Annotated in this window: 59 protein-coding genes and 1 tRNA gene (2 of these 60 running past the window's edge); 50 read left to right on the plus strand and 10 right to left on the minus strand. The window is 45.1% G+C overall.

Annotated features, from left to right (window positions below; genetic code table 11):
* Positions 1–238: the 5' end (the start) of a FixH family protein gene (locus AAHK14_RS09190; protein ID WP_065256557.1), read on the minus strand. 431 nt of this gene lie to the left of the window's left edge; 238 of the gene's 669 nt are visible here — the first part of the coding sequence; it begins with the start codon at positions 236–238; its stop codon lies beyond the left edge, outside the window.
* A 265-nt stretch (positions 239–503) separates the two neighbouring features.
* On the opposite strand from AAHK14_RS09190, the gene purL reads away from it, so the two are divergent.
* The 26 genes from purL (at position 504) to AAHK14_RS09320 (ending at position 27,051) form a co-directional block, all read left to right on the plus strand.
* The gene (gene purL / locus AAHK14_RS09195; protein ID WP_172823632.1) at positions 504–4,427 is read left to right on the plus strand and encodes a phosphoribosylformylglycinamidine synthase; all 3,924 of its coding nucleotides are present in this window, start codon (positions 504–506) and stop codon (positions 4,425–4,427) included.
* Positions 4,428–4,621: 194 nt separating this feature from the next.
* Positions 4,622–5,227 carry an NADH-quinone oxidoreductase subunit A gene (gene ndhC / locus AAHK14_RS09200; protein ID WP_065256556.1) on the plus strand — a complete coding sequence of 202 codons (606 nt, stop codon included), beginning with the start codon at positions 4,622–4,624 and terminating at the stop codon, positions 5,225–5,227.
* Positions 5,228–5,242: 15 nt separating this feature from the next.
* A complete protein-coding gene (locus AAHK14_RS09205; protein WP_197035915.1) occupies positions 5,243–5,626 on the plus strand; it encodes a hypothetical protein in 384 nt (127 codons plus the stop codon).
* Positions 5,627–5,690: 64 nt separating this feature from the next.
* Positions 5,691–6,359 carry an NADH-quinone oxidoreductase subunit B gene (locus AAHK14_RS09210; protein WP_065256554.1) on the plus strand — a complete coding sequence of 223 codons (669 nt, stop codon included), beginning with the start codon at positions 5,691–5,693 and terminating at the stop codon, positions 6,357–6,359.
* A 14-nt stretch (positions 6,360–6,373) separates the two neighbouring features.
* Positions 6,374–6,799: a hypothetical protein gene (locus AAHK14_RS09215; protein WP_065256553.1), complete on the plus strand. Its 426-nt coding sequence runs from the start codon at positions 6,374–6,376 to the stop codon at positions 6,797–6,799.
* Positions 6,800–6,824: 25 nt separating this feature from the next.
* A complete protein-coding gene (locus tag AAHK14_RS09220) occupies positions 6,825–7,205 on the plus strand; it encodes a VOC family protein (RefSeq protein WP_065256552.1) in 381 nt (126 codons plus the stop codon).
* Between the two features lie 11 nt (positions 7,206–7,216).
* Positions 7,217–7,582 carry a gamma-glutamylcyclotransferase family protein gene (locus AAHK14_RS09225; protein ID WP_065256551.1) on the plus strand — a complete coding sequence of 122 codons (366 nt, stop codon included), beginning with the start codon at positions 7,217–7,219 and terminating at the stop codon, positions 7,580–7,582.
* A 30-nt stretch (positions 7,583–7,612) separates the two neighbouring features.
* A complete protein-coding gene (locus AAHK14_RS09230; protein WP_065256550.1) occupies positions 7,613–8,086 on the plus strand; it encodes a DUF4303 domain-containing protein in 474 nt (157 codons plus the stop codon).
* 39 nt (positions 8,087–8,125) lie between these two features.
* The gene (locus AAHK14_RS09235) at positions 8,126–8,320 is read left to right on the plus strand and encodes a hypothetical protein (protein WP_065256549.1); all 195 of its coding nucleotides are present in this window, start codon (positions 8,126–8,128) and stop codon (positions 8,318–8,320) included.
* A 78-nt stretch (positions 8,321–8,398) separates the two neighbouring features.
* Positions 8,399–8,569 (plus strand): acetyltransferase, encoded by a 171-nt coding sequence (locus tag AAHK14_RS09240; RefSeq protein WP_065256548.1) that lies wholly within the window; start codon positions 8,399–8,401, stop codon positions 8,567–8,569.
* Positions 8,569–8,955, plus strand: coding sequence for a type II toxin-antitoxin system death-on-curing family toxin (locus tag AAHK14_RS09245; protein WP_065256547.1), 387 nt, complete (start codon positions 8,569–8,571; stop codon positions 8,953–8,955). The genes AAHK14_RS09240 and AAHK14_RS09245 overlap by 1 nt, the downstream gene beginning before the upstream one ends.
* 265 nt (positions 8,956–9,220) lie before the next feature.
* Positions 9,221–10,996 (plus strand): NADH-quinone oxidoreductase subunit C/D, encoded by a 1,776-nt coding sequence (gene nuoC / locus AAHK14_RS09250; protein ID WP_227514751.1) that lies wholly within the window; start codon positions 9,221–9,223, stop codon positions 10,994–10,996.
* Between the two features lie 6 nt (positions 10,997–11,002).
* The gene (locus AAHK14_RS09255) at positions 11,003–12,007 is read left to right on the plus strand and encodes a hypothetical protein (RefSeq protein ID WP_065256546.1); all 1,005 of its coding nucleotides are present in this window, start codon (positions 11,003–11,005) and stop codon (positions 12,005–12,007) included.
* 52 nt (positions 12,008–12,059) lie between these two features.
* Complete coding sequence (locus AAHK14_RS09260; RefSeq protein ID WP_065256545.1) at positions 12,060–13,259, plus strand: PilT/PilU family type 4a pilus ATPase; 1,200 nt, start codon at positions 12,060–12,062, stop codon at positions 13,257–13,259.
* A 183-nt stretch (positions 13,260–13,442) separates the two neighbouring features.
* Positions 13,443–13,721, plus strand: a complete 279-nt coding sequence (locus tag AAHK14_RS09265; protein ID WP_065256544.1) for a hypothetical protein — start codon at positions 13,443–13,445, stop codon at positions 13,719–13,721.
* A 62-nt stretch (positions 13,722–13,783) separates the two neighbouring features.
* On the plus strand, positions 13,784–14,275 hold the full coding sequence (locus AAHK14_RS09270) for an SMI1/KNR4 family protein (protein ID WP_156065181.1): 492 nt from the start codon (positions 13,784–13,786) through the stop codon (positions 14,273–14,275).
* Positions 14,276–14,391: 116 nt separating this feature from the next.
* Positions 14,392–14,901 carry an NADH-quinone oxidoreductase subunit NuoE gene (gene nuoE / locus AAHK14_RS09275; RefSeq protein ID WP_062499124.1) on the plus strand — a complete coding sequence of 170 codons (510 nt, stop codon included), beginning with the start codon at positions 14,392–14,394 and terminating at the stop codon, positions 14,899–14,901.
* Positions 14,898–16,316 (plus strand): NADH-quinone oxidoreductase subunit NuoF, encoded by a 1,419-nt coding sequence (gene nuoF, locus AAHK14_RS09280; protein WP_194092634.1) that lies wholly within the window; start codon positions 14,898–14,900, stop codon positions 16,314–16,316. The genes nuoE and nuoF overlap by 4 nt, the downstream gene beginning before the upstream one ends.
* 1 nt (position 16,317) lies before the next feature.
* Positions 16,318–19,434: an NADH-quinone oxidoreductase subunit NuoG gene (nuoG, locus tag AAHK14_RS09285; protein ID WP_194092633.1), complete on the plus strand. Its 3,117-nt coding sequence runs from the start codon at positions 16,318–16,320 to the stop codon at positions 19,432–19,434.
* Positions 19,435–20,463 carry an NADH-quinone oxidoreductase subunit NuoH gene (gene nuoH, locus AAHK14_RS09290; protein ID WP_065256540.1) on the plus strand — a complete coding sequence of 343 codons (1,029 nt, stop codon included), beginning with the start codon at positions 19,435–19,437 and terminating at the stop codon, positions 20,461–20,463.
* A complete protein-coding gene (gene nuoI / locus AAHK14_RS09295) occupies positions 20,464–21,012 on the plus strand; it encodes an NADH-quinone oxidoreductase subunit NuoI (RefSeq protein ID WP_029102048.1) in 549 nt (182 codons plus the stop codon).
* Positions 21,009–21,641, plus strand: coding sequence for an NADH-quinone oxidoreductase subunit J (nuoJ, locus tag AAHK14_RS09300; protein ID WP_065256539.1), 633 nt, complete (start codon positions 21,009–21,011; stop codon positions 21,639–21,641). The genes nuoI and nuoJ overlap by 4 nt, the downstream gene beginning before the upstream one ends.
* A 55-nt stretch (positions 21,642–21,696) precedes the next feature.
* Positions 21,697–22,002 (plus strand): NADH-quinone oxidoreductase subunit NuoK, encoded by a 306-nt coding sequence (nuoK, locus tag AAHK14_RS09305; protein ID WP_036331908.1) that lies wholly within the window; start codon positions 21,697–21,699, stop codon positions 22,000–22,002.
* Between the two features lie 6 nt (positions 22,003–22,008).
* Positions 22,009–23,862 (plus strand): NADH-quinone oxidoreductase subunit L, encoded by a 1,854-nt coding sequence (nuoL, locus tag AAHK14_RS09310; RefSeq protein ID WP_065256538.1) that lies wholly within the window; start codon positions 22,009–22,011, stop codon positions 23,860–23,862.
* Between the two features lies 1 nt (position 23,863).
* Positions 23,864–25,540, plus strand: coding sequence for an NADH-quinone oxidoreductase subunit M (gene nuoM, locus AAHK14_RS09315; protein ID WP_083108203.1), 1,677 nt, complete (start codon positions 23,864–23,866; stop codon positions 25,538–25,540).
* Entirely contained in the window at positions 25,540–27,051 is a 1,512-nt protein-coding gene (locus tag AAHK14_RS09320) for an NADH-quinone oxidoreductase subunit N (RefSeq protein WP_065256537.1), read from the plus strand. The genes nuoM and AAHK14_RS09320 overlap by 1 nt, the downstream gene beginning before the upstream one ends.
* Positions 27,052–27,107: 56 nt before the next feature.
* Here the strand turns inward: AAHK14_RS09320 and AAHK14_RS09325 are convergent, their stop codons facing one another.
* Together AAHK14_RS09325 and AAHK14_RS09330 are read right to left on the minus strand one after the other, a co-directional pair.
* Positions 27,108–28,058: an IS3 family transposase gene (locus AAHK14_RS09325; protein WP_115246899.1), complete on the minus strand. Its 951-nt coding sequence runs from the start codon at positions 28,056–28,058 to the stop codon at positions 27,108–27,110.
* Positions 28,031–28,567 (minus strand): helix-turn-helix domain-containing protein, encoded by a 537-nt coding sequence (locus tag AAHK14_RS09330; protein WP_065256690.1) that lies wholly within the window; start codon positions 28,565–28,567, stop codon positions 28,031–28,033. Before AAHK14_RS09330 ends, AAHK14_RS09325 begins: the two co-directional genes overlap by 28 nt.
* Before the next feature lie 117 nt (positions 28,568–28,684).
* Between AAHK14_RS09330 and AAHK14_RS09335 the strand changes: the two genes are divergently transcribed.
* The 3 genes from AAHK14_RS09335 (at position 28,685) to AAHK14_RS09345 (ending at position 31,017) form a co-directional block, all read left to right on the plus strand.
* Positions 28,685–29,485 carry a ferredoxin--NADP reductase gene (locus AAHK14_RS09335; RefSeq protein ID WP_065255000.1) on the plus strand — a complete coding sequence of 267 codons (801 nt, stop codon included), beginning with the start codon at positions 28,685–28,687 and terminating at the stop codon, positions 29,483–29,485.
* Between the two features lie 72 nt (positions 29,486–29,557).
* Complete coding sequence (locus tag AAHK14_RS09340; RefSeq protein WP_065256690.1) at positions 29,558–30,094, plus strand: helix-turn-helix domain-containing protein; 537 nt, start codon at positions 29,558–29,560, stop codon at positions 30,092–30,094.
* Positions 30,095–30,096: 2 nt separating this feature from the next.
* The gene (locus AAHK14_RS09345; RefSeq protein ID WP_264753555.1) at positions 30,097–31,017 is read left to right on the plus strand and encodes an IS3 family transposase; all 921 of its coding nucleotides are present in this window, start codon (positions 30,097–30,099) and stop codon (positions 31,015–31,017) included.
* Positions 31,018–31,093: 76 nt separating this feature from the next.
* On the opposite strand, the gene AAHK14_RS09350 is transcribed toward AAHK14_RS09345, so the two are convergent.
* Positions 31,094–32,578 (minus strand): alanine/glycine:cation symporter family protein, encoded by a 1,485-nt coding sequence (locus AAHK14_RS09350; RefSeq protein ID WP_065256759.1) that lies wholly within the window; start codon positions 32,576–32,578, stop codon positions 31,094–31,096.
* Positions 32,579–32,801: 223 nt separating this feature from the next.
* On the opposite strand from AAHK14_RS09350, the gene pncA reads away from it, so the two are divergent.
* The 16 genes from pncA (at position 32,802) to sppA (ending at position 47,526) form a co-directional block, all read left to right on the plus strand.
* Complete coding sequence (pncA, locus tag AAHK14_RS09355) at positions 32,802–33,416, plus strand: bifunctional nicotinamidase/pyrazinamidase (RefSeq protein ID WP_065256758.1); 615 nt, start codon at positions 32,802–32,804, stop codon at positions 33,414–33,416.
* Between the two features lie 95 nt (positions 33,417–33,511).
* Positions 33,512–33,596: transfer RNA gene (locus tag AAHK14_RS09360), tRNA-Leu, on the plus strand.
* A gap of 402 nt (positions 33,597–33,998) precedes the next feature.
* Positions 33,999–35,402 (plus strand): 30S ribosomal protein S12 methylthiotransferase RimO, encoded by a 1,404-nt coding sequence (gene rimO, locus AAHK14_RS09365; protein WP_065256761.1) that lies wholly within the window; start codon positions 33,999–34,001, stop codon positions 35,400–35,402.
* A 267-nt stretch (positions 35,403–35,669) separates the two neighbouring features.
* Positions 35,670–35,966: a PepSY domain-containing protein gene (locus tag AAHK14_RS09370; protein WP_065256757.1), complete on the plus strand. Its 297-nt coding sequence runs from the start codon at positions 35,670–35,672 to the stop codon at positions 35,964–35,966.
* Between the two features lie 442 nt (positions 35,967–36,408).
* A complete protein-coding gene (locus tag AAHK14_RS09375) occupies positions 36,409–38,043 on the plus strand; it encodes a CTP synthase (protein WP_065256760.1) in 1,635 nt (544 codons plus the stop codon).
* A 69-nt stretch (positions 38,044–38,112) separates the two neighbouring features.
* Complete coding sequence (locus AAHK14_RS09380; RefSeq protein WP_065256756.1) at positions 38,113–38,340, plus strand: DUF2281 domain-containing protein; 228 nt, start codon at positions 38,113–38,115, stop codon at positions 38,338–38,340.
* Between the two features lie 38 nt (positions 38,341–38,378).
* Entirely contained in the window at positions 38,379–38,624 is a 246-nt protein-coding gene (locus AAHK14_RS09385; protein WP_065256755.1) for a hypothetical protein, read from the plus strand.
* 8 nt (positions 38,625–38,632) lie between these two features.
* On the plus strand, positions 38,633–39,049 hold the full coding sequence (locus AAHK14_RS09390) for a PIN domain-containing protein (RefSeq protein WP_065256754.1): 417 nt from the start codon (positions 38,633–38,635) through the stop codon (positions 39,047–39,049).
* The gene (gene kdsA, locus AAHK14_RS09395; RefSeq protein WP_065256753.1) at positions 39,046–39,912 is read left to right on the plus strand and encodes a 3-deoxy-8-phosphooctulonate synthase; all 867 of its coding nucleotides are present in this window, start codon (positions 39,046–39,048) and stop codon (positions 39,910–39,912) included. Before AAHK14_RS09390 ends, kdsA begins: the two co-directional genes overlap by 4 nt.
* A 55-nt stretch (positions 39,913–39,967) precedes the next feature.
* A complete protein-coding gene (locus tag AAHK14_RS09400) occupies positions 39,968–40,456 on the plus strand; it encodes a hypothetical protein (RefSeq protein WP_065256752.1) in 489 nt (162 codons plus the stop codon).
* Positions 40,457–40,531: 75 nt separating this feature from the next.
* The gene (locus AAHK14_RS09405) at positions 40,532–41,032 is read left to right on the plus strand and encodes a hypothetical protein (RefSeq protein WP_281133522.1); all 501 of its coding nucleotides are present in this window, start codon (positions 40,532–40,534) and stop codon (positions 41,030–41,032) included.
* Between the two features lie 106 nt (positions 41,033–41,138).
* Positions 41,139–42,452 (plus strand): phosphopyruvate hydratase, encoded by a 1,314-nt coding sequence (eno, locus tag AAHK14_RS09410; RefSeq protein WP_065256750.1) that lies wholly within the window; start codon positions 41,139–41,141, stop codon positions 42,450–42,452.
* 1 nt (position 42,453) lies between these two features.
* The gene (locus tag AAHK14_RS09415) at positions 42,454–42,948 is read left to right on the plus strand and encodes a septum formation initiator family protein (RefSeq protein WP_065256749.1); all 495 of its coding nucleotides are present in this window, start codon (positions 42,454–42,456) and stop codon (positions 42,946–42,948) included.
* Positions 42,948–43,739, plus strand: coding sequence for a 2-C-methyl-D-erythritol 4-phosphate cytidylyltransferase (gene ispD / locus AAHK14_RS09420; protein WP_065256748.1), 792 nt, complete (start codon positions 42,948–42,950; stop codon positions 43,737–43,739). Before AAHK14_RS09415 ends, ispD begins: the two co-directional genes overlap by 1 nt.
* A gap of 21 nt (positions 43,740–43,760) precedes the next feature.
* Positions 43,761–46,352, plus strand: coding sequence for a ComEC/Rec2 family competence protein (locus tag AAHK14_RS09425; protein WP_194092732.1), 2,592 nt, complete (start codon positions 43,761–43,763; stop codon positions 46,350–46,352).
* A 133-nt stretch (positions 46,353–46,485) separates the two neighbouring features.
* A complete protein-coding gene (gene sppA / locus AAHK14_RS09430) occupies positions 46,486–47,526 on the plus strand; it encodes a signal peptide peptidase SppA (protein ID WP_065256746.1) in 1,041 nt (346 codons plus the stop codon).
* Positions 47,527–47,602: 76 nt separating this feature from the next.
* Here the strand turns inward: sppA and AAHK14_RS09435 are convergent, their stop codons facing one another.
* The 3 genes from AAHK14_RS09435 to AAHK14_RS09445 form a co-directional block, all read right to left on the minus strand.
* A complete protein-coding gene (locus AAHK14_RS09435; RefSeq protein WP_115246899.1) occupies positions 47,603–48,553 on the minus strand; it encodes an IS3 family transposase in 951 nt (316 codons plus the stop codon).
* Positions 48,526–49,062 (minus strand): helix-turn-helix domain-containing protein, encoded by a 537-nt coding sequence (locus AAHK14_RS09440; RefSeq protein WP_065256690.1) that lies wholly within the window; start codon positions 49,060–49,062, stop codon positions 48,526–48,528. The genes AAHK14_RS09435 and AAHK14_RS09440 overlap by 28 nt, the downstream gene beginning before the upstream one ends.
* A gap of 74 nt (positions 49,063–49,136) precedes the next feature.
* The gene (locus tag AAHK14_RS09445; RefSeq protein WP_065256745.1) at positions 49,137–49,430 is read right to left on the minus strand and encodes a DUF2218 domain-containing protein; all 294 of its coding nucleotides are present in this window, start codon (positions 49,428–49,430) and stop codon (positions 49,137–49,139) included.
* A gap of 131 nt (positions 49,431–49,561) precedes the next feature.
* Between AAHK14_RS09445 and AAHK14_RS09450 the strand changes: the two genes are divergently transcribed.
* From AAHK14_RS09450 to AAHK14_RS09460, 3 genes are all read left to right on the plus strand, one after another.
* The gene (locus AAHK14_RS09450; RefSeq protein ID WP_255518639.1) at positions 49,562–49,684 is read left to right on the plus strand and encodes a hypothetical protein; all 123 of its coding nucleotides are present in this window, start codon (positions 49,562–49,564) and stop codon (positions 49,682–49,684) included.
* A gap of 133 nt (positions 49,685–49,817) precedes the next feature.
* The gene (locus tag AAHK14_RS09455; protein ID WP_065256744.1) at positions 49,818–50,201 is read left to right on the plus strand and encodes a CidA/LrgA family protein; all 384 of its coding nucleotides are present in this window, start codon (positions 49,818–49,820) and stop codon (positions 50,199–50,201) included.
* The gene (locus AAHK14_RS09460) at positions 50,198–50,902 is read left to right on the plus strand and encodes an LrgB family protein (protein WP_194092570.1); all 705 of its coding nucleotides are present in this window, start codon (positions 50,198–50,200) and stop codon (positions 50,900–50,902) included. The genes AAHK14_RS09455 and AAHK14_RS09460 overlap by 4 nt, the downstream gene beginning before the upstream one ends.
* A 48-nt stretch (positions 50,903–50,950) precedes the next feature.
* Here the strand turns inward: AAHK14_RS09460 and htpX are convergent, their stop codons facing one another.
* The 3 genes from htpX to AAHK14_RS09475 form a co-directional block, all read right to left on the minus strand.
* Complete coding sequence (gene htpX / locus AAHK14_RS09465) at positions 50,951–51,859, minus strand: protease HtpX (protein WP_062501308.1); 909 nt, start codon at positions 51,857–51,859, stop codon at positions 50,951–50,953.
* A gap of 163 nt (positions 51,860–52,022) precedes the next feature.
* On the minus strand, positions 52,023–52,874 hold the full coding sequence (locus AAHK14_RS09470; RefSeq protein WP_065254851.1) for a lytic transglycosylase domain-containing protein: 852 nt from the start codon (positions 52,872–52,874) through the stop codon (positions 52,023–52,025).
* Positions 52,875–53,273: 399 nt separating this feature from the next.
* Entirely contained in the window at positions 53,274–53,876 is a 603-nt protein-coding gene (locus tag AAHK14_RS09475) for a nitroreductase family protein (protein ID WP_065254852.1), read from the minus strand.
* Positions 53,877–54,232: 356 nt separating this feature from the next.
* Here AAHK14_RS09475 and AAHK14_RS09480 point away from each other — a divergent pair, with 356 nt between their 5' ends.
* On the plus strand, positions 54,233–55,129 hold the full coding sequence (locus AAHK14_RS09480; RefSeq protein WP_065254853.1) for a LysR family transcriptional regulator: 897 nt from the start codon (positions 54,233–54,235) through the stop codon (positions 55,127–55,129).
* A gap of 335 nt (positions 55,130–55,464) precedes the next feature.
* Positions 55,465–57,671: the 5' portion of a penicillin-binding protein 1B gene (gene mrcB / locus AAHK14_RS09485; RefSeq protein WP_065254869.1), read on the plus strand. The gene runs 205 nt beyond the window's last position; only the first 2,207 of its 2,412 coding nucleotides appear in the window; it begins with the start codon at positions 55,465–55,467; its stop codon lies beyond the right edge, outside the window.

Here is a 57,671-nt window from a genome sequence, read left to right on the forward strand (position 1 = left end):
GGGCGAGCTTATCTTTGGAGGCGTCTTGGTAGAGGCTTTTGCCGTCCATGTACCAGTCATCACGCACGGGCGAGTCTTTGATTTTAAAGGCGTGTACGATAAAGAAAATGCAGCCAATGACTACGATGAGTGGCAGTCCGATGACGAACACAATGACCATGTAGTTTTTGTACCAAACATTGGCATTGGTGCTGGCAGTGGCTTGGGGGGTATTGGGGGTTGGGGTGGTCGCTGACATGATGACATAAGGATAAAATTTGGCTTATTCTAGCATTTTTTACCCAAAAAGCCAAAATTTTCCACGGTAAAGCGGGATACAATGAGAGTCAAAGTAACATCTTAAATTCGGGGCATTTGAACATTTGTAACAATTTTTAAAAATATCAGCAAAGCATTGGCATAACTGGGGTAAAATCTGTTAAAATAGCGTGCTGATAATTGCTTGTTTCTTTTATATTGTTTGTCATTTCATCTTATTCATCAAATTGTGGGGAACGACCATCATGATGACCATCGCTGGAAAGCCGTTTTTAACCCAGTTTCAGACAGACGCTCTCATCAAAGAGCTAAATACCAAAGCCAATTTACCCATTCGTGCCATCAAATCACAGCAGATTTATGTTTTTCCCAGTTATCTGACGGCTGATGCACGCCAAAAAGCGTTGAGTCTCTTAAATGACGGCTTGGAGGTTGATGAAGATACGGCAGGTGAGGGCGAGCGTCAAGTGGTGGTGTCGCCACGTTTTGGTACGATTAGCCCGTGGGCATCCAAAGCGACTGATATTTTTAGAAACTGTGGGGTGGACATTGAGCGTGTCGAGCGTGTGGTGTTGTTTACCTTAACAGGCGATGGCGAGCTACCACGCAAACTGCCACAGGTCGCCCAAAATATCCTGCACGACCGCATGACCCAAAGCCTAAGCTATGAGTTGTCAGCGGTCAAAGCTCTGTTTGGTGATGACAAACCTGCAAGTCTCACGCACATTGACATCATGGGGCAGGGGCGTTCGGCATTGGTGCAGGCAAATCGTGAGTTTGGCTTTGCCCTGTCTGACGAGGACATGGATTATTTGGTCAAGCATTTTAATATCTTAGCTCGTAACCCCACTGATGTGGAGCTGATGATGTTCGCCCAAGCTAATAGCGAACATTGCCGTCATAAGATTTTTAATGCCGAATGGACAATTGATGGTAAAAAACAAGACAAATCATTATTTAAAATGATTAAAAACACCCATGAGACTTCCCCTGAGGGGATTTTGTCGGCTTATAAAGACAATGCGGCAGTCATGGAGGGTTTTACCGCTGAACGGTTTTATGTCAATAAAAATAGCGATGGCGTGCATGAATACGGCTTTCATGAAGAGCCTGTTGATATCTTGATGAAAGTAGAAACCCATAACCATCCCACCGCCATCGCTCCTTATGCAGGGGCGGCGACAGGCTCGGGCGGTGAGATACGAGATGAAGGGGCAACAGGGCGTGGCGGTAAGCCAAAGGCAGGCTTGGCAGGATTTAGCGTGTCGCATTTGCACCTGCCAGAGATGCCCGAAAAATGGGAGGCTGGTACCAAAGCATACGGCAAGCCAGAACGTATGGCGTCCGCTCTTGAAATCATGACTCACGCTCCGCTAGGCAGTGCGGCGTTTAGTAACGAGTTTGGTCGTCCTAACCTAACGGGGTATTTTAGAAGTTTTCAGCTTGACACCAGTGCCATGCAGGACGGCAGTCAAATGCGTGGCTATCATAAGCCGATTATGATTGCCGGTGGTTATGGTAATATCAAACGTGATTTGGTGCAAAAAAATACCATCAAGCAGGGCGATTTGCTCATCGTGCTTGGGGGTCCTGCCATGCAAATCGGGCTAGGCGGTGGGGCGGCAAGCTCGGTGGATAGCGGTAGCCTAGATGAAGGGCTAGACTTTGCCAGTGTACAGCGTGATAATGCCGAGATGGAGCGTCGTTGCCAAGAGGTGATTGACACCTGCTGGGCGATGGGGGCAGAGCATAACCCCATTGTCTCCATTCATGACGTGGGGGCAGGCGGGCTATCTAACGCCATGCCAGAGCTGGTGGATGACCATGAGCTTGGGGCGGTGTTAGAGCTTAGAAAAGTGCCATCGTTAGAGCGTGGCATGTCGCCGATGGCAATTTGGTCAAACGAAGCCCAAGAACGCTATGTGCTAGCCATTGACCCTAAGGACGAGGAGTTATTTACTCAAATTTGTGAGCGTGAGCGTTGTCCTTTTGCGGTACTGGGCGTGGCAACCGATGTGCGTCAGCTTAGAGTCAATGACGAGCTACTGCCAGAGCAGCCGGTGGACATGCCCATGCAAGTGCTACTCGGTGGCACGCCTAAGATGAAGCGTTCGGTACGTCGCCAAAATACTCAGCTAATAGCACTAAATGTCGATGAGCTAGACATTGCCAGTGCTGTTCGAGATGTGCTAAGACACCCGACCGTGGCAAGCAAATCATTTTTGATTAGTATTGGCGACCGTTCTATCACGGGCATGGTGGTACGTGAGCAGTATGTGGGACGTTATCAAGTGCCTGTGGCAGACTGTGCGGTGACGATGACAGGACTGCTTGCTGATACCGGCGAGGCGATGGCGATGGGCGAGCGTACGCCTGTGGCACTCATTAGTCCCAAAGCGTCAGCACGCCTAGCAGTGGGCGAGGCGGTAACCAACTTAGCCAGTGCCAATATCGCCAAGATATCAGACATCACCCTATCTGCCAACTGGATGGCGGCATGCGGTGATGATGGTGAAGATGTGGCGTTATATGATGCGGTGCATGCGGTGGGCGAAGAGCTATGCCCTGCCTTGGGCATTGCCATTCCTGTGGGTAAGGATAGCTTATCCATGCGTGCCGGTTGGCAAGATGATGGCATGGACAAAGCGGTGGTGTCGCCCATGAGTCTTATTATCACAGGTTTCGCCCCTGTCCAAGACATCAATAAGACACTAACGCCTGAGCTTATCAATATTGACAGCCGTCTGTATCGTATTGACTTGTCCAAAGGTCAATACCGTTTGGGCGGCTCTATCCTTGCCCAAACACTAGGTCAGCTTGGCGATGATTGTCCTGATGTGGACAATGCCGATGATTTGCGACGTTTTTTTGAGTTTATCCAAAGTGCCAATAACCAAGGCTTTATCAGTGCCTACCATGACATCTCTGATGGTGGTCTGATTGCCACTGTGGCGGAGATGCAGTTCACTGCCCGTGTCGCCATTAACCTATCTCTTGACGATGATAATGTCTTAGGACAACTGTTTGCCGAAGAGTTGGGGGCGGTGGTGCAGGTGCTACCTGAGTATGCCTTTGATTTTGAAGAGTTGGCTCACAGCATGGGCGTGTCAGAGCTGGTAAGTGAAATCGGACAAGTCTTTGAAACCCCAGCAGGTGGTGCCGACCAAGACATTCTAAGCATACAGACAGCCAGTATGGACTTAGAGTTTATGCGTAGCGATTTGCAAAATGAGTGGACAAAAGTCAGCCACGCCATCGCTCGCTTGCGTGATAATCCTATCTGTGCCGACCAAGAGTTTGCACTCATCAACGACATCGACCATCACGGACTGATTGCACAGGCAAATTACGACCTAAATCAAGCTGTAGAAGCCCCATATGTCAATGCTCGCACCAGTTTCCCCAAAGTTGCCATCTTGCGTGAACAAGGCGTGAATGGTCATTTGGAAATGGCAGCCGGCTTTAAGTTGGCAGGCTTTGATGCACTGGATGTGCACATGAGCGACCTGATGAGTGGACGTGTCGATTTGCGTGATGTGGATGGACTGGTGGCGTGCGGTGGATTTAGTTATGGCGATGTGCTAGGGGCAGGCTCGGGCTGGGCAAGCAGTGTGTTGCACCACGAAGAGCTGTCGATGATGTTCGCCAGATTTTTCCATCGCCCCGAAACCTTTGCATTGGGCGTGTGTAACGGCTGCCAGATGATGAGTCAACTCAAAGGCTTGATGGTCGGGGCAGAGCATTTCCCACGGTTTAGCACCAACGTATCGGCACGGTTCGAGGCTCGCACCGTCAATGTGCGTGTAGAACGCACCAAATCTGTGTTATTAAAAGGCATGCAAGACAGTATTTTGCCGATTGCGGTGGCACATGGAGAGGGCTTTGCCAACCTTGATGATAAGGCAATTTTTGAGCTAGAAAACAGTGGTCAAATCGCCCTACGCTATGTGGACAGTCAAGGGCGACCCACTGAGCATTATCCTTTAAATCCCAACGGCTCACCGCAAGGCATTACAGGTGTTTGTAGTAATGATGGACGGGTAACGCTCATGATGCCACACCCAGAGCGGACACTGCGTGCGGTCAATCACTCATGGAAACCTAACGAGTGGGACAAAGATGGGGCATGGATGCGACTGTTCCGTAATGCCCGTGCGTTTTTACGATAACAACCCAAACCAAAAAAACATCGTCATGTTGGCGGTGTTTTTTTTGTGAAAACGTCAAATTTATCCAATGACTTGACGTGGTTATTTTTTATTTAAATAATTTTACAAAATATGCTATAATTGTAAGGTTAATCTGTCAGGATTAGCGGATACCTTATTATAATCTACTTTCATAAAATCACATGGGGTGATTTATGCCAGCCGAATGGTCAGCCATTGTCTATTTACTTGCCAGTCTAGGGCTTGTCGTCTTTATGCTTGTCGTGCCACGTTTGCTTGGTGGGCGGTCAAGCGGTTCTCAAAAACAAGAAAACTTTGAAGCGGGGGTGGTCTCAGCAGGGACGGCTCGCATTCGCTTGTCTGCCAAATTTTACCTTGTGGCGATTTTCTTTGTGATTTTTGACTTAGAAGCCTTGTATCTGTACGCCTATTCGGTAAGCGTGCGTGAAGTGGGCTGGGTGGGGTTTGCGACCGCTTTTGTCTTTATCGCCATTTTGTTTGTGGGGCTTGTCTATGAGATGAAACTTGAGGCGATGAACTGGGCTCCTGCTGATAAACGTGCCAAGAAAAAGCGTATCTATGAGCGTCCTGCCGACTTTGATTTGGCGAGCATTACCGCCTTTAATGGCATTGATGAGCTACACTCAGACCCCACAGGCAAGGTACCTGCCCAGTCATCGGGACGGATTTTTGCAGGGCGTAAAGACTTGCAAGCGGTACTTGAAAAGGACAAACAGGATATGGCAAACATTGACCATATCAATGAGACAGGACGTGTTACCACGCAGAAGTTTGATTAAGTTTGGAATTTGACCGTGGATGATATTAAGCAAAAAGCCAATGAATTAGCACAATATTTATATAAAAAACAAATTCTAAATCAAGAATTACCCAAAATAATGGGTAATGACTTGATGTTGTTTTTTGTGCAAATTAAGCAACAGCTCAATCTTGCTTTTCCAAACACCAAATCAACACCCAAAATGAAAAGTATCCATTACGCCAATGGATTTCAAGATGAAAAACTAAAAAACATCGCCTTTATTCTTGATGATATTGAAGAGATTTTGTCCCAAAATCACCATATCAATCACGATAAAGTGGTGAGCTTTTTTAATCAAACAATAACAGAAAGTAATTTTGAAGTCTCACCCAAAAATTTAGTTATTGTACATATAAACAGTCTTTTAAATTGTTAAAAATTTTAATAGTTTAAAAGACAAAATTCTTAAACGCCAGTTTTAAAAACAAGCAGTTACGATTATGAAATATACGTTCACTCGTGCCAACGAATCCGCCGACCAATACCCACACCAAACTCGCCAAGTGATTGACGACATCACCCAAGCCGAGATTGACAAAAACGTCTTTATGGGTAAATTGTCGGATTTGACGCACAACCTTGCCAACTGGGGGCGAAAAAATTCGCTGTGGCCGTTTAACTTCGGCACAAGCTGTTGCTATGTGGAATACGCCACGACCTTGACGGGCGTACACGATTTATCACGCTTTGGGGCGGAGGTTATCCGTGCATCCCCCCGTCAGGCGGACGTGATGATTGTGGCAGGGACGTGTTTTGTCAAAATGGCACCCGTGATTCTGCGATTGTATGAGCAAATGCTAGAACCCAAATGGGTCATCTCTATGGGGGCGTGTGCCAACTCGGGCGGTATGTATGACATTTATTCGGTGGTGCAGGGCGTGGACAAAATCCTGCCTGTGGACGTGTATATCCCTGGTTGTCCGCCACGCCCCGAGGCACTCATTCAGGCGTTAATGCTCCTACAAAACTCAATCCAAGAGGAACGCCGTCCGCTTGGCATTCATCTTGACCAAAATATCTATCAGCCGATTATGACCCCTGAACGGGATAGAAAAAATGCGGAAAGGATTGCGGTTAAGAATTTAAGAAGTCCTGATAATGTGGAATAAATAGGGGTTGAATAATGAGTTTGCCAAAAAACCCAGAAAAATTCACTGAATTTTTAAAATTGCTAAATTATTGCTATCAATTAAGCGATGAAAAATTAAATGACATTCAAAATACTTATGCAGAAAATGAGTATGATGAATTTTATGAGTTGTTTGAATTAATAGAAGGGAGCTTTGATAATCATTGGGATGATTGGCGTTTTTATAGTGAAGATTTGTGTGATTATATTGGTAAGCGTATCAATCAACAATTTTTTATTGATGATGAAGAAGTGCAAGGCGATATTAATGTTGTTATTAATCATTTAGAAAACCAAACCGAATACAGCTTACTAGGTTTGGAAAGTGGCAGTGATGATATTAATATTTGGGTGGTTAAAAAATCTGACAGACCAACTTTATTAGAATTGGCTAAAAGTTTGGGTTTAATGGCTTATTAAATTGCAGGCAATTTTAGGAAAAAATATGAACATCACCGCCCTTGACCATTTGGTTTTGACCGTTGCCGATATTCAAAAAACACTGGATTTTTATGTGGGTGTGCTTGGTATGACCGAGATTACTTTTGGCGACAATCGTAAAGCCTTGCAGTTTGGTGTACAAAAAATCAACCTACACCAAAAAGGGCAAGAGATTAAACCAAATGCAACCCATGCCGTCTGTGGCAGTGGCGATTTGTGCTTATTGACGGATACGCCACTTGATGACGTGATGAGTCATTTAAACGCCCACAACATCACTATCATTGACGGTATTGTGCCACGCACAGGGGCGGTCGGGGCGATGCAGTCCATTTATGTCAATGACCCTGACGGTAATTTGATTGAAATTAGCAGTTATCAATAATTGGAAAAATCATGCACACCCCAAACGCACTTTTTGTATATGGTACGCTTGCCCCAAACCGCCCCAATCACCATATCATGACACCAATTGCAGGTGGTGAATGGGTATCTGCTTATGCCTTTGGTGAGCTTTTGCCAAATGGCTTTGGGGCGTCTTTGGGTTATCCTGCCCTTATCCCTGCCGATGACGGACAAAAGGTGCAAGGCTTTATTTTTACGTCCGATGAGCTTGCAGACCATTGGGACAGGCTTGATGATTTTGAAGGGGTGGGTTATGACCGTGTTATTATTACGGCATATTTACAAACAGGCGAGAGCGTAACCGCTTATGTCTATGCGTTGGCGGATAAGGATATTAAACGGTTTAGGCAAGTTTGATATTTAAAAATGGCTAATAAGGATAAGATGATGAAAGTCATTCAAGACGACATTTATCAAGCGGTTGCTTTTTATTATGAGCTTGCCAAACAAAATTATCCAAACCTATCATCATTTGCCATTGTAACTGATGAGAGTTTTGAAACGTTTTTGATTGCGGTTAATGCCGATGAATTTTTTGATGACTTAAAAAATGAAAAAATTGCCGATGAAGATTATTGGAATACCTCAGAATGGCAAAATGAATGTTTTCATAGAAATGCTTTTAATATCAATATAAAAAATGTTAAGAGTTTTTTAGAAGATTATGATAATCATATTGAGAAAAATGAATTTTTAGAAGTTTGTCTTAATGCATTGCAAGCGGTTCATGATGATAAACGTATTTGTATGTTTGTCCATATTACAGACTTTGCATTTGATAAAAAATTGCATGATATTGTAAAAACATTAAATGGCGATGAGATTGCCGAATGTTATCAAAAATATCATACTGGATATTGATTAAAGGTTTAAATTTTAATAAATTTAACAGGGGTAAAAATGAGCCAATTTAATCATATTGACATCAATACCATTTGGGATAATTCATTTTTTGAGCAAGGCGAGTATTTGGCGGATAAGGAAATTGAGCGGTTTAGGCAATTTTGTATTTTATTTTATTGGTATTTTTTTAATTTAATATTAAATACGCTAAACGTTAAATTAACACGTTCTTGTCAAGAGAACAGAAATTAGGGTGTAATTACGCACCATTTAACAAACAAACAGCAGTAATGGTGTATTGTATACACCTTGCACCCAAAGGACGATTTTATGAGCGACAAACTTGCAAAATACGGCATTATCAAAACCAATCGCCCCAAAATCCCTGCAACCAAAAAACTGGATTTAACAGGCGAACAAGGGCAACAAATCATCAAATCCGAAACCAAACTTGTGCTTAGGACACATAAAGAAACCTTTAAACGCTTGGCAGATATGTAATGGATATTATTTGTTTTCCATTTGAGCGAGTTATTGAAATTAACACCTATATTCTTTCTACCGAAAAAGGCATGAAAGGACAAGCGGATATTGGCAAATTGCAAGGAGCGTTATCTCGGATTGATAATGCGATTTTGTACGAAGGCTTAAATGATGTTTTTGAAATTGCCAGTAAATATGCCAGTAGTATTGCAATGGCTCATGCCTTATCTGATGCCAATAAGCGTACAGGGTTGGCGGTTGCCTTGGAGTATTTATCGCTTAATGATTATGAAATCACAATAGACCATATTTTAATGGCGGACGCTATGCGTGATTTGGTGATTGGTGAATTATCTGAAAGTGAATTTGCGGATATTTTGTATTATCAATATTTAAAGAGTTGATTTTAATTTAACAAGTTATTTAATATAAAAATTGTATTAAAACGGTATGTCATATGCACCAAGTCATATTGTGGCATTATTCAATAAAGACAGATTTAAAAGTAGGCGTATAGGGGTAAATCAGTCGCCCAAAAGTCAAAACTTTATGACAGGGCAAATATAATTTGCCCCTACGGATTTATCAAAAGTGTGATAAATTAACATTGGGCGAGTAAATCCCCAAAAATACAAATTGGGCAACCGCCCAAACCCAAACAGCAAGCAGTTGCAAGCCAAAAATAAGTTGGAAATTATGAGCATTAACCACATTCACGATTTTGACATTTTAAACGAGCTAAACGCTAAGTTTACAAATCTTGTCGTCCAAGAAACGGCAGACGGCATTCCGACCGTTTGGGTAGATAAAGGGGCGGTGCTTGATGTGCTGATGTTTTTGCGGACACTGCCCAAGCCCTTTGTTATGCTTGTGGATTTATCCGCCATTGATGAAAGACTTCGTAAGCACCGCCACGGCTTACCGCCTAGCGATTTTACGGTGTTTTATCATCTGATGAGTTTGGAGCGAAACTCGGACATTCGCATTAAGGTTGCCCTAGCTGAGGGCGAGCATATCCCGTCTGCGACCAAGATTTATCCCAATGCCAACTGGTATGAGCGTGAAGTGTGGGATATGTTTGGCGTGGTGTTTGACGGACACCCGCACCTGACACGGATTTTGCTCCCCAAATACTGGGAAGGACACCCACTGCGTAAAGAATACCACGCTCGGGCGACCGAATTTACGCCGTATTTTTTGAACACTGCCAAACAAGAGTTTGAACAAGAAAACTTACGTTTTATCCCCGAAGAGTGGGGCATGAAACGCTCGGGGCGTGATGAAGATTTTATGTTCCTAAATATCGGTCCTAACCACCCGTCCGCTCACGGGGCGTTCCGTTTGGTGTTACAGCTTGACGGCGAAGAGATTGTGGACTGTATCCCCGATATTGGCTATCATCATCGTGGGGCGGAAAAAATGGCAGAACGCCAAACGTGGCATTCGTTCATTCCTTATACCGACCGCATTGACTATCTGGGCGGTGTGATGAATGAATTGCCCTATATCATGGCGGTTGAGAAACTCGCTGGCATTACCACCCCTGAGCGTGCCAACGTCATTCGCATTATGATGAGTGAGTTTTTTAGGATTACCAATAACTTGCTTTATTGGGGGACGTTTATCCAAGACGCTGGCGGTATGACCCCTGTGTTTTATATGTTTGCCGACCGTCAAAAGGCGTATGATGTCATTGAAGCGGTAACGGGCTATCGTATGCACCCTGCGTGGTTTAGGATTGGCGGTACGGCTCACGATTTGCCAAATGGTTGGGAGCGATTGGTGCGTGAGTTTTTGGACTGGATGCCAAAACGCCTTGATGAATACTATAAGGCAACGATGACCAACACCGTGCTAAAAGGACGTACACAAAATGTCGCCCAATACAACGCCAAACAAGCCCTAGCGTGGGGCGTAACGGGGGCGGGACTTCGTGCCACGGGCATTGATTTTGATTTGCGTAAAGCGAGACCGTATCTAGGCTATGAGAATTTTGACTTTGAAATTCCTGTGTTTTATAACGGTGATGCGTATGATAGATGTTTGGTAAAAATTGAAGAGATTCGCCAATCACTTCGTATCATTGAGCAATGCCTAAACAATATGCCAAGCGGAGCGTATAAAGCCGAACACCCGCTTGCCGTGCCACCGCCAAAAGGCCGCACCTTACAAGACATTGAAACGCTCATCAACCACTTTGTGTCGGTGTCGTGGGGACCTGTCATGCCAGCAGGGGAGAGTGCCTGTATGGTAGAAGGCGTAAAAGGGCTAAACAGCTATTATGTAACTTCCGACAACTCAACGATGAGCTATCGCACTCGCATTCGTACGCCTACCTTTGCCCATTTGCAACAAATGCCGTCTGTGATTAACGGCTCTTTGGTATCCGATGCGATTATTTATTTGGCAAGTATCGATATTGTTATGGCGGATTGTGATAGGTAGGTTCATATGAGTATTTTTTTGATTGAAAGTGATAAATCAGAATTGTTGAAGCCAATCACCTTTAAAGAAGGAAATATGTTAGAAAAAGACATTCAAAATATCATTAAATCCAACCCTAGCATTTTAGGAGAAGAATTATTGATTGTGGGTGAAGAGTTATCACCTTTTGAAGACAGTAAAAAACGTTTAGATTTATTGGCGTTAGATGAATTTGGAAAATTGGTTGTTATTGAATTAAAAAGAGATAATGACGGTTTTCATATGGATTTACAAGCCATTCGCTATGCGTCTATGGTAAGATTGTTTAGTATTGATAAGATTGTTGAATTTTATGGTAATTTTCACAATTGTAATAATGAGCAAGCAGAAAAAGCAATTGATAATTTCTTGGGCGGAGATTATGCTCAAAAATTAGATTTCGATAATGTTCGCATTATTTTGGTTAATCAAGATTTTTCAAAAGACATTACAAATACAGTATTGTGGCTAAATGAACAAGGGTTGGATATTAAATGTATAAAAATTAACCCTTATAAATTAAATAGTGAGAGTATTTGGGATATTGATACTATCATTCCTGTAAAAGAAGCCCAAGAATATCAATTGAAATTAAGAGAAAAGAAACATTCAGACCAAGAAACCAAGCGTAATAATAAAGATTTTAGCAAATATCAATTTAACGGTGGAATTTTTGGTAAAGGTCGCTTGGTTTTGGCAGTTGTTAGTGATTACTGTAAAAATAACCCTAATATTGACATTGTTCATCTGCAAAATAAATTCCCCAAAGAATTGCAATCAAGACTTGAAACGGCAATTTTGTATTCAGATTTAGAATATGATTCAAAATTGGCGGAGAGATATTTTAAAGATAATGTTATTACTTTAAATAATACAAGTAAGATTGTTGTTTGCAATCAATGGGGCGTAGGAAATATTGATAGATTTATTGAGTGTGCTACAAAACTTGGCTATAAGATTGAAAAGCAATCCCAAATGCAGTTAGCAACCTAAAATATTGATATTGTAAAAATCGACCCTAAACTTAAAAAGAGAAATAAATACCATGACCACACACCACATCTCCGAAGAATCACTCATCGCCTTTGCCGAAGAGACCCTAAACGAAGCCAAAGGTATCATGTATAATATGCTTGCCAAAGTCGTTGAGATTGGGGCATCTGACCTGTTTATCACGGCAGATTTTCCGCCGAGCGTCAAACATCAAGGCTTGATGAAACCGCTTGGCAAACAGGTGCTAAGTGCCGATAAGACCAAATTGTTTGCATACAGTATCATGAATGATTATCAGCGTGATGAATTTGAACGTGAAATGGAATGTAACTTTGCCATTAACGTGCCAAATGTCAGCCGTTTTCGTGTCAATGTCTTTATTCAGCAACAGCAAGTGGGCATGGTCATTCGTACCATTGCCGCCGAGATTCCCAATTTTGAAAAGCTAAGATTACCCCAAAAGCTCAAAGACGTGATTTTGGAAAAGCGGGGTTTGGTGCTGGTGGTGGGCGGTACAGGTTCGGGTAAATCCACGAGCTTGGCGGCGATGATTGACTACCGTAACGAAAACAGTGCAGGGCATATCATCACAGTAGAAGACCCTGTGGAATATGTGCATAAGCACAAAAAATCGATGATTACGCACCGTGAAGTGGGCGTGGATACGCACTCATGGCACCATGCGTTGAAAAATACGCTCCGCCAAGCCCCTGATGTGATTTTGATTGGTGAGATTCGAGATACCGAGACCATGGAACACGCCATTGCCTTTGCTGAGACGGGGCATTTGTGTCTAGGGACGCTCCACGCCAACAACGCCAACCAAACGCTTGACCGTATCATCAACTTTTTCCCCGAAGAGCGTCGCCAACAGCTCCTTATGGATTTGTCCAGCAACATGAAAGCGATTATCTCACAGCGACTCATTCGCACCGAAGACGGGCAGGGACGGCGTGCGGCGGTGGAGATTATGCTGAACACGCCATTGGTGGCGGATTTGATTTTAAAAAGTGAAATGCATGAGTTAAAGGCGATTATGACCAAAAGCCGTGAGTTGGGTATGCAGACCTTTGACCAAGCGTTGTTTGACCTATATGATGAAGGGGCTATCTCGTACGATGAAGCGATTCGCAATGCCGACTCGCCCAACGAGCTACGCCTACAAATCAAGCTCAAAGGCACCAGACGAGACGGCGAGCAGGAAGTGGCGAGTGCGTTATCGCTCCATGCTGATGAGAGTGATGATGACTAAAAGGAGCGTTGCACATCGCACGTCTTGATTTGGTCATTGATTTATCGGGCTTTTCCAATTTGGAACGCAGTGCGTGCCAAATTGGGTTGGTCGCATTATACAGTTTTAATTTTTTTAAAAACATGAATTGTTAAGATATTGATAATTCTTGGATTGATAAAAATGGTTAAAATGGAGCAAAAAATGCAATTAACCACAATTAAACAAAATGACGGTATTTTTATCCAAATACCAAAGCATATCATGAAAGATATGGATAAGGTTGTGTCTAGTTTTGATGATAACACACACCAAATTCACATTGCATTTTATCCAAAACAAGAGACAAATATCAGCCCAGAAGTTCAACAATTATCAGGCAGTCTTAGTGCTTATATCGGTACAGATACCGAGATGATTGACGATGACGAAAAGGCATTTTTACAATTTTTATTAGATGATGATAATCGTATTAAAAATTGAGTAAAAGTAGGGTGCGTACCACGCACCAATAACCTATTTTTTGATGATGTGATGATGTGATGATGATTGATATTTTAGATAAATTGTCTGATGATAAAAAACAGCAACTCATCAAAAAACCAAAAGCGTGTTTTGGCTTTGATGAAAATTATCAATATTTTGTTTGTCATTATCGCCAAGTGGAAATTATCTGTGATGTGGTGATTTATGATTATGAGCAAGCCATAAACCATAATCGTTATTTTGAAAAAGAATACGCCCACTTTGCAAAAGAATTATGGTTATTTGCTGATAATTGCTGTGGCGATGAATGGTTTTTGCACAAAACAACCAAGCAAGTGCTGTTTTATGATCACGAACAGGGCGAATATTCATCTTTTGATGATTTTGTGAAATTTGATGTTGATTTTGGGCAATTTATGCATTTAATCATGGCATTAAGGGAGTTTCAATTAAATGAGCATGCCATTAAAAATCCACAAGACTATTTTAACAAACACATATTGCCTTTAAATCCGATATTTTTTGATAATTATCCTTATGAGATATATTGATTATAAGGGTAAATTTAAAAACTTTAACCATTTGTTAAACTGATAAAATTAAGTTAGTTTTATCAATTTAATAAATAAAACCAAAACCGCAAGCTGACGCTAGCACAGGTAACTTTATGAAAATAGTAACCGACAAAACCCCCAAAGTGGACATTCACGCCATTTTAACGCCCCAAGAAATTGACGGCATTCATCATCACATTCATCACTACCCACAACCTAGGGCGGCGGTGCTTGACGCTCTAAAACTCGTCCAAAAACGTAACGGCTGGGTGGACGATGCCCAAGTGGCTGCCATAGCCCATATGCTGTCCATGCCTGTGGCGGACGTGGAGGGCGTGGCGACATTTTTTAACCGCATTTATCGGATGCCAGTGGGTCGCCATGTGATTTTGATTTGTGATTCTATCGCTTGCTATCTAAACGGCTATGAGGCATTGGCGGACGCTTTTAAACGTGAGCTTGGCATTGATTATGGGCAAACCACAAAAGACGGTCGCTTTACCCTACTGCCCATTTGTTGTCTTGGCAACTGCGACAAGGGGGCGAGCGTGCTGATTGATGAGGATACTTATGGACCTGTGTTGCCGTCTGAGGTCGGTCTATTGTTGGAGCAATACGCATGAATAAACCAAATGTCGCCGAGCAAATCCACGCTCGTAAAAACGGACTTGCCCCAAGCCAACTAAATCGCCAAAAAACGCCAATCTGGGGCGTGGGATTGGCGGACGGTCAAGCACCGACTTCGCTCACACACCCCTTGACATGGCGACTGTATCATCATGATGCCCTGCTGACATTGGCGGATTATGAAGCCTTGGACGGCTTTAAAGGGCTAAAAAACGCCCTAGCCAAAGACCCAAGAGAAGTGGGCGAGATGATAAAAACCGCCAACGTGCGTGGGCGTGGCGGTGCAGGCTTTAACGCAGGGCTAAAATGGACGTTTATGACTCCGCCTGACGGTGGCGTGCGGTATTTGATTTGTAATGCTGATGAAATGGAACCTGGGACGTTCAAAGACCGCTTGCTTATGGAGCGGATTCCGTTTCAGCTCATTGAGGGTATGCTCATTACTGCTTATGCCATTGGGGCGAGCGTGGGCTATATCTTTATCCGTGGCGAATATATCCTAGCCGCCGAACGCTTACAAAACGCCATTAACGAATGTATCGCCAATAACTTGCTAGGCGAGGGTATTTTGGGGGCGGAGTTTAACTTTGAATTGCACGTCCACACAGGGGCAGGGCGGTATATCTGTGGCGAGGAGACGGCTCTTATCAACTGCTTGGAGGGTCGCCGTGCCAACCCACGCACCAAACCGCCATTTCCCCAAGTATCAGGGGCATGGGGTCGCCCAACGGTGGTGAATAACGTTGAAACCTTAAACAATATGCCTGCCATTTTGTTAAATGGCGTGGAGTGGTATTTATCCTTGCCAAACGCCAAAGGCAAATCACAAACCCCCGGCACCAAGATTATGGGGTGTAGCGGTCGTGTCAAGGACGCAGGGCTGTGGGAAGTGCCGTTTGGCTATACCGCTCGTGAACTCATTGAACTGGCGGGCGGTATGCAGGACGGCTTGACCTTAAAGGCGTGGCTACCCGGCGGAGCGAGTACCGACTTTTTGACGGCAAGCGATGAACACCTTGACCTTGTCATGGATTTTGACCCGATTATGAAGGCAGGAAGTCGCCTTGGGACGTGTCTCATGATGGTCGTGGACGAAACGCAAGACATGGTGAGCCTGTCTAGAAACTTGCAACAGTTTTTTCAAAGAGAATCGTGCGGTTGGTGTACCCCTTGCCGTGATGGTTTGCCGTGGGGCGTAAAAATCCTTGATGCGATGGAAAACGGACAAGGGCAAGCGGACGACATTGACAAACTGTCCGAGCTGACACGAGATTTATGGCTTGGCAAGACTTTTTGTGCTCATGCCCCAGGGGCGATGGAGCCACTCATGAGTGCGTTAAAATATTTCCGTCATGAATTTGAGCAAAAAGTGAACAACTCAAAACCACAACAAAATAAGGTGGGGGTGTAACATGGCAGTCATTCATATAGATGGCAAAACTTATGATGTGGACGGCTCAGATAACCTGCTCTCAGCCTGCCTGTCGCTTGGCATTGATGTGCCTTATTTTTGTTATCACCCTGCACTTGGTTCGGTGGGGTCGTGCCGTCAATGTGCGGTTAAGCAGTACAATAACGAAGACGATTATAAGGCAGGGCGTGGACGGCTGGTGATGAGCTGTATGATTGCCCCCACGCCAAAGAGTGATACTTGGATTTCGGTGGACGATGCCGAGGCAAAGGCATTTCGTAAAAGCATTGTGGAATATCTGATGACCAATCACCCCCACGATTGCCCAACGTGCGAAGAGGGCGGACATTGCCATTTGCAAGACATGACCTATATGAGCGGACATAGAAAACGCCGTTACCGCTTTACCAAACGCACGCACCACAACCAAGACTTAGGGGCGTTTATCAATCATGAGATGAACCGCTGTATCGCTTGCTATCGCTGTGTGCGGTTTTATAAGGATTACGCAGGTGGCACGGATTTTGGGGTGTATGCGTCAAATAACCGTGTCTATTTTGGGCGTGAAGAGAGCGGACAGTTAGAGAGCGAATTTAGCGGTAACTTGACCGAAGTTTGCCCAACGGGTGTCTTTACCGACAAAACGCATTCTGACCGCTACAACCGTAAATGGGACATGCAGTACGCCCCAAGCATTTGCCATGGCTGTTCAAGCGGGTGCAACATCTCGGCAGGCGAGCGTTATGGCGAACTTAGACGCATTGAAAACCGCTATAACCATGACGTAAACGGCTATTTCTTGTGCGACCGTGGGCGTTTTGGCTATGGCTATGTCAATCGTGCTGACCGCCCAACCCAGCCCTTAGAAAATGTGAACGGACAATTTGTCAAAACCAGTGCAAGCCTTGCAGTCGATAGCGTGGCGGACTTATTAAAAGGCAAAAACGTCATCGGCATTGGCTCGGCTCGGGCAAGTTTGGAGAGTAATTTTGCCCTAAAAAAACTGGTCGGAAGCGATTATTACAGCACAGGCGAGCGAGCGGTTGTCAAAGACGTGGTGGACTTGGGCGTGGAGTTGTTACGCCATAAAGACGTGCATAATGTGTCTTTGGCAGAGATTGAGACGGCGGATAGCGTGTTTGTTTTGGGCGAGGATTTGACCCAAACGGCAAGCCGTGTTGCCTTGTCGGTGCGTCAAGCGTCCAAAAACAAAGCCCGTCAAATGGCAACCGCCCTAAAAACCGAGCATTGGCTTGCCGAGCCTGTCAAGCGTATCGGGCAAGAGGCGTACAGTCCCATTTATGTGGCGAGCGTGGTGGATACCAAATTATCCGACATCGCCAAAGTGTCTGCCGTTGCTACGCCAAACGACATCGCCAAATTGGGCTTTATGGTGGGCGACATCATCAAGGGCTATGCCGATACCCTAGATGAGATTGGCAAAAGCGAGAACGCCATTTTTGCCAAAGAACAAGAGCCAAACCTTGCGATAGATGAGAACATGGCAATGGAGTTTTTGGCTCATCATATTGCTTATGATTTGATTATGGCGAACCGTCCGCTTGTCATCACAGGCACCAGCTTGTCATCAAAGGCAATCGTACAGGCAACAGGCTATATCGCCCAAACCTTGACCGCCAAACGTGCCAAAATCGCCCATGTGGAGCGTGAATTTGTGGAAGTGCAAAACGCCAAAATCCGTGATGAAGTGGCTCGTCAATTCATTGACCCTGACAAAGATGCCAAAACGGACGGCACGCACACCACAGAGCGAGACCCCAATGAGTTTGAAAAAGAGCTGTCATCTCGCCTATTAAAGACAAATGCCCTATATGCCGACAAAACAGGCGTGTATGTTGCCATGCCTGAGGCGAACAGCGTGGGCGTAAACTTGCTTGGTGGTCAAGCGATAGAGGAGATTTTGGCAAAAGAATTTGAGGCGGTGGTGGTGCTAGAACATGACCTAGCAAACCTTGCCCCAAGCCAATTTGACAAATTGACCGAAAAAACACTCATTGTCCTAGACCACCAGTCTTATGACTGGCACGCCAAAGCCGATATGGTGCTATCTGGTGCGTCATTTGCCGAATCAGACGGTACGCTCGTGTCTGCCGAAGGGCGTGCAGGGCGGTTTTTTGCCAGTTTTGACAAAAAATACTATGAGCCAAACAGCGAGCTAAAAGACAGTTGGCGTTGGCTACACGCTGTCGCTAATGCCTTGGCTAGCACCAATTTGACAAATGGCAATGATGAGCCAACGTGGTATCATCTTGATGACGTTATTGATGAGCTTATCACGGATTATCCACACCTTGCCCAAATCAAAGACGTTGCCCCCGAGTCGGATTATCGCATTACAGGGCTAAAAGTCGCCCGTGAGCCACGCCGTTATTCAGGGCGGACGGTGTTACGCTCGCCCATTTCTATCCATGAACCCATGCAACCGAAAGACTTAGACAGTGGTTTGACTTTCTCCATGGAGGGTTATGTGGGCGATAAGACTGACCCAAGCCTTATCCCATTTGCGTGGAGTGCAGGCTGGAACTCGCCCCAAGCATGGAACAAACTCCAAGACAAAGTGGGTGGACGGCTAAAAGGCGGAGATGTGGGCATTCGTCTGTTTGATGACTTGCCAAAAGTGGAGACGGTATTTGACAAAGCCGAGCTTGACAGCATGATAAGCACGAGCATTTTTGACGGTCGTGCGGTCGTTGTGCCTGTACATAATCTATTTGCAAGCTCACGCATGGCAAGCCGTAGCCCTGTGGTGGCAAGCCAAATCAAGCCTGCCACATGGACAATCAGCGATGATGATGCCAAGCGTTGGATTATCAAGGCAGGCGATAAGCTAACCCTTGCCCAACATGGGGTAGAGATTACCCTGCCTGTGGACGTGGTGGACTATGTGGCGGACGGCTGTATCGGCTATCCTGACGGGCTTGTGCCGTTTATGGTTGGTGTGCCGACAACCGTCAAAAAGGCGGAAACCGACACGCCTGCCTATGTGCCTGAATATCAAAAAAGCGTGGCAAATCTGGCTAATATCAAGCGTGAAAATATCTTTACGCCAAAAGCTGGATTTAATAACGCACCGTTAGCAATGCAAGTGGGGGCATAAATGAGTATTCGTGTGATTCCTGATGTGCCGTCATGGCTTGGCGGTTTGTCCTTTGAGTGGTGGTCGCTTATTTTTATGACCGCCCAGACCTTGATTATCTTTTTGGGGCTTGTCATCACGGCAGCACTCATGATTGTCTATGAACGGCGTATGCTTGCCCTGTGGCAAGACCGCTATGGCCCAAACCGTGTGGGCTGGCAAGGGTCGCTACAACTGGTGGCGGATATGCTAAAAATCTTTTTTAAAGAAGACTGGACACCCAATTTTGCCGACAAACGCCTATTTACGCTCGCCCCTGCCATTGCCATGTTTACCGCGTTGGCAAGTTTTGCCATTATTCCGCTATCGCCCACGCTTGGGGCGGCAGATTGGAACATTGGCATTTTGTTCTTTTTTGCCATGGCAGGGCTTGCTGTATATGCCGTCATGTTTGGCGGTTGGGCAAGTGCCAATAAGTTCTCGCTCTTAGGCGGACTGCGTTCGGCAGCTCAGACGATTAGCTATGAAGTGTTTTTGGGCTTATCGCTCATGGGCGTGGTGGCTATGGCAGGCTCGTTTAATTTGCGTGAGATTGTAGAAGCCCAAACAACGGTGTGGAACGTCATTCCGCAGTTTTTGGGCTTTTTGACCTTTGTGGTGGCAGGGGTTGCCGTTACGCACCGACACCCCTTTGATCAACCCGAAGCCGAGCAAGAGCTTGCCGAGGGGTATCATGTGGAATACTCGGGCATGAAATTTGGTATGTTCTTTATTGGCGAGTATGTCAATGTGGTGGTGATTAGTGCTTTGATGACGTGCTTGTTTTTTGGTGGGTGGCTTGCTCCTTTTAACCTAAACATACCCTTTGTTCCGCCTGTGTTTTGGTTTTTGATTAAGACCTTGTTTTTTATGACCTTATTTGTGCTGGCTCGTGGCTCGCTCATGCGTCCACGTTATGACCAAGTGATGAATTTTGGTTGGAAAGTGTGTTTGCCTGTAACCTTGGTAAACCTATTGGCGACTGCTTTTGTGATTTTGATGGTGAATTAAATGTTTGCAACTTTAAAAAATACGGCGGTGGGCATTTTTACCATTGTACGCTCTATGTGGATGGTAAATTCTCATGCCTTGCGTCCACGAGACACGATTTTGTACCCCGAACAGCCTGTGCCTGTACCGCCCCGTTTTCGTGGGCGGATTGTGCTGACCCGAGACCCTGACGGCGATGAACGCTGTGTGGCGTGCAACCTATGTGCGGTGGCGTGTCCTGTAGGGTGTATTAGCCTACAAAAGGCGGAGCGTGAAGACGGTCGTTGGTATCCTGAATTTTTTCGTATCAATTTTAGCCGTTGTGTGTTTTGTGGCATGTGCGAAGAAGCGTGTCCGACTACCGCCATTCAGCTGACCCCTGATTTTGAATTGGGCGAATACAATCGCCAAAATCTGGTCTATGAAAAAGAGCATTTGCTCATTAGTGGCGTGGGCAAATACCCAGAGTATAACTATTATCGAGTAACAGGCATGGCAACGGATGATAAGCCCAAAGGGTCGCATGAGCGTGAAGCAGAGCCTGTCAATGTACGGAGTTTGTTGCCATGATTGATGTGTTAAAAGGGTTTTTGGCAAATGGCGATGCGGTGGGCTTTTATGCCTTGTCGCTGGTGGCGATTTGGGCAAGCCTAAGGGTGGTTACGCACGCCAATCCCGTCCATGCCATTTTGTCCATGATAGTAAGCCTACTTGCGGTGGCGGGGATTTTCTTTATCATTGGAGCCCCATTTGCAGGCGTGCTTGAAATGATTGTCTATGCTGGGGCGATTTTGGTGCTGTTTGTGTTTGTCATTATGATGTTAAATCTTGGCACGGACACCACAGAAGAAAAGACGTGGCTGACTGCCAATGCGTGGGCGATGCCTGTGTGTCTTATGATGATTGTTGGGGCGGTGCTGATTGGTTTTATTGGCTATGGTACAGACCAATCCATACAGCTACAAAGCGATACCATCTCTGCCAAAGATGTGGGTGTACGCTTATTTACAGGGTATGTGTTGCTTGTGGAGGTGGCGGCATTTTTGCTTTTGGGGGCATTGGTTGCGGCATATCATTTGGGTAAAAAAGCACTTGATGATGAAAACATCAGCCACAGCCAAACATGCCCTGACATCGTCTCTAATACATGGACAAATCAAGACAAAGAGCAACAGGAGAGAGCCGATGCAAAATTATAATGTAGATACTCTAAATGCCCCCTTTGCCCATGAAGTCGCCAAATTGGCATCTGATATGGGCGTGCCTGCTCATCATGGGCTGATTTTGGCTGCCATTTTGTTTGTTATTGGGCTGGCTGGCGTCATGGCAAGACGCAATGTGTTGTTCATGCTCATGAGTTTGGAGATTATGATGAACTCAGCTGCTCTTGCCTTTGTGGTGGGGGGTAACATGTGGGGCAAGGCAGATGGGCAGGTTATGTTTGTGTTTATTTTGACGCTGGCAGCGGCAGAGGCGGCGATTGGGCTTGCCATGCTTTTGCAATTTTATCATCGTTTTAGAAGTCTTGATGTCAATCACGCCAGTGAATTAAAGGGGTAGGGTGGTATGAATTTGTTAGCATTGACCTTTATTTTCCCTTTAATTGGATTTTTGATATTGACCATGGGGCAAGGCAGAATTGGCGAAAAACCTGCTACCATCATTGGGGTGGGGGCGATGGGGCTGTCGGCTGTGTGTGCCTTTGTCAGTATTTTTGGGTTTTTGACAAAAGGGCAACAGGCGATGTCTGTGCCACTTTGGACATGGCTGTCGGTGGGCGATTTTGCCCCTAAATTTGGGCTGTATCTTGATGGATTGTCTGTTACCATGATGGGCGTGATTACAGGCGTGGGCTTTTTGATTCATCTGTTTGCCAGTTGGTACATGAAAGGTGAGGCAGGATTTGCCCGTTTTTTTAGTTATCTGAATTTATTTGTGGCAAGCATGCTCATGCTTGTGCTTGCTGATAACCTTTTGCTCGTGTATTTGGGCTGGGAGGGTGTGGGCATTTGCTCATATTTGTTAATTGGCTTTTATTATCAAAACCGAGCCAATGGGCGGGCAGCGATAAAGGCATTTACTGTAACCCGTGTGGGCGATGTGTTTTTGGCGATTGGGCTGTTTTTACTGTTTGTTGTATTTGGTACGCTTGATATGACCGCCATCAATGCCAAAGCAGATGCCATGTTTGCTGTTAATGACCCCATGCTACTGCTCATCGTGGCAATGCTTATCGGTGGGGCGTTTGGTAAATCGGCTCAAATTCCTTTGCATACTTGGCTTGCCGATGCCATGGCGGGCCCGACACCTGTGTCGGCTCTGATTCACGCTGCCACCATGGTAACGGCAGGGGTGTATCTGATTGCTCGTATGCACCCGCTGTTTGTGCTGACCCCTGAAATGCTCCTATATTGGGTGGGGGGTATCGGTGCGTTGTCCATGCTTGTGGCGAGCTTTTGTGCGTTGGCACAGACCGACATCAAGCGTGTGCTTGCTTACTCTACCATGAGCCAGCTTGGTTATATGTTCATCGCTTTGGGCGTGGGGGCGTGGCAGGTGGCGATTTTTCACTTGATGACGCACGCATTTTTTAAGGCGTTATTATTCCTAGCCAGTGGGGCGGTGATTATTTCCACTCATCATGAGCAAAATATCTTTAAGATGGGTGGTCTGCGTCATAAAATTCCCCTTGTGTTTTGGTCATTTGTGGCAGGTGGTGGGGCGTTGGTTGCCTTGCCTTTTGTAACGGTTGGCTTTTATTCCAAAGAAGCGATTTTGTGGGAGACTTATGCCACAGGACACATGAGTCTGTTTTGGGCGGGCGTGTTTGGGGCGTTTTTGACGGCTGTTTATACTTTCCGTTTGATTTATCTTGTGTTCTTTGGAGAGCAAAAAACGCATGGTGAGCCTTTAAAAGGAATAAGTTACGCCTTGCCTTTGATGGTGCTACTTGTGCTATCGACAGGGATTGGGGCGTGGATTCACCCGCCTTTGGCAAATGTCCTGCCAGCGAGCGTGGGTAGCACCCTAACAGACGGCAAGCATACTGCTGAGATTATCGCGGTGGGCGTAACCGCACTTGGCTTGGCGATGGCGTACTTTTTGTATGTGCTTGACAAGGGTAAGATTTTGACAAAATGGACAAATTCTGCCTTTGGTGGGGCGTGTACTTATTGGTGCTATCACGGGCTGGGCTTTGATGCTCTTTATGATATTGTATTTGTTAAGCCGTTTTTGGCAATTTGCAAATTCCTAAAAAAAGACCCTGTGGACAAGCTGTGGCATATCCTGCCCTTTGGGGTCAAACTTGGCAACAAGCTGTTGGTAAAAACCCAAACAGGGCGACTTGGCACGCACGCTGTGAGCTTTGGCGTGGGGCTTGCTGTGGTACTAATCTTGGCAATGATGATGGTGGTATAAGATGATAGAGCAAACATGGCTTTTGCCAAGTCTAATTGCAATCCCGTTGATTGCAGGATTTTTGTGTTGGTTATTTGAAAAAAAGGACGCACGACTGCCCAGATGGGTGGCACTTATTGGCATGACATTGACCTTTGTGCTGTCGCTCGTGCTGTATGCCAAAGGCGACTTTGGGGTGTTAAATGCCAGCACCGACAGCAGTCTGCCTTGGGCGGCAACCTTTGAAGTGCCTTGGATACCTGCCTTTGGTATCAAATTCGCCTTGGCGATGGACGGCTTGTCTTTACTCATGATTGTCTTGACGGCATTTTTGGGTATCATGGCGGTGGGCTGTTCGTGGGGCGAGATTAAGCACCGTGTGGGATTTTTTCACCTAAACCTACTGTGGTCGTTGGGCGGTGTCATCGGTGTCTTTTTGGCGATTGATTTGTTTTTGTTTTTCTTTTTTTGGGAAATGATGCTGCTGCCCATCTACTTTTTGATTGCCCTATGGGGGCATGATGTGCGTGATACTAATGGCAATATCATCAAGCCAAAATCGGCTGCCGCCACCAAGTTTTTTATTTATACCCAAGCGTCTGGGCTTATCATGTTCATTGGTATCAGTATGCTTGTGCTTATCAATTTTGCCCAAAAAGGCGTGCTAAGTTTTCATTATGAAGACCTGCTTGGTACGTATCTTGGCAAATATGAATACCTGATTATGCTGTGCTTTTTTGTGGGCTTTGCGGTCAAATTGCCTGTTTTTCCATTACACGGCTGGCTACCTGATGCCCATGCCCAAGCCCCAACGGCAGGTTCGGTGGACTTGGCAGGGATTTTGATTAAGACGGCGGCGTTTGGTTTGCTTCGCTTTGTGATTCCGCTTTTTCCAAATGCGTCTGCCGAGTTTGCTCCCATTGCCATCACGCTTGGCATGATTGGGGTGTTTTATGGGGCGTTTTTGGCGTTTGCCCAGACCGATATCAAGCGACTGCTCGCTTATACCAGTGTGTCGCATATGGGTTTTGTCGTGCTTGCCATTTATGCTGGCACACTGGTATCGTTGCAAGGTTTGATGGTGCAAATGCTTGCTCACGGTTTATCAAGTGCAGCACTGTTTATTATGGCAGGTCAAATTTATGAGCGTTTGCACACTCGTGATATGACGGTCATGGGTGGTATGTGGGGACAGTTTCGCCGCCTTGCTCCGTTTATGATGTTCTTTTGTGCCGCCCTTTTGGGTATCCCTGGTACGGGCAACTTCATTGGCGAGATTTTGATTTTGATGGGGTCGTTCAAGGCGTATCCTGTCATCAGCGTGCTATTGACCGTGAGTTTTGTGTGGGCGGGGCTGTATGCACTGATTTTGATTCACAAGGCGTTGTTTGGCGACAACACCACGCCCCATCTGCACGCCTTATACAAGGCAAAAGACGACACCGCCAAGCCTTTGCGTGATTTGGGCAGGCGAGAGCTGTCTTTGCTTGGTGTGCTTGTGGTAGGGCTTGTTTGGCTTGGGCTGTATCCACAACCCGTCCTAAACAAATCCGAGCAAGCAATGAGCTATATCAGCACCAAAATGCCCGATAGATATTCGGACGTGGATACCGCCATTGCAGGGCTAAAAGGCAATCAAAAGCCCATCTCGCCAGAAATTGTGCCGCAAGTCATTGAAATTAACCAAGGGGGCAACTAATGAGTGTATCTATTGAGTTTTCGTCTTTGCTCCCGTTGCTCCCTGCCATGATATTGGGCGTGGCGGTGCTTGTGGTCATGCTTACTATCGCCATCAAACGCTCACACAGTCTGATTGTTGGCTTGACTGCCCTTGGACTAAATGGGGCGTTGGCGGTGCTACTGTTGCAGTTTTTTGAAAAATTGCCCACTCATGTCAATCGGGGCGATGTCATGGGGCTGTTTTTGGTGGACGGCTTTGCCTTGTTTAATAGCCTTATCATCATCGTTTCGGCTTTGGCGTGTGTTACGTTATCGTATCGCTATTTTCAAAGTTTTAATAACAACAAAGAAGAGCTGTATCTGCTTCTTTTGACAAGTACGCTTGGGGCGGTTTTGATGACATCGGCTCATCATTTTGCTTCTTTCTTTGTGTCATTGGAGCTTTTGTCTGTGCCTATGTATGGTATGCTAAGTTTTGCTTACCTAAAACAAAAGTCCTTAGAATCGGGGCTAAAATACCTGATTTTATCGGCCACTGCTTCGGCGACTTTACTCATGGGTATGGCACTGATTTTTGCAGCAACAGGTGAGCTTGGCTTTACCCATCTTGGAGAGGCTTTGATGGCAGGTTTTGGGATACTGCCTTTGTTTGTGGTTGGGGCGGTCATGATGGTGGCAGCGGTTGCTTTTAAGTTATCGCTTGCGCCATTTCATGCGTGGGCAGGCGATGTCTATCAAGGTTCTCCTGCCCCTGTTACGGCATTTTTGGCAAGCGTGGGCAAGGTGGCGGTGGTTGCCCTTACCGTGCGTTTTTTGCTGACGAGTGCAGCTCCTGCCATATCAGCTATTGATGCGATATTGGTTGCCATTGTTGGGGTGTCTATCATGGCAGGGAACTTGCTTGCTCTGACTCAAACCAACCTAAAACGCCTGCTTGCGTTCTCATCTGTGGCACATATGGGTTATGTGCTGATTCCTCTCATCGCCACAGGGGCAACGGCAGATGCTGACAGTGTGATCAGTATGTATGTGCTTATCTATGCCTTATCCTCTGTTGGGGCATTTGGGGTGATTGTGCTGATGACAGGAGCGTACGGTGAAACCGACCGCAATAGAGCAACCCAAGAGATAGAAGATGAAGCGGACAGCATGGCGGTTTATCAAGGGTTGTTTTGGCGAAGACCTGTGCTGACAGCGGTTTTGACGGTGATGATTCTGTCCATGGCAGGCATGCCACTTACCGCAGGATTTATCACCAAAATGCAGGTGCTGTTCGCTGCCGTTCAAGGTGGGCGATTTGAACTTGCCTTTATGGTGGTTTTGGGCAGTGCCATCGGACTTTATTATTATCTAAAAGTGCTGCTTATCATGTTCAAACGCCCAATGACCATCGTGCCTTTTGATGTACCCAATGATTGGCGTGTTAAGGCAGGGGGGCTTGTACTGATTCTTATCACGGCATTTATTTTTGTGATGGGGATTTTGCCAAACACGCTCTTTAAAATGGCAATTTTGGCAATTTTGGGGTAAATAAAAACAAGCACTTAGTTGAACCGACCCCCAAATCTTAGACATAAGATTAAAGGTTAGGTTGTTGCAAGTGGTTGTATTAACCCTAATTGGACTAAGTTTCTGTACTTAACAGGACTTAGTCCTTTTAATTTGCTCTTTATTCTATCATGATTGTAGTAGTGTATGTACTCATCAATCACTTGTTTAAGTTCATCTGTTGATGTAAATGTGGTTGTCTCATAAAATATCTCTTGTTTTAGCGTACCAAAGAAGCTCTCTATCACAGCATTATCCAAACAATTGCCTTTTCTTGACATGCTTTGGGTTAAGCCTTGTTCTTTTAGGGTTTGTTGATACTGGTGCATTTGATAGTGCCAGCCTTGGTCTGAATGAATGATGGGTTTGTCATCCATCTTTTCTTGGCTTAGCTTGGATAGGGCATCATTTAACATCTCTTTGACCAACTCATACGTTGGTCTGTCCTTCATCGTATAACTGACAATCTCACCATTAAACAAGTCGATGATGGGCGATAGGTAGAGTTTTCTTTGAATGACACTGCCATCATTTGCCTTGTCTTGTACTTTAAACTCGGTGATGTCTGTTGCCCACTTTTGATTGGGTTTGTCTGCTTTAAAGTCTCTTTTGAGTATATTGTCCTGAATGGTATCTTTGCCCATTGTGCCTTTGTAAGTATTAAACTTACGTTGACGACGAACCAATGCTTTGAGTCCAAGTTTAGCCATCAGTCGTTGCACTCGTTTATGATTAATGACCATGCCTTTTTGGGCAAGCTGATTGTTAAGCTCTGATGTGATTCTACGATAACCATACCTGCCCTTGTGTTGGTGGTAGATGTGGTTAATGTGTTCTTTTAAGTCAAGGTCTTTGTCAGGCTTTGTACTTTGACGAATGTGGTAATAAAACACACTTCTTGGCAAGTTTGACACTGCCAATAAGTCAGCAAGTTTGTGCTTATGCCTTAATTCTTGGATGATCAGGACTTGTTCTTTGTTTGTACTGATTGTTCCTTTTGACGAATTAAGGCATCTAGCTTTTTTAGATAGTCATTCTCTGCTCTAAGATAGGCAAGTTCATCAAGCAAATCATCCACACTTTTTTCGTGGTCTTGTTTGGTTTTCCAAGTTGATTTGGTTTTATTAGCGTTGTGTTTGTTTGACATTGCTTTTTTGCCTTTGGGTTTGGGTATTAGTCCCATTATACCAAAGGCTTGGTAGGACTTTAACCAAGTTGACAGTAAAGAAGGTTGTGGCAGATTAAGCTCTATGGCAAGTTGTGTAAGCGATTTGCCCTGTTGTATGGCTTGAACGGCATTAAGCTTAAAATCTGTGTCATAGACAGCCTTTGTGTGTCGTCTTTTTATGCCATCAATGCCATGTGCTTGATAGAGTTTAACCCATAGCTCTACGGTTGTGTGGTTTAGATTAAAGTGTTTGGCGGTTTGTTTGTAGCCATGATGATTAAGATAATACCCAATCACAGACAGTTTAAAGTCGGTTGTGTATTTTGCCATAAAAAGCACCCCAAAGGTTAGTGTGTCTAACTTTTGGGGTGCGGTTCATAGTTGGGTGCTTGTTTTTTTGTGGCGATGGTTTACAATAGCATGGATAAATTTAAAAAGAGAAAAACCATGTCCGACCAACACGCCACCCCCATTACCGTACTTTCCAAGACCGTCTGGTCACCCACGCTGTTTAGCTTTACCACAACACGCCCAGATGGATTTCGTTTTGATGCAGGGCAATTTGCCCGTTTGGGCATCAACCCCAGCGAGCTTGCCAATGCCAAAAACGCCCCCGATGAGCGGATTTTTCGTGCTTATTCGGTAGCGTCAAGCCCCTATGATGAGCAGTTGGAATTTTTCTCGGTGGTCGTGCCTGACGGGGCGTTTACCAGTCAATTACAGCATTTGACGGTGGGCGATACGCTCTATCTTAACCCCGAGCCGTTTGGTTTTTCAACCCTTGCTCGCTACCAAGAACCTGCCCCAAAGGATTTGTGGCTACTGGCAACAGGCACGGGACTTGCTCCATTTTTATCCATGCTTGGCGATTTGACCACTTGGCAAAATTACAGCGACATCGTACTGGTGTACAGTGCCAGAACGCAAGCAGAACTTGCCTATCTTGATAAAATTCATGAATTAAATCAGCAGTTTAGCGAACTGACCGACAACCCAGCTAAACTCCATTTTGTGCCGATTATCACTCGTGAAAAAGTGGAAAACTGCCTAAATGCTCGCATTCCTGCTTTGATAGACAGTGGCGAACTTGAAAATTTTGTCGGTTTAAACTTAAATCCTGCCACTTCTCATGTCATGCTCTGTGGCAATCCGCAGATGGTGGACGACACCAAAGAAAGTTTAAAAAACAAAGGTTTGGCGATGAACCGTAGGGGCGTGGGTAATATTGCAGTGGAGAATTATTGGTAGGCAATAAAAAACAGGGTGGTAAAATGAACCGCACCCCAAAAGTTAGACACACTAACCTTTGGGGTGCTTTTTATGGCAAAATACACAACCGACTTTAAACTGTCTGTGATTGGGTATTATCTTAATCATCATGGCTACAAACAAACCGCCAAACACTTTAATCTAAACCACACAACCGTAGAGCTATGGGTTAAACTCTATCAAGCACATGGCATTGATGGCATAAAAAGACGACACACAAAGGCTGTCTATGACACAGATTTTAAGCTTAATGCCGTTCAAGCCATACAACAGGGCAAATCGCTTACACAACTTGCCATAGAGCTTAATCTGCCACAACCTTCTTTACTGTCAACTTGGTTAAAGTCCTACCAAGCCTTTGGTATAATGGGACTAATACCCAAACCCAAAGGCAAAAAAGCAATGTCAAACAAACACAACGCTAATAAAACCAAATCAACTTGGAAAACCAAACAAGACCACGAAAAAAGTGTGGATGATTTGCTTGATGAACTTGCCTATCTTAGAGCAGAGAATGACTATCTAAAAAAGCTAGATGCCTTAATTCGTCAAAAGGAACAATCAGTACAAACAAAGAACAAGTCCTGATCATCCAAGAATTAAGGCATAAGCACAAACTTGCTGACTTATTGGCAGTGTCAAACTTGCCAAGAAGTGTGTTTTATTACCACATTCGTCAAAGTACAAAGCCTGACAAAGACCTTGACTTAAAAGAACACATTAACCACATCTACCACCAACACAAGGGCAGGTATGGTTATCGTAGAATCACATCAGAGCTTAACAATCAGCTTGCCCAAAAAGGCATGGTCATTAATCATAAACGAGTGCAACGACTGATGGCTAAACTTGGACTCAAAGCATTGGTTCGTCGTCAACGTAAGTTTAATACTTACAAAGGCACAATGGGCAAAGATACCATTCAGGACAATATACTCAAAAGAGACTTTAAAGCAGACAAACCCAATCAAAAGTGGGCAACAGACATCACAGAGTTTAAAGTACAAGACAAGGCAAATGATGGCAGTGTCATTCAAAGAAAACTCTACCTATCGCCCATCATCGACTTGTTTAATGGTGAGATTGTCAGTTATACGATGAAGGACAGACCAACGTATGAGTTGGTCAAAGAGATGTTAAATGATGCCCTATCCAAGCTAAGCCAAGAAAAGATGGATGACAAACCCATCATTCATTCAGACCAAGGCTGGCACTATCAAATGCACCAGTATCAACAAACCCTAAAAGAACAAGGCTTAACCCAAAGCATGTCAAGAAAAGGCAATTGTTTGGATAATGCTGTGATAGAGAGCTTCTTTGGTACGCTAAAACAAGAGATATTTTATGAGACAACCACATTTACATCAACAGATGAACTTAAACAAGTGATTGATGAGTACATACACTACTACAATCATGATAGAATAAAGAGCAAATTAAAAGGACTAAGTCCTGTTAAGTACAGAAACTTAGTCCAATTAGGGTTAATACAACCACTTGCAACAACCTAACCTTTAATCTTATGTCTAAGATTTGGGGGTCGGTTCATAGTATCTGCCCTGTTTTTTATTTAGTGTACTAAAACCATCAATCCTTCCATGCTGTTCTGTCTGCTTCGGTTTTAAGCTTAGGAAACAGGTCGGGGTCAAAGCTGATGTCTTTTAGGTCAACACCTGACTTGATTTGACGTTCATAGTCTTTTAGGACACGCAGTGCCACAGGCGATAGCCACACAATGGCGATAAGGTTAATAACTGCCATGATGCCCATCGTCAAGTCAGCAAAGTTCCAAACCGTTTTTAGGTCGGCAACAGACCCCACAAAGACCATGACAAGCAGGGCGATGCGTAGCCCCATCATGGCAGGCTTGGCGTTTTTTTGACCAGATAAAAACTCAATGTTGCTCTCGCCATAGCTATAATTGGCGATGATGGTGGTGAACGAAAAAAAGAAAATCGCCACCGCCACAAACACCACGCCAAATTGCCCCACATATTGCGACAGGGCAAGTTGGGTAAGTTGAATGCCCGTCTGCTCAGAGTTTGGGTCAACCACACCAGATAAGATGATGATGGAGGCGGTAGCGGTACAGATGACGATGGTATCCATAAACACCCCAAGCATTTGCATGAAACCTTGTACAGCAGGGTGATTGGGATAAGTCTGAGCGGTTGCAGCGGCGTTGGGAGCAGAACCCATGCCCGCTTCGTTGGAGAACAGACCACGTTTTATGCCATTAATCATGGCTGATGCAACGGTATAGCCTAAGACCCCACCTGCGGCCTGTTCAAATCCAAAGGCGGATTTGAAGATGATGGCAATGGCGGCAGGAAACTGGGTGATGTTGCTAATAATGATAAACAAAGCCAGCAAAACGTATAAAATCGCCATGATTGGCACAATCTTACCTGCCACCTTAGCAACTGAACGCATGCCCCCAAAAACCACAGGAGCGACCAAAATCACTAAAAATAGCCCCGTTACCCAAGGGGGGATGTTAAAGGCTTCCAGACTTGCCTGAGCGATGGTATTGGCTTGCACACCATTAAAGGCAAGTCCAAAGGCAATGAGCAGGCACACCGAAAAGATAATAGCAAGCCAGCGTTGCCCCAACCCTGCTTGAATGTAGTAGGCAGGGCCACCACGAAAGACGTTGTCAGTGTGGGGGACTTTATAAGCCTGAGCAAGAGCAGACTCAATAAAGCTTGTTGCCATCCCCAAAATGGCTGTAACCCACATCCAAAATACCGCCCCAGCACCCCCTAAATAAATGGCGATGGCAACCCCTGCAAGGTTACCTGTACCGACCCGTGCTGCCAGCGATGTCATCAAGGCTTCGTACGAGCTGATACCGCCCGAGCGACCGCCTTGCCCTGACACCCTAAGCAGTTTCCACAGATGTCCAAAATAGCGAAACTGAGCAAAGCGAGTGGCAATGGTAAAATAAATGCCCCCACCGACCAACAAAAACACAATAAGACCATACCAAGGATTGCCCGCTATCAGCCAATCGCCATTGCCCCAAATCAGGCTTACGCCCCAATTGATGAGACTGTTAAACCACTCAATCATAGCCACTCCGTTTAGTTCACAAAAAAAGCAAGGATTGACCTTGCTTTGGTAAAGATGTTATTATAAAAAAATTTGTCAATAATTACAAGTTTTTACAATGATGTTTTAGGTTTGTCTTATTAAAGTGTTTGTGTTAAAAAGTGTGTATGTTAAACATTAGGCTTGCTTTATGATACAATATCGTGCAAATTGTCAGAGAAGTTTAAAAGGATAAGGAAAGTTTATGAAAGCCCTATTGGTTGTGGACGTGCAAAACGGTTTTGTTGGCGGTAATCTGGCGGTGGCAAACAGCCACACGATTATCCCCATGATTAACCGCTTGATTGCTCATTTTGATACCGTGATTTTGACCCAAGATTATCACCCTGCCGACCACATTTCATTTTACCAAAATCATGACGGCAAAGCCCCGTTTGACACCATAGAGCTACCCTATGGCACGCAGGTTTTGTGGAATGCTCACTGTGTACAAGGCACGAGCGATGCTGATTTTCATGCTGATCTGCAAGCCGATAAAGCCGAGCTGATTATCCGTAAAGGCTATCATCGCCACATAGACAGCTATTCGGCATTTATGGAAGCTGATAGGGCAACCAAAACGGGACTGGCGGGCTATCTTCACGAGCGGGGCATAGACAGCGTGTATGTGGTGGGCATTGCCACTGATTTTTGTGTGGCGTGGACAGCGATAGACGCCGTAGCGTTTGGGTTTGGTTGCACGGTCATCACGGACGCAACCGCCCCGATAGACATTAATGGTTCGTTAGATAAGGCAATGGCGGATATGACGGATGTTGGGGTCAAATTTATCAATTCAAAAGATATTTTAAATCAATGACTTATAAACTTTTTAAAATTTTTAGCAAAAAATACTTGCCAAATTTTAAAAGTCGTATATAATACGCCACATCAAGACGAAAGTTGATGAAATCTGGGGTCGTGGCGAAATTGGTAGACGCACTGGATTTAGGTTCCAGCGGGGCGACCCGTGAGAGTTCGAGTCTCTCCGACCCCACCATATATAAAAACCTGCTGTTAAGGCGGGTTTTTTGCTATGTAAATTTTGAAATTTAAAAAGGCATTGTTTCATTAAATATATTTTTTGCAATATGAATATGTAGGGGTGAATAACATTCGCCCAAAAATCAATGTTTTATACAGGGCAAATTGCAATTTGCCCCTACAAATCCACCCAAAGGCAGGGTTAATTAACCCAAATTTTTATAAATCGGTAAAACCATTTACCCAAAACCCATTCCCAATCAGCCAAGTTATCCTTAGCCAAAATACCATGACTGTTCAAACCTTTAATCCCAAAAATCCAAATCCCAACCCCAGCGAAGTTGGCTATCATCACAAAGCCAACCATAACCAAAACCGCACCATTGACCAAAGTGCCAATTTGCAAAATGTAGGTCTTATGCAAATTGCCGAACCAAATGGCGGTTTATCCAGTGAGATTGTCAAAACGCCCAAAGTCGGGTTTGTGTCCTTAGGCTGCCCCAAGGCACTGGTGGATAGTGAGCGGATTATTACAGAATTGACAAAAGAAGGCTATCAAGTCGCCAAAGATTATGACGGGGCGGATTTGGTGGTGGTCAATACTTGCGGATTTATTGAATCTGCCGTCCAAGAAAGCCTTGATGCCATTGGCGAAGCAATCACCAAAAACGGTAAGGTCATCGTAACAGGCTGTTTGGGTAAAGATGCCGAAAAAATCCGCACCATGCACCCTGCCGTATTGGCGGTAACAGGGGCTCATGCCTATGATGAAGTGGTCAAAGCGGTAACGCACCACGTACCAAAACCTGCCAAATCAAAGACTTATGACCCCAAAATAGACCTTATCAATGACGCAGGCGTGAAGCTAACCCCTGCCCATTATGCGTATGTCAAAATCAGTGAAGGCTGTAATCATCGCTGTACTTTTTGTATCATTCCGTCCTTGCGTGGCGACTTGGTGTCTCGCACCATTGACAGCGTGATGAATGAAGCGGTCGCCCTAAAAAAAGCAGGGGTCAAAGAGCTACTCATCATTAGCCAAGACACGTCCGCTTATGGCGTGGATTTAAAATACAAAATGGCGTTTTGGCAAGGCGAGCCAATCAAGACGAAATTTTTTGATATGTGCCAAGCCTTAGCACGTCTTGGCATTTGGGTGCGTTTACATTATGTATACCCTTATCCGCACGTGGATAACGTGGTGCAAATTATGGCAGACAGCATGAAAATCAGTGGTGGCAGGGGTGGGCTTTTGCCATATCTTGACATTCCGTTTCAGCATGCCAGCCCATCTGTATTAAAGGCGATGAAACGTCCTGCCATGAGTGAAAACACCCTAGAACGCCTTGCCATATGGCGACAGATTTGCCCTAATATCGTCATTCGTTCTACCTTTGTGGTGGGCTTTCCAGGTGAGACAGAAGAGGATTTTGAGTATCTTTTGAATTGGTTAAAACAAGCACGCCTTGACCGTGTGGGCTGTTTTACTTATTCACAGATTGACGGAGCGGCCGCCAATGATTTACCCAATCCTGTGCCAGAGTCCATCAAGCAAGCACGTTATGAGCGTTTTATGGCACTGGCACAACAAATCAGCAAAGAAAAACTTCAAGAAAAAGTCGGGCAAACTTTGGTGGTGTTGGTGGATGAGATTGACTTTGATGAAAACATTGCCATTTGCCGTAGCTATGCCGATGCTCCTGAGATTGATGGTCATGTGTATGTGGATGATATTGATGAGACGGTAAAAGTGGGGCAATTTTTGACCGTAACCATCGATGAGGCCAGTGAATATGATTTGTTTGCCAGTTTTGTGGCATAAATTAGACAATGACAAGGCAGGTCATTTTTGTGTTTTTATCCAAATTTTAAAATCCTTAATCTTGTTGGGTGATTATTTGGTAAAATAATAACAACTTTATTAAAAAATCTGTAAGTTTTGTGAAATTGAGTAATAAAGTGGACGTAAAATGTAGCTTGCTCTTGTGTGTGGGTGATTTTATGCTAAAATGGCGTCAAATTAAAGATTGATGATGAATTGACTTTAATTTTGTTTAAATTGTTTAATATATCCCAATTGGAGTAAAACATGAAAAAAATCCTAGCATCTATTTTGGCACTGTCTTTGCTTGCCCCTGTTGCAGCTTTTGCAGATTACGAAGACATGATTGAGCGTCAGATTTATATGGATCCCAGCTATCAAGCCAATGTACAAAAAGCTGTAAAAATCTTGCAGGATAGAGGCTATCGCATCAAAGACATCGAGCCTGGTGTGCATCTTGGACAAAAGATTTTGGACGTTGAAGCTTATAAAGACTTTCAAGAATATGACGTTTACCTAAGCTACCCTGACCTAAAAATTATCAGCGAACGCATTGATTGGTAATTATCATCAATTATCATCATTACAAATTAAGCAATCAATTAAAAAAGTAGGCTTCAATAGCCTACTTTTTTAGTCAGTATTTTTACTGTAATTACTATAATAAAAAATTACTGTAATCAAAAATTATATACAGCTAACAAAATTGAATTTTACCACGGAAACTGTTCGCCCTGAGCTATTTTCCGTCATGGAAGGTATTTGGGAATACAAAATTTAGCTAAGCTACCCTGACCTAAAAATTATCAGCGAACGCATTGACTGATGAGCATCTGATTGATTGGTGGTCATTGATTATCAATCACCACTACCAAAAGATTTGAATGGATTCAAGTCTTTTTTGTTTTGACCGATTTGACAAAAATTTTGGGAATTTGCTGTTGCCCCCTATATTTTTTTAGTATTTTTTAGTAAAATTCTCTTTTACCAATAACTGATGAGTATCATGACTAAATTTATTTTTGTAACAGGTGGTGTGGTTTCTTCTTTGGGTAAGGGCATTGCCGCCGCCTCTTTGGCTTCTGTGCTTGAGGCTCGTGGTCTAAAAGTTACCATGACCAAAATGGACCCTTATATCAACGTGGACCCTGGCACGATGAGTCCATTTGAGCATGGCGAAGTGTTCGTTACCGAAGACGGGGCGGAGACCGACCTTGATTTGGGTTATTATGAGCGTTTTTTAAGACATTCTAAAATGTCTCGTGCAAATAACTTCACATCGGGACGTATTTACCAAACCGTGCTTGCCAAAGAACGCCGTGGCGACTATCTTGGCAAAACTGTGCAAGTCGTTCCGCACATCACAGACGAGATTCAAAGCCGTATTTTAGCGTCAGGCGAAGGTTATGACGTTGCCATGATTGAGATTGGTGGCACGGTGGGCGACATTGAGAGCTTGCCCTTTATGGAAGCGGTGCGACAACTTATGGTAAAACTCGGGCGTGAAAACACCATGCTCATGCACTTGACATTACTACCTTACATCTCGTCCGCTAGCGAACTCAAAACCAAGCCTACTCAGCATTCTGTCAAAGAATTGCTATCCATTGGCATTCAGCCTGATATTTTGGTGTGCCGTACCGAGCATGACGTGGACGATGACACCAAGCGTAAGATTGCCATGTTCACGAACGTCCCCGAGCGTGCGGTGGCGGTGTGTAAGGACGCTCGCAGTATTTATGAGATTCCACGCACTTTTTATGAGCAAAATTTGGACGATTTGGTGTGCGAGCGTTTTGGCTTTAATCAGCCCGAAGCCGATTTGTCCGATTGGGATAAGGTCATTGACGGACTGTTTAACGCCCAAGGCGAGATTGTCGTGGCAATGGTTGGTAAATATGTAGAATTGCCCGATGCTTATAAATCGGTCAATGAAGCTCTATTGCACGCAGGCATTCATAACAAAACCCGTGTCAAAATCCACTACATCGATGCCGAAAAACTAGAAACCCAAGATACTCTTATGGACGAGCTAAAAGCCTGCCATGCTATCTTGGTACCAGGGGGATTTGGCGAGCGTGGCACCCAAGGCAAGATGAAAGCAATCCGCTATGCCCGTGAAAATGGTGTGCCGTTTTTGGGCATTTGCTTGGGTATGCAGCTCGCTGTCATTGAATTTGCTCGCAACGTGCTGGGACTTGAAGCCAACTCTACCGAGTTTGACCGCAAAACCGCTAATCCGATTATTGGTCTGATTACCGAATGGTTTGATGAAAAAGGCGAGCTACAAATTCGCTCAGACGACAGCGATTTGGGTGGCACCATGCGACTTGGCAAACAAGAAGCTCATCTGGTGGCGGACTCTCGCCTTGCCAAAATCTACGGGGCAGGCACCATTTTTGAGCGTCATCGTCATCGCTATGAGATGAACAATCGCTACATTGAACCGCTTGAAGCACAAGGGCTAAAAATCTCGGGCTACTCTGCCAAACAAAATCTTGTGGAGACGGTGGAGCTTGACAATCACCCGTTCTTTGTGGCGGTGCAATATCACCCTGAGTTCACAAGCTCGCCCCGTGGCGGACACCCCCTCTTTAATGCCTTTATTCATTCGGCAGTTGCATTGCAAAATGGCAAATAAAGCATTACAATAAAATAAATGGGGCGGTTTTCGCCCTGTTTATTCATTGGGAAGACAAAAGGGGACAAGATGATTGAGATTGCCATTCACGAGATACAGCCTAAGCACATAGAACAAGCCATTTTGGGCGAAGAGTTAGTTTTTATCAAAGACGGGCAGGCTTATAAAATGAATTTAATACCCGAAAATAAACTTGCTAAAAAATCACGCAAAGCAGGCAGTGCCAAAGGGCAGATTAACATGGCAGATGATTTTGATGAGCCATTGGACTGTTTTGTTGAGTATATGCCAAAATAAATTGTATGTTAATAATAAATACAGATAGGAATAAATAAATGATTGAGATTATGATTAACCATGCTGAACAACACCAAATCGCCCATGCCTTAGAACAAATATCATTGGGCGAAAAAGTATTGCTGTCAAGTAATGGCAAAAGTTTTGTGGTATTGCCTGCTGATGAGCCTGTCATGCCATATGAGCATAACCCAAAGGCAACCATGAAAGAGGTATTTAAAAACATTAAAATCCAGCTACCGCCTGATTATAAATTTGACCGTGAAGAAGCAAACAGTCGCTAAGGGTTTTTATGAATAAATCATGCTTTTTTGATAGCAATATTTTGATTTATGCCATGAGCGACGATTATCCAAAAAATCAAATTGCCCAAGAGTTATTAAATACTCATCACGTTGTAATTAGTACGCAGGTAGTTAATGAATTTTGTAATGTGATGATTAAAAAGAAATATGTTGATTTTGATAAATTGACTTATATTATTTCTGCATTTGCCAATGAGTATGATATTTTAACGGTTGATACAAAATTGGCTATTCATGCTTTAAATATCAAAGTCAAATATCGCTATTCCTATTGGGATAGCCTAATGATTGCCTGTGCCTTGCAAGCAAACACACCCATTTTATATTCCGAAGATATGCACCATAATCATATCATTGAAAATAAACTTACCATTATCAACCCATTTTATAAGGAAAACCCATGACGCTAACCGCCAAATCCACCATTGAATTATCATCACCATCAGGCGACATCAAAATTGCCAATGATTTGCCATTTGTGCTATTTGGTGGCATGAATGTTTTAGAAAGTCAAGAATTGGCATTTGAGATTGCCGAGAGCTATATTGAGATTTGCAAGAAACTTGATATTGGCTATGTGTTTAAGGCAAGTTTTGACAAGGCTAATCGGTCAAGCTTACACTCCTTTCGAGGGCCAAGCCTTGATACGGGGCTGACATGGCTAAACGACATTAAAGAAAAATACGGCGTGCCCATCATTACAGACGTACACGAACCCTACCAAGCGTCCCCTGTGGCAAAGGTGGCGGACGTGCTACAAATCCCTGCGTTTTTGAGCCGTCAAACCGACCTTGTGAGTGCCATTGCTCGCACAGGGGCGGTGATTAACATCAAAAAAGCTCAATTCCTTGCCCCGCACGAAATGCGACATATCATAGGCAAATGCCTAGAAGCAGGCAATGATAACATCATCTTGTGTGAGCGTGGCACGTCTTTTGGCTATAATAACCTTGTGGTGGATATGCTTGGCTTTGACACGATGAAAGCGATGAATGTGCCCGTATTTTTTGACGTAACGCACGCCCTACAAGAACCAGGGGCGAGAGTGGACAGTGCAGGCGGTCGCCGTAGCCAGATTACCACCTTGGCAAGAGCGGGTATGGCAACGGGACTGGCAGGGCTGTTTTTGGAGGCTCACCCAGACCCTGATAAAGCCAAATGCGATGGTCCTTGTGCGTTAAGATTGTCGCAATTAGAGCCATTTTTACGTCAATTAAAAGAGTTGGATAATTTGGTAAAAGGGTTTGAGGTTTTGGATACGCATTGATAAAAAAATGGCAAGGGTAATGTATTCTTGCTGTTTTAAAAATAGGACAGTAAAAATGACAAATTCCATTCAATTAACACCATTTAGTGATGAAACAGGTGAAGTCGTTGCAACCGCCAAAATTTGGGGGCAAGAAATTGAAGTTTTTTTAGATAAAGATGAATTTTGCGATACTTTGCCAAATCAACAACAGGTTGATAAAATAATCAAGCATTTAATATGGTTGAATGATAATAAAAAGCCAGTCATTGATTTTGCCTTAGAATGTGAAAATTTTGTGGAAAACTTTAATGATTGGATTGAAGATGAAGTTAAAAAATATGGTAAAGCCAAGCTATATGATGGTACAGTTTTAACGCAATCTGTCAGTTATGAGAAAGTTTGCCAAAGTATTTTACTATCATCAGTTTATGCTGTATTTTTTGATGATGAAATAACGCTAAGTGTGGATTTGGTAACTGAACCTGATTATTTTGGCGGACACACCTTTAATGTTGAAATTAACGATGATTTTTTAATGGAATTTGGCGGTGTAAATGGATAATGGTAAATTTTATTTTTAATTGAAATAAAGATATTTGAAAATGAAAAAAATCTCTTATTTCCTTTAATGGTGATATTGGCAAATAATACTTATGCCAATAGCAGTATTGATACGGTTAAACAAATTGTTGCATTGGTAGAAAGTGGTAATATTTTTAATTTAACCAAAATGGCTGAACGATTAACGCTTAAAGATGAGATTGATAGGGCAAAACATCAACCTGTGGCGTATGATAATCGCATTGAATATACTTATCCAATCCACACCCATCAAGCAATCCAGTCCATTTCTTATAGCGTGTCGTTTGGTGGGCGTGATTTAAGTGAAGTGTATAAAAATATTGCCATTACTTTTAAAAAAGAACATTGCCCAAGCCTTGATGAATTGCAAACAGTCTTTGGCGAAAAGTTAATGGTAAGCGAATGGGGAAGTTCGCCAAGTTTACAAATAGAGCAACATGGTGATAGGCAAGGCGTGCCTTATAAAATATATCATATTCGCACATCAAATCGGCTGATTTTTGTGGAAGACAATGGCTGTGAATTAAGTGTCATTGGCACGGCAAAATTTGAGTAATTAGAGAATATATGTTTACCTAAAATTTTCAAACCACTTACCTAATTTTGTGATAAAATACCCCTATTTCCACTCATTATCATTTACCCAATCAAAAGGAAAACGTATGTACGCTGAAAATACCGACAACGCCATTGAAATCAAAGACATCGTAGCTCGTGAGATTTTGGATTCTCGTGGTAACCCAACCATTGAGGCAGACGTGATTTTGGCAAATGGCGTGTGTGGTCGTGCCGCCGCTCCGTCTGGTGCATCAACTGGTTCTCGTGAGGCATTGGAATTAAGAGACGGCGACAAATCTCGCTATTTGGGTAAGGGTGTCAAAAAAGCGGTGGCGAACGTCAATAGCCAAATCCGCTCGGCTTTGCTTGATAAGGACGTAACCGCCCAAAGTGAACTTGATAAGATTTTGATTGACCTAGACGGCACGGAGAATAAAGCCAACCTAGGGGCGAATGCCACGCTTGCGGTGTCGCTTGCCATTGCCAAAGCAGGGGCGTTGGCAAAAAATCTGCCACTTCATCAGTACATCGCCAACCTGCGTGGGCAAACCAGCTTAACCATGCCTGTGCCGATGATGAATATCCTAAACGGTGGGGCTCACGCTGATAATACCGTGGATATTCAAGAGTTTATGATTGAGCCTGTGGGCTTTACGTCTTTTTCAGAAGGGCTTCGTGCAGGGACAGAGATTTTCCATAGCCTAAAATCGGTGCTAAAAGCCCAAGGGCTAAATACCGCTGTGGGCGATGAGGGCGGTTTTGCCCCGAACTTGCGTTCTAATGAAGAGGCGATTACCGTCATCATGAAAGCCATTGAGCAAGCGGGTTACAAGGCAGGGCAGGATATTTTCCTAGCTCTTGACTGTGCGTCTAGCGAGTTTTATAAAAACGGTCAATATGTGCTAGAAGGCGAGGGCAAATCTTACGACAGCCAAGGCTTTTCGGATTATCTGGCAGGGCTTGTGCGTCAATATCCGATTATCTCCATTGAAGACGGTTTGGATGAGAGCGACTGGGATGGCTGGGCGTATTTGACTCGTCAGCTTGGCGATAAAGTGCAACTGGTGGGCGATGACCTATTTGTAACCAATCCAAAAATCCTGCGTGAAGGCATTGATAAAAACATCGCCAACGCCATTTTGATTAAATTTAACCAAATCGGTACGCTCTCTGAGACGCTAGACGCCATTTATCTTGCCAAAGAAAACGGCTATGCGACCGTCATCAGTCATCGTTCAGGCGAGACCGAAGATAGCACCATTGCTGACCTAGCGGTGGGTACAGCAGCAGGACAAATCAAAACAGGCTCGCTATGTCGCTCTGACCGTGTCGCCAAATACAACCAACTGCTACGCATTGAGCAGATGGTAACAGCAAGCTATCGTGGGCGTGCTGAGTTTATCGGACTGCGTGGCTGATATGACAACCCAAAAAACTGATGATACTTTGTCATCAGAACATCAAACACGCACCCAAAAAGTAGACGTTAGCTTTTCGCCTACTTTTTTGGGTTATCTGCTACTCATTATTTTTGGGGCGGTTGTGTTGGCAGGTCTGCAACACCAATACTGGTATGGCGAGTTCGGTTATCATGCACTTAGTGAGCTAAATGATGAGCTTGCCAAGCAACAAAAAATCAATGCCGCCCAGCAAGCGGTCAATGACACGTTGCGAGCGGATGTCCGTGATTTAAAATCAGGACTGGGTGCCATTGAAGAGCATGCCCGCCTTGATTTGGGTTTGATTAAGTCAGGCGAGACATTTGTAGAGTTATCCGTTGCTCCCATGGTAAGTGACCGAGAGGTTCCTTATGGTGTGGATGGGGCGAGTGCGACAGAGCCTGTTGATGGACTCATTGATGATGACATGGGCGAGAATGCCTTTACGGGCGTTAGCGGTGATACGGGCGAGTGATGAAACAGACGAGTCCTAACTTGCCCATTCATGCACTCATCGTCTCGGCAGGGCGTGGCAGTCGTTTTGGGGCGGATGTACCAAAGCAATATCTGACGGTGGCAGGACGGACGGTGTTAGAGCATGGTGTGGCATGTTTGAATATCCCTGCTGTTACTGATTTGACGCTCGTGGTCGCCAAAGACGATACGCTTGTGCCGTCTTTGGATTTTGAGTTTGACCGCCCTATTTATCTGACCAAAGGTGGGGTGGAGCGTTTTTTGTCGGTCAAATCAGGCGTGGATGACATTGCTCGGCGAGCGGTTGGCGATGTGTGGGTGCTTATCCATGATGGTGCCAGACCGTGCTTGCCTGCCGATGATTTGACTCATCTGATTGGTGCGGTGCGTGAACTTGAACAGCTTGAACAAACAGATGACAAGAGCTACCCAGTAGGGGCGATACTTGCCACGCCTGTGGTGGATACCTTAAAACTTGCTCACGACACTAACAGTTCTGACAGTTCTGACAGTTTGACAGATTGTCAATATATCAAAGGTCAGATACATCGCACCATCGACCGTCATCAGCTTTGGCAAGCCCAGACTCCCCAAGTATTTAGACTGCACGCCTTACAAGCCATGCTTGATAAGGTCATCGCTGATGGGCTGATGATTACCGATGAAGCCAGTGGGTTTGAGCAGTTTGGTCGGTCGGTGGCTTTGGTGCAAGGCTCACGCAGGAACATGAAGCTGACTTACCCTGATGATTTGGCGATGATTGAGCTGATGTTGCGACATGGCATGGGTTAAACCTAAGATATGGGTTTGGTGTTGATTTGGCTTGTGTTTATTGGCGTGGTGTTGATGGTGCTTGCCACACTAGACATCTTGCCTAGCCATGACATGACAGCCATGAGCAGTCAGCTGTTTGGCATGGATACGACTCATGGGGTGGGTTTTATGATGATGAGCATGCTCTTATTGGGGTGTGCTTTTTTATGTTTTAAATTTAATCAATTTCATCCCAAATCCGCTTTTGCCCGAGTGGGGCAGGTTGCTGTGCAGGTGTTATTGGTCGGCTTGATGGTGTTGTTATTCATGCTTCGCACCATCAGCACCGAGCAGGTATTTACCAATACCGCTCACGCCATCCCTGAGCATGGCTATACCATCACCGCCAAAGTGATGGTGCATGAGATTAGTGACAGCGTGTATGACACAGGGAGCTATTATCACCAAAAAGCAGTGCTGTCTGATTTGACATTTGGCGGTGACCGCTTGTTGGATGGCTTTAATGATGTTGGTAAGAATCATAAAGATAGCAAAGATGAGGGCGAGCACGCAAGGACAGAGACCCACAACCCATTTGCCGTTACCGCAGACACACCCGAATCCCATCCGCTCCTGCCCAGTCAGATGACGGTACTACTCCAAGTGGCAGATGTCAAGGATAATAAGGACGGCTCGAACCGCCATCAGCTCGCCAAACTACATCCTGCCACGACCGCTTACATGACGCTACGTATCACACCCATCACTGCCGACCCTAGTGCGTCAGGCTTTGACAGTCAGCGGTGGCTTCGTACACGCCATATCCATGCCAATGCCCGAGTATTGGCGGTGCATGATGAGCCGATACCCCTGCCACAGGTCGGCTTGGTGGGGTATTTAGAGCGATTTCGCCATGCGTTACGCACGCATTTTTATAAAGATTGGCATGCTCTTAGTGATGATAAACAGCAAGCCCGAGCGGTCACGCTTGCCCTGCTGACGGGCGATAGGGCATTAATCAGTCGTGCGACCAAAGACCTATACCAGTTTGGCGGTATCAGTCATCTGCTTGCCATCTCGGGCATGCATGTGGTGCTGTTGGCGACGATGTTAAGTTTTGGGGTGTGTTATTTGACCGATAGGTTTTTGCCATATTATCAGCGACTGCCCCGCCATCGCTTGCGACTGTTTGTCATGGTGGGGGCGAGCATGATTTATGCGTTGTTTACAGGCTTTGATGTGCCTGCGGTGCGGACGGTTTACATGCTGTTGGCGGTGGCGGTGGCAGGCTATTTGGCATTGCCTTTGTCGTCGTTGGCGGTGCTGATGTGGGTAGGGCTGGGCATGATATGGCTTGACCCTGTCATGGTGTGGCAAGCGGGGTTTTGGCTGTCCTTTGTGGCGGTGGCACTGCTCATGAGTTATGGCGAGCGGGAGTTCGATGTGCCAGTCATGTCCATAAAAGACCGTCTGGTCGGTTTGTTAAAGTTACAAAGCTATCTCTTTGTTGCCATGCTTCCTGTGTCGCTGTTGTTTTTTGGCAAAGTCTCGCTGTGGGGGTTGTTTGTCAATCTGTTTGCGATAGGGCTGTTTGGGGTGGTCATCGTGCCGATAAATTTGGTGGCAGGGGTGATTTTTGTGGTGTTGCCAAGCCTTGCTGATGTGCTTTGGGGTGTCTCATCGCTGATATTGGCATGGCTTCATCAGCTCCTGACGTGGTTACAGAGCCTAAGTGATGTGTGGCTGTATCAGACCACGAGCGTGATAGGCATGGCACTGTTTGCCCTTGGGGTGGCGGTGTGGGTCGCCCCCGTGATAGAGCGGAAGTTTGCATTGGTGCCACTTCTGGCGGTGGCGATGATGGTGTTATTTGTAGATAGACAAACGCCATTTAGCGTGATGGTGTTAGATGGTGATGATAAAGTTAGCCAAGTACTCATCCGTCAGCAAGGGGCGGATAATGGCGATGATGCGGTGTGGCTTGTGTTGTCGGATTTGCAAGATGATAAGGCGGTAGGGCATGATAAAGTGGCGAGTGTTCTGCACGACAAACTGCGTCAGCACGGTGTTCGCCATCTGACAGGGGTCATCGTGCAGACCCCAAGCCATCGCATGAGTGATGTGGTGGCAACGCTGGCACAGGACGTGTTTATCCATCGCTATTGGCAGGCAGGGCAACCTATAAACACCGTGCAGGGCTTGCCCATGCAGGCGTGTGGGGCAGGACGGTCATGGTCGGGGCAGGGGCTTGCCGTATCGGCAATGACAGGCTGGCAGATGATAGATGATGAGCGGGTGTGGGGCTGTACCATCATCGTTGAGAGCGAGCTGATGCCTGCCATCATGGGTGGCATCCATCATGATTATGGCGATGATGATCGTGATGACCAAAAAAGCAAGCAGGTAGGGTCACGACTCATCATTAATGGAGCGACCCATGAGTATGCGTGGCACATGTATGAGAGTATGTGCCATGATGAACAGGTGCATGTCGATGTGTGGCTTGGGCACAGTCGCCATGCTGTAGGTGGGACGGTGTTGGCACAGACTTTGCCATCGCAGGTTATTTTTACTGACAAAGATACAGCGGACAACCGTGAGCGAGCTGAGCTGATGATGATAGAGCTTGGTGGTCAGTGGACACGCCCTTAACAAATTGATAAAATTTAAGGCGAGCATTTGGCGGTATTTGTGTTAAAATAACCCTTTTAAAATTTAAAATTATCTAAAACCGACCGCACGGTTTTAACTTGGATTTTTAAAAGTTAAATCAGGAAAATACATCATGGCATGGCCACCAAACCCCAATAAAGACAACTCAAACGAACGCCCAAACCCAGCACCACAAACACCGCCCAACCAATACAGCGGTCAAGAGTGGCGACTGCTAGAAAAAACACTCATGGCAAGTCTTGATGAGCAAAGAAAAGCTCGCCGTTGGGGGATATTTTTTAAATTGCTCACGTTCGGCTATATCGTTTTTATCATCGCCGTCATGGGGCGTGGGTGTAGCACTGTCAGTAGCACCATGCCACTAGAAGCGAACTCGCCCCATTTGGCGGTGGTGGAAGTCAATGGCGTGATTGCCAGTGACAGCGATGCCAATGCTTATGACATCAGCTCAGCACTGACCGAAGCCTTTGAAAATCCCAATGCCAAAGCCGTTGCCCTTGCCATCAACTCTCCTGGGGGTTCGCCCGTGCAGTCGGATGAGATTTGGCAGACCGCCATGGAACTGCGTAAAGACAACCCCGACAAAAAACTCTATGCCGTCATTGGCGACATCGGAGCAAGTGGGGCGTATTATATCGCAAGCTCTGCTGATGAGATTTGGGTGAATCCATCAAGTCTGGTTGGCTCTATCGGGGTCATCATGTCAAGCTATAACACCGAAGAGCTGATGAAAAAAATCGGTGTCCAAGACCGCACCATGACATCGGGTCAGTACAAAGACATTCTATCCATGTCTCGCCCCATGACCGAAGATGAGCGGGCACACGTCCAACAACTGCTTGATACCACGCACCAAAACTTTATCGACGCGGTCAAAGAAGGGCGTGGCGATAAGCTCAAAAATGCCGAACAAAACAACGTGTTTAGCGGTCTGTTCTGGACGGGCAAAGAGTCGCTTGAACTGGGGCTTGCCGACAAAGCGGGCGGTATTAGCAAGCTAGAAAAAGAGCTGGGTGTTGAGCATTCGGTGAATTATACCTATGTAGACCCCATGCGTAAAGTCTTTGACCGCCTTGGCGTGCAAATCGGCAAAGGTCTAGGGCAAGGCGTGCAGATGAGCATTGCAGAAAACAGCCAAAGCAAATTGCAATGATAATAAAGACAAATTAAAAAACTAAAAAAAGGGCGTGATTGAACCGACCCCCAAATCTTAGACATAAGATTAAAGGTTAGGTTGTTGCAAGTGGTTGTATTAACCCTAATTGGACTAAGTTTCTGTACTTAACAGGACTTAGTCCTTTTAATTTGCTCTTTATTCTATCATGATTGTAGTAGTGTATGTACTCATCAATCACTTGTTTAAGTTCATCTGTTGATGTAAATGTGGTTGTCTCATAAAATATCTCTTGTTTTAGCGTACCAAAGAAGCTCTCTATCACAGCATTATCCAAACAATTGCCTTTTCTTGACATGCTTTGGGTTAAGCCTTGTTCTTTTAGGGTTTGTTGATACTGGTGCATTTGATAGTGCCAGCCTTGGTCTGAATGAATGATGGGTTTGTCATCCATCTTTTCTTGGCTTAGCTTGGATAGGGCATCATTTAACATCTCTTTGACCAACTCATACGTTGGTCTGTCCTTCATCGTATAACTGACAATCTCACCATTAAACAAGTCGATGATGGGCGATAGGTAGAGTTTTCTTTGAATGACACTGCCATCATTTGCCTTGTCTTGTACTTTAAACTCTGTGATGTCTGTTGCCCACTTTTGATTGGGTTTGTCTGCTTTAAAGTCTCTTTTGAGTATATTGTCCTGAATGGTATCTTTGCCCATTGTGCCTTTGTAAGTATTAAACTTACGTTGACGACGAACCAATGCTTTGAGTCCAAGTTTAGCCATCAGTCGTTGCACTCGTTTATGATTAATGACCATGCCTTTTTGGGCAAGCTGATTGTTAAGCTCTGATGTGATTCTACGATAACCATACCTGCCCTTGTGTTGGTGGTAGATGTGGTTAATGTGTTCTTTTAAGTCAAGGTCTTTGTCAGGCTTTGTACTTTGACGAATGTGGTAATAAAACACACTTCTTGGCAAGTTTGACACTGCCAATAAGTCAGCAAGTTTGTGCTTATGCCTTAATTCTTGGATGATCAGGACTTGTTCTTTGTTTGTACTGATTGTTCCTTTTGACGAATTAAGGCATCTAGCTTTTTTAGATAGTCATTCTCTGCTCTAAGATAGGCAAGTTCATCAAGCAAATCATCCACACTTTTTTCGTGGTCTTGTTTGGTTTTCCAAGTTGATTTGGTTTTATTAGCGTTGTGTTTGTTTGACATTGCTTTTTTGCCTTTGGGTTTGGGTATTAGTCCCATTATACCAAAGGCTTGGTAGGACTTTAACCAAGTTGACAGTAAAGAAGGTTGTGGCAGATTAAGCTCTATGGCAAGTTGTGTAAGCGATTTGCCCTGTTGTATGGCTTGAACGGCATTAAGCTTAAAATCTGTGTCATAGACAGCCTTTGTGTGTCGTCTTTTTATGCCATCAATGCCATGTGCTTGATAGAGTTTAACCCATAGCTCTACGGTTGTGTGGTTTAGATTAAAGTGTTTGGCGGTTTGTTTGTAGCCATGATGATTAAGATAATACCCAATCACAGACAGTTTAAAGTCGGTTGTGTATTTTGCCATAAAAAGCACCCCAAAGGTTAGTGTGTCTAACTTTTGGGGTGCGGTTCAGATTGCCCTTTTTTATTGCCCTAAATTTAATCTTGCCAATCGTACTCAAATGTCTGATTTGCCATGCGGTCTAAATGGTCGGTGATGACAAAGCGTAGGCGAGTCTCATCATAAGGGCGTTCGGGACTGTCAGTGGTTTCGTTGCGAGTGTACTCAATATACAGCTCATCATCGTGGGGTGTCAATACAACGTCTGCCCCTGCCATTTTGACCAAATAGCCCGTGTCAGTCTCGGTAACTTCTACTTTATGGCGAAAGTGGTTAGTTAGACGTTTGGCAAGTCTTGCCCCTTCGGTGGTGCGAACACGAACGTGTGGCATATCATCTCCTGTGATAATGTGGAAAAATAACAACTATTAAATAAGACCTATTTTCACTAAATCAAGCCTTTTTATCAAATTTAACAAAATAAAATAACAATCTTAGGGCGTGCCTGCCTTTGGTATTTGCAATGAAAAATGAGAAAAATCGCACGTTTTTCAAGGAAAAAACGCAGGCTGATAGTCATTCTATCAGACAAGTTTTTGACGCAGAAAAACAAGATTTAGCCATTTTTCATGCAAAAATTGATTGAAATTGTCAAACTTTCATCTTATTTTATAAAAATGTTATCAATGGTAGGCACGCCCTAAATTAAGCGGTGCAAAATGCCATAAAGTTTTGTACAATACGTCATCTTGGGTATCTTTGGGTCGGATAAAACCGTCATGATTTTAAAAGCATTTTTGATTATTTTTGGGTGTGTGTTTTTGGGCGAGATTTTTATTGCCTTGACAGGATTGCCCCTGCCCCCGAGTGTGATTGGGCTGATTATCCTATTTGGGGCGTTGCAGGCAGGCGTGGTTAAGTTAGAGACGGTACAGAGCCTTGCCAAGACCTTACTGGACTATTTGGTGCTAATGGTCGTGCCTGCCTGTATCTCCATCATGCAGTATCTTGACATCATTCGGGCGGATTTGGGGGTGCTGATTGGGGCGACTGCCATCAGCACACTGCTGGTGCTGATTGTGACGGGCAAATCCTATGAGTGGCTGCGGCACGCCCAAAAAGCCAGGCATCAAGGACGGTCAAACCAAGGGGGCAACTTATGAACGCTGAACTATCAGAGTTGTTAAACAGCCCTTTTTTTCTGCTGTTCATGCTCATCGCTGTCTTTCATGGCTGTATGCACATCAAAGCCCGCTTTAAAAATCAGCTCATCAATCCCACGCTCATCACGACCATCGTGGTCATCATCCTGCTAAAAATGCTAAACATTGAGTGGGCGAGCTTTGAGCAGGCGAGTCGTCAGCTGACCTTTTGGTTGCAGCCTGCGGTCGTGGCACTCGCCATTCCGCTTTATGTTCAGTGGCAAAAAATTCGCTCGCAGTGGTTTCCCATCATCATCTCACAACTGCTAGGCTCGCTCACAGGCATCATTTCAGGGGTGTGGCTCGTGCGTCTGATGGGCGGTAGCGAGCAAAGTGCTATTGCCATCGCTCCTAAATCCGTCACCATGCCGATTGCCATCGAAGTCACTGATAAATTAGATGGGGTGATGGGCATTACCGCCAGTACCGTACTCATCGCAGGTGTGGTGGGGCAGATGATGGGTATAGGCGTATTGTTATTTGTCAAATCCACTCGCCCCATGGCGTGGGGGCTATCCATGGGGACAGCGTCGCACGCCCTTGGTACGGTGCGGGTCATGCAGATGGGGTCAAGGTTTGTGGCGTATGCGACGGTGGGGCTGATTTTAAATGGTATTTTAACGGCATTTTTAGCCCCTGTAATTGTGCCGTGGCTACTCTAATAAAAAATCCCCAATCAAGGGGATTTTTTATAACATGATAACATGGTGTTAATTGGCAGGCAGTTTTTGTAGTGCTGCGATACGCTCATCCAATGTCGGGTGCGTGCGGAACAGATTGGCAATGCTAAATCCTTGGGATTGACCGCTAGAAATGGCAAAGGCTTTCATGCTCTCTGGCATTTGGTCGGGGCGAGCTTCGGCAGGACGTAGGGCGTTTAAGGCACTAATCATCTTGTCACGGCTAGCAAGTTTTGCCCCCATCTCGTCGGCACGGTATTCACGCAAGCGAGAGAACCACATGACGATGGCACTTGCCAAGAAGCCAAGCAAGATATCCATGACGATACTGGTCACAAAGTAACCAATACCAGGGGAGTCGCTTTCGTTTTTAAAGACCACTTGGTCCACAAATGAGCCAATGATACGGGCAAAGAACATGACAAAGGCGTTCACCACACCTTGAATCAAGGCAAGCGTCACCATGTCGCCATTGGCAACGTGTCCGATTTCGTGAGCCAATACTGCTTCGACTTCATCGGCGGTCATGGTGTGCAGTAGTCCTGATGAGACAGCAACTAGGGCTGAGTTTTTGTTCCAACCTGTGGCAAAGGCGTTGGGTTGGGCGTTGTCAAAAATACCCACTTCAGGCATGCCAATACCGACGGCTTTGGCTTGTTTGGCGACGGTATCCACAAGCCACTGCTCGGTGGCGTTACTGGGACGTTCAATGATGACCGTACCTGTGGATTTTTTTGCCATCCATTTTGACAAAAACAAAGAAATCATTGAGCCAATCATGCCATAGCACAGACACATGACGGCAAGCGAACCATATTGAAGTCCGCCTGGTCCATGCACACCGCCCAATCCAAAGACTCTGCTTAGGATGAAAAAGGCGATACCTGCCACGACCATGACGGCGACGTTGGTGAGTAAAAATAAACCAATGCGTAACACGGTAAATTTTCCTTAAAATAAAAGTTGCAAAATAAAAATGCCCCCATTGGCATTACTGCTAATATGGGGCATGACGTTAAAAATTTAAATGGTATTTGTGTAACTGATTGATTATTTTTATAAAAAATCAGATATTTTTTAAAATCAACCAGTTACAAGCACATTATTTATGGATATAAATACGCCCTGAACCACTACCAACACTGGGGTTTTGGGGGGTGGCGTAGTTATTATTTGGGGTTGTGTAGGTAATGCTGACATTTTGAACACCTGATGAGCTGGGTACTTGTAAGGTGGTCGGGGCAGGCGTGGTAAAGTTTTGGTTCATTGCCAAGTGCGTGCCACCCCCGATGATACCCGTATCATGGCGATAGAGACTGGCATAACGGCTGTTTACCGAGCGGACGTAGTTTTGGGTTTCGCGAAATGGAGGGATGCCACCATGCTTGCGAACATTGCCCAGACCTGCATTATAGGCAGCGACAACGTGGTCACGGTTGCGAAATTGGCGTTGTAGCCATGCGATGTATTTTACCCCGCCTTCGATGTTTTGGACGGGGTCCCAAGCGTTACTTACGCCCATGTCTCGGGCGGTGCCGGGCATGAGTTGCATGAGTCCCATTGCCCCGACGGGTGAGCGAGCATTTGGGTTGAAGGCGGATTCGGTGTGAATGATGGCTTTGACAAGGGCAGGGTCTACACCATGACGAGCAGCGGCGGCACGGATTAAATGGTCGTAGGCGTTACGGTTAGCACTGCGACTGGGTGTGGCGGCAGTCGTTGGGTTGTAGGTGCTAGGGATGTTGCCGTTAGAGTGTAATTTGGTGTCAGGATAATAAGTAACGCTGATTTGGGTGAATTTTTTGGTGCCACTGGCGTTTTGTTGGACATTGGTCAAAAATTTTTGTCCGTTATCGCCGTCTTCGTAGACATAGATGGTGTTGGCTGTGGCATGAGTGGCAACAGCAGAGACTAGGGCGATGGGCAGTAGGCGACTTAAAAAAATATGGGTCATGGTCTTTTGGTTGTTAAAATGGTAAATACCCTAATTATAACATAAAAATTTATTTTTAAATAGGGTGTGCCTGCCTTTATATATTTGCAATGAAAAATGCCTGTTTAAAAAAGCAGGGGAGTCGCCCGTTTTTCAAGGAAAAACGCAGGCTGATAGTCGTTCTATCAGACAAGTTTTTGCCTTCGAGCCACAATCCGACCACTTAACTGGGTAGATTTTTAAGATTTTAACTTAACTTTTTAAATTAAGTGGTCGGATAGCCATTTTTCATGCAAAAACATCCTTTTATTTTTACAATATTTCCAAATTTTAAATGGTGTTATAAAGGGTAGGCATGCCCTAAAAAACCAAGATTTTTATCTTGGTTTTATCGCTGTGCTGTGTTTATTTGTTTGTTGATTAACCAAAAACTTTTAAGCGTTCTGCCACAGGGGCGAAAGTTTTCTCGCCAGCAGGGGCGACGATACCGCCAAAGACCATTTGGGCGACCAGTTGCCAGTTGCTAGGTACGTCCCATTCGCTTGCCACGAAGTCATTAATGAGTGGGTTGTAGTGCTGTAAGTTGGCACCGACATTGGCAGAAGCTAGGGTTGTCCAGATGGCATACTGCACCATGGCATTAGCGTGACCTGCCCAAATGGGGAAGTTGTCGGCATAAGCAGGGAACTGCTCTTGCAAGCCTTTAACCACGTCGGTGTCTTCAAAAAACAGCACCGTGCCTGCCCCTGCTTTAAAGGCGTTTAATTTGTCTTGGGTGGGGGCAAAATTCTCAGCAGGCACGATACCACGCAAAATCTCGGTGGTGGCATCCCACAGTTTTTCGTGTTCAGCCCCGTGTAGCACCACAAGGCGAGTGGACTGTGAGTTAAATGATGATGGCGTGTGGAGTAGGGCGTGTTCAACGATTTGGTCGATTTGTACGCTGGTTAGGGGGCTGTTTTTGTCTAGGGCGTAGATAGAACGGCGAAGTTCGGCGGTGGCTTGTAGGGTTTGGGTCGTCATGGGGTGTTCCTTGTTGGATAAAAATAAATAAAAGGTAAATGAGATGGGATTTATTATAAATTAAAACAATAAGAAAACAATAGTCGTTTTGTTAAAGATTTGTTTCTTATTAAGAAAAGGTTTATAATGGTAAAATGGTTTTGTTAAGTACACCTAACAAACTTAATATTTACCACAGGCTTTGTAGGGACTGGCTCCGCACGTCCTTTGATAACATGCCAATTTTTATAGGCGTGCACAGCACGCCCCTACACCAAAACTTCATTATGTTTGTGGTAATTTTAAAGTTTCTCGGGTGTATGTTTTGCCATTTAACACACTTTTAAAAATATTGCTTTTAATATAAGAACCCCAACATGGATACACTCACCAGTATCAAAGTCTTTCATCAAGTGGTTTTGACAGGCAGTTTTACCAAATCTGCCGACAGTCTAGACATGTCGGTGGCGATGACCAGTAAGCACGTCGCCCATTTAGAACGCACGCTCGGCACCAAGCTGTTGCATAGAAACAGTCGCAACATTCATCTGACTGATGCAGGCGAGCAGTATTACCGTGAGTCGCTGTACGCTTTGGAACTGTTAGACAGTGCCAAAGAGACCGCCCAAGGGGCAACCGATGGCGTGCGTGGCATGTTAAAAATCACCATGCCCAGATGGTTTGCCAATCCCAAGATGGCAGGCTATTTGAGTGAATTTCAGGCACGTTATCCTGACGTGATTTTGAATGTCTCGCTGTCTAATCAGTTCGTGGATTTGGTGGCGGATGGTTTTGATTTGGCACTGCGAATCACCCACGACCCCAAGCCATCCTTGATAGCCCGCCCTTTGACACGCATGGATTTTTATCTGGTGGCAAGCCCTGACTATCTGTCACGCCATGGCACGCCGACCACGCCCGATGAGCTAAATGACTCTGCTTGTCATCGGGTGATATTGCCGACGTATGTCAAAATGGACAACGTGTCCATTTATCATCACGCCACGCAAGCGGAATTTGTACTAAACCCCAAGCCGTCCATGTACAGCAATGACACGCCCATGATTAGTGAGCTGGTGCGGGCAGGGGCGGGGATTGGCTATGCCCCAAGCTGGCTTGTTGAGCATGATTTGGCAGATGGGCGACTGGTGCGACTGCTTGCTGATTATGAGCTGTTGTCGGTCACACTCTATGCGGTGTATGTGGATAGGGCGTTTTTGAGTGCCAGAGTACGGGCGTTTATTGATTTTATGGTGGAAAAATTGGATGGTTAGAATTTAGCCATTTTTCATGCAAAATAGATTAAAATTTTTAAAATTTATTTCAATTTCAACTTAAAATTACAACTTACTGATTCTTCAATGATTATTTTCGGGTTGTAGGGGTGAATTGCAATTTGCCCTTGATAAAACAATCACTCATACAAAGTTGAGAATGGGGTAAAATTTTGTTTTCTTTTTATAAAAATATTATCAATGCTCGGTACGTTCTGATCATATCCTGTCAGCTACCTGTAACATTTGGGTGGTTTTCCATGGTTTTTTCACTTGCCAAATGCCCGATTTTAACGTTATGATATGACACTTTTAATATTTTAACAATGATTATCATGCTAAATCATAAAAAAATCCCCAACCGCTCACCAAAATCAGAACAGGGGCTGATGCTTGTTGGGTTTTTGCTGTTGGTCATCATCATCGCAGGACTCGTGTTTTTGGCGATGTATGCCTATAAGTTAAACAGCGAGATTGTCAGTAAATTTGAAAATCGCCGTTGGGACATTCCCGCCACGGTCTATTCTCGTCCGCTGGATTTGGAGCAGGGCGTGGCGATCTCTGATGCCAATTTTAAGGCGTGGCTTGACATGCTAGGATACAGCCAAGGCGATGTTAATCAGACGGGGCGTTATGAGAAATCGGGCAGTACCTACACGGTGCATACACGGGGGTTTGATTATGGTGATGGTGAGATAGACTCAGCACAGGTGCTAAAAATCACCTTTAACGCTGGCAAAGTGACCAAAATCCAAAGCACCAATCCCAATACAGATGGGGCGGTGCGTTTGGAGCCGATTAACATTGGCGGTATCTATCCTGAGAATAACGAAGACCGCATTTTGCTGACCAAAGACACCATGCCGAGACAGTTGGTGGATGCACTCATTGCGACAGAAGACCGTGGTTTTTATGAGCATTATGGCATTTCACTGCGTGGCACGAGCCGAGCGTTGCTCTCCAACATCACAGGGGGCGAACGTCAAGGCGGTTCGACCATTACCCAACAGCTCATCAAAAACTTCTACCTAAACTCCGAACGCACCCTAAAACGCAAGGCAAATGAAGCCTTGATGGCTCTGCTGTTGGAACGTCATTATAGCAAAGATGCGATTTTGCTGGCGTATTTAAATGAGATTAATCTAGGGCAAAATGGCAATCGTTCGGTCAATGGCTTTGGCATTGCGTCGCATTTTTATTTTGACAAGCCCATATCGGAGCTGAGCCTTGACCAGTATGCCTTGCTTGTTGGGGTTGCCAAAGGGTCAAGCTATTACAACCCCAGAAAACATCCCGAGCGGGCGACCGAACGCCGTAACACCGTGCTACACAACATGCTGGTCATGGGTAAAATCAGCCAAGATGAGTATAATGAAGCAGCCCAGCGACCACTGGGTGTGGTCAAAACCCCTGCCATCGCCAAGCCCAAATTCCCTGATTTTTTTGATGCGGTCAGTCGTGAGCTAAGACGGTATTATAAAGACAGCGATTTGCGTGGGGCGGGGCTAAAAATCATCTCCACGCTAGACCCGATTGCCCAAATGTCGGCAGATAAAGCCATCAGTGAGCATTTAAATAAAAAAGGCAATAAAAGCAAAAATTTACAAGGGGCGTTGGTCAGTGCCGACCCTGCCACAGGCGAGCTCGTTGCCATCGTGGGTAGTGCTAGCGACTTTACGGGGTTTAATCGTGCCATTGATTCAAAACGACAAGTCGGCTCGCTGTTAAAGCCTGTCATCTATATGACTGCCATCCAGTCGGGCAAATACCACTGGGCAACCCCCATCAAAGATGAACCCATCGCCTATCCTGCCGGTGGCAAATCATGGACACCCAAAAACTATGCTGGCAGAAGCTATGGCGATGTCCCCATGCTCAACGCCCTTGCCAACTCTTATAACCAGTCGGCGGTCAATGTCGGCATGGATTTTGGGGTGGATGTGTTCGCCAAACAGCTACGCCAGTTGGGGGTGGAGAGTGACATTCCCCACTACCCATCGGTCATGCTCGGGGCGGTGGATTTGTCGCCCATGGACATGCTCGGGGTGTATCAAGTCTTTGCCAGTGGTGGCTATCACACCCCCATTCATAGCATTCGTCAGGTCATCAGCGAGACGGGTAAAGTGATTCAGCGAACAGATGACAACATCAAATCAACGGCACGCATACCACCCGAGGTCATGACGGTAACAAACTTCGGTCTGCAACAAGTGGTCAAAGATGGCACCGCCAAAGGCATGGGTAAGATTGGCAGTACTTATAAACTCGCTGGCAAAACAGGCACGACCAATGATGCCCGTGATGCGTGGTTTGCAGGGTTTAGTGGCAACTATGTTTCGGTGGTGTGGGTTGGACGCGATGACAATAAGCCTATCGGACTGACAGGGGGGTCGGGGGCATTGCCGATTTGGGCGGATTATATGAGACGGCTCAACTTAGCTCCTGTGCATTTTGGTCAAAGCAGTGATGTGGCGTGGCTGTGGCTTGATGGCGAGACAGGACTGCTCTCAGATGAGATGTGCGAGCGTGCCATGTATGTCCC

Source organism: Moraxella sp. K1664 (assembly GCF_039693965.1).
Taxonomy (GTDB): Bacteria; Pseudomonadota; Gammaproteobacteria; order Pseudomonadales; family Moraxellaceae; genus Moraxella.

Bases quoted from the DNA above. Each gene is read 5' to 3' on its own strand.
- AAHK14_RS09385 (WP_065256755.1), top strand. From the start codon at position 38,379: ATGATTGAGATTATGATTAACCATGCTGAACAACACCAAATCGCCCAT.
- AAHK14_RS09265 (WP_065256544.1), top strand. From the start codon at position 13,443: ATGCAATTAACCACAATTAAACAAAATGACGGTATTTTTATCCAAATA.
- kdsA (WP_065256753.1), top strand. From the start codon at position 39,046: ATGACGCTAACCGCCAAATCCACCATTGAATTATCATCACCATCAGGC.
- sppA (WP_065256746.1), top strand. From the start codon at position 46,486: ATGGCATGGCCACCAAACCCCAATAAAGACAACTCAAACGAACGCCCA.
- AAHK14_RS09340 (WP_065256690.1), top strand. From the start codon at position 29,558: ATGGCAAAATACACAACCGACTTTAAACTGTCTGTGATTGGGTATTAT.
- AAHK14_RS09460 (WP_194092570.1), top strand. From the start codon at position 50,198: ATGAACGCTGAACTATCAGAGTTGTTAAACAGCCCTTTTTTTCTGCTG.
- nuoM (WP_083108203.1), top strand. From the start codon at position 23,864: ATGATAGAGCAAACATGGCTTTTGCCAAGTCTAATTGCAATCCCGTTG.
- nuoF (WP_194092634.1), top strand. From the start codon at position 14,898: ATGAATAAACCAAATGTCGCCGAGCAAATCCACGCTCGTAAAAACGGA.
- AAHK14_RS09210 (WP_065256554.1), top strand. From the start codon at position 5,691: ATGAAATATACGTTCACTCGTGCCAACGAATCCGCCGACCAATACCCA.
- AAHK14_RS09235 (WP_065256549.1), top strand. From the start codon at position 8,126: ATGAGCCAATTTAATCATATTGACATCAATACCATTTGGGATAATTCA.
- AAHK14_RS09415 (WP_065256749.1), top strand. From the start codon at position 42,454: ATGACAACCCAAAAAACTGATGATACTTTGTCATCAGAACATCAAACA.
- AAHK14_RS09270 (WP_156065181.1), top strand. From the start codon at position 13,784: ATGATTGATATTTTAGATAAATTGTCTGATGATAAAAAACAGCAACTC.
- AAHK14_RS09440 (WP_065256690.1), bottom strand. From the start codon at position 49,062: ATGGCAAAATACACAACCGACTTTAAACTGTCTGTGATTGGGTATTAT.
- AAHK14_RS09335 (WP_065255000.1), top strand. From the start codon at position 28,685: ATGTCCGACCAACACGCCACCCCCATTACCGTACTTTCCAAGACCGTC.
- AAHK14_RS09215 (WP_065256553.1), top strand. From the start codon at position 6,374: ATGAGTTTGCCAAAAAACCCAGAAAAATTCACTGAATTTTTAAAATTG.
- AAHK14_RS09480 (WP_065254853.1), top strand. From the start codon at position 54,233: ATGGATACACTCACCAGTATCAAAGTCTTTCATCAAGTGGTTTTGACA.
- ispD (WP_065256748.1), top strand. From the start codon at position 42,948: ATGAAACAGACGAGTCCTAACTTGCCCATTCATGCACTCATCGTCTCG.
- AAHK14_RS09245 (WP_065256547.1), top strand. From the start codon at position 8,569: ATGGATATTATTTGTTTTCCATTTGAGCGAGTTATTGAAATTAACACC.
- AAHK14_RS09375 (WP_065256760.1), top strand. From the start codon at position 36,409: ATGACTAAATTTATTTTTGTAACAGGTGGTGTGGTTTCTTCTTTGGGT.
- AAHK14_RS09230 (WP_065256550.1), top strand. From the start codon at position 7,613: ATGAAAGTCATTCAAGACGACATTTATCAAGCGGTTGCTTTTTATTAT.
- AAHK14_RS09220 (WP_065256552.1), top strand. From the start codon at position 6,825: ATGAACATCACCGCCCTTGACCATTTGGTTTTGACCGTTGCCGATATT.
- purL (WP_172823632.1), top strand. From the start codon at position 504: ATGATGACCATCGCTGGAAAGCCGTTTTTAACCCAGTTTCAGACAGAC.
- AAHK14_RS09470 (WP_065254851.1), bottom strand. From the start codon at position 52,874: ATGACCCATATTTTTTTAAGTCGCCTACTGCCCATCGCCCTAGTCTCT.
- rimO (WP_065256761.1), top strand. From the start codon at position 33,999: ATGCAAATTGCCGAACCAAATGGCGGTTTATCCAGTGAGATTGTCAAA.
- nuoK (WP_036331908.1), top strand. From the start codon at position 21,697: ATGGGCGTGCCTGCTCATCATGGGCTGATTTTGGCTGCCATTTTGTTT.
- nuoI (WP_029102048.1), top strand. From the start codon at position 20,464: ATGTTTGCAACTTTAAAAAATACGGCGGTGGGCATTTTTACCATTGTA.
- AAHK14_RS09445 (WP_065256745.1), bottom strand. From the start codon at position 49,430: ATGCCACACGTTCGTGTTCGCACCACCGAAGGGGCAAGACTTGCCAAA.
- AAHK14_RS09330 (WP_065256690.1), bottom strand. From the start codon at position 28,567: ATGGCAAAATACACAACCGACTTTAAACTGTCTGTGATTGGGTATTAT.
- AAHK14_RS09320 (WP_065256537.1), top strand. From the start codon at position 25,540: ATGAGTGTATCTATTGAGTTTTCGTCTTTGCTCCCGTTGCTCCCTGCC.
- AAHK14_RS09240 (WP_065256548.1), top strand. From the start codon at position 8,399: ATGAGCGACAAACTTGCAAAATACGGCATTATCAAAACCAATCGCCCC.
- AAHK14_RS09225 (WP_065256551.1), top strand. From the start codon at position 7,217: ATGCACACCCCAAACGCACTTTTTGTATATGGTACGCTTGCCCCAAAC.
- ndhC (WP_065256556.1), top strand. From the start codon at position 4,622: ATGCCAGCCGAATGGTCAGCCATTGTCTATTTACTTGCCAGTCTAGGG.
- AAHK14_RS09455 (WP_065256744.1), top strand. From the start codon at position 49,818: ATGATTTTAAAAGCATTTTTGATTATTTTTGGGTGTGTGTTTTTGGGC.
- pncA (WP_065256758.1), top strand. From the start codon at position 32,802: ATGAAAGCCCTATTGGTTGTGGACGTGCAAAACGGTTTTGTTGGCGGT.
- nuoG (WP_194092633.1), top strand. From the start codon at position 16,318: ATGGCAGTCATTCATATAGATGGCAAAACTTATGATGTGGACGGCTCA.
- AAHK14_RS09260 (WP_065256545.1), top strand. From the start codon at position 12,060: ATGACCACACACCACATCTCCGAAGAATCACTCATCGCCTTTGCCGAA.
- AAHK14_RS09390 (WP_065256754.1), top strand. From the start codon at position 38,633: ATGAATAAATCATGCTTTTTTGATAGCAATATTTTGATTTATGCCATG.
- nuoJ (WP_065256539.1), top strand. From the start codon at position 21,009: ATGATTGATGTGTTAAAAGGGTTTTTGGCAAATGGCGATGCGGTGGGC.
- AAHK14_RS09400 (WP_065256752.1), top strand. From the start codon at position 39,968: ATGACAAATTCCATTCAATTAACACCATTTAGTGATGAAACAGGTGAA.
- AAHK14_RS09255 (WP_065256546.1), top strand. From the start codon at position 11,003: ATGAGTATTTTTTTGATTGAAAGTGATAAATCAGAATTGTTGAAGCCA.
- nuoH (WP_065256540.1), top strand. From the start codon at position 19,435: ATGAGTATTCGTGTGATTCCTGATGTGCCGTCATGGCTTGGCGGTTTG.
- AAHK14_RS09350 (WP_065256759.1), bottom strand. From the start codon at position 32,578: ATGATTGAGTGGTTTAACAGTCTCATCAATTGGGGCGTAAGCCTGATT.
- AAHK14_RS09475 (WP_065254852.1), bottom strand. From the start codon at position 53,876: ATGACGACCCAAACCCTACAAGCCACCGCCGAACTTCGCCGTTCTATC.
- AAHK14_RS09370 (WP_065256757.1), top strand. From the start codon at position 35,670: ATGAAAAAAATCCTAGCATCTATTTTGGCACTGTCTTTGCTTGCCCCT.
- eno (WP_065256750.1), top strand. From the start codon at position 41,139: ATGTACGCTGAAAATACCGACAACGCCATTGAAATCAAAGACATCGTA.
- AAHK14_RS09450 (WP_255518639.1), top strand. From the start codon at position 49,562: ATGAAAAATGAGAAAAATCGCACGTTTTTCAAGGAAAAAACGCAGGCT.
- nuoL (WP_065256538.1), top strand. From the start codon at position 22,009: ATGAATTTGTTAGCATTGACCTTTATTTTCCCTTTAATTGGATTTTTG.
- nuoE (WP_062499124.1), top strand. From the start codon at position 14,392: ATGAAAATAGTAACCGACAAAACCCCCAAAGTGGACATTCACGCCATT.
- AAHK14_RS09380 (WP_065256756.1), top strand. From the start codon at position 38,113: ATGATTGAGATTGCCATTCACGAGATACAGCCTAAGCACATAGAACAA.